Origin of the sequence: Campylobacter sp. RM9333 (genome assembly GCF_020137705.1) — a bacterium.
In the GTDB taxonomy this organism is placed as follows: Bacteria; Campylobacterota; Campylobacteria; order Campylobacterales; family Campylobacteraceae; genus Campylobacter_E.
In genome coordinates this window covers 1-57671 of sequence record NZ_JACGAY010000003.1, presented here as the reverse complement: position 1 = coordinate 57671, position 57671 = coordinate 1, and the positions used below count along the sequence as shown (strand labels likewise).

The 57671-nt window shown below is 28.7% G+C and carries 58 protein-coding genes and 1 pseudogene (1 of these 59 running past the window's edge); 47 read left to right on the top strand and 12 right to left on the bottom strand.

All coding sequences use genetic code 11. The features are described 5' to 3' along the window. From AVBRAN9333_RS02130 to AVBRAN9333_RS02110, 5 genes are all read left to right on the top strand, one after another. A protein-coding gene (locus AVBRAN9333_RS02130) for a hypothetical protein (RefSeq protein ID WP_336609351.1) crosses the window boundary here: on the top strand, positions 1-126 show its 3' end. 900 nt of this gene lie to the left of the window's left edge; the window shows 126 of its 1026 coding nt (coding positions 901-1026); its start codon lies off the left edge, out of view; its stop codon occupies positions 124-126. Next, positions 126-920: a hypothetical protein gene (locus AVBRAN9333_RS02125; RefSeq protein ID WP_214116895.1), complete on the top strand. Its 795-nt coding sequence runs from the start codon at positions 126-128 to the stop codon at positions 918-920. The genes AVBRAN9333_RS02130 and AVBRAN9333_RS02125 overlap by 1 nt, the downstream gene beginning before the upstream one ends. After that, positions 920-2164, top strand: a complete 1245-nt coding sequence (locus tag AVBRAN9333_RS02120) for a homoserine dehydrogenase (protein ID WP_214116893.1) — start codon at positions 920-922, stop codon at positions 2162-2164. Before AVBRAN9333_RS02125 ends, AVBRAN9333_RS02120 begins: the two co-directional genes overlap by 1 nt. A 94-nt stretch (positions 2165-2258) precedes the next feature. After that, positions 2259-3455, top strand: a complete 1197-nt coding sequence (locus tag AVBRAN9333_RS02115; protein ID WP_214116891.1) for a NifS family cysteine desulfurase — start codon at positions 2259-2261, stop codon at positions 3453-3455. After that, positions 3455-4423: an iron-sulfur cluster assembly scaffold protein gene (locus AVBRAN9333_RS02110; RefSeq protein WP_214116889.1), complete on the top strand. Its 969-nt coding sequence runs from the start codon at positions 3455-3457 to the stop codon at positions 4421-4423. The genes AVBRAN9333_RS02115 and AVBRAN9333_RS02110 overlap by 1 nt, the downstream gene beginning before the upstream one ends. Before the next feature lie 458 nt (positions 4424-4881). On the opposite strand, the gene AVBRAN9333_RS02105 is transcribed toward AVBRAN9333_RS02110, so the two are convergent. Then, the gene (locus AVBRAN9333_RS02105) at positions 4882-5385 is read right to left on the bottom strand and encodes a magnesium transporter MgtE N-terminal domain-containing protein (RefSeq protein WP_214116887.1); all 504 of its coding nucleotides are present in this window, start codon (positions 5383-5385) and stop codon (positions 4882-4884) included. Beyond that, entirely contained in the window at positions 5382-6272 is an 891-nt protein-coding gene (locus tag AVBRAN9333_RS02100) for a DMT family transporter (protein WP_336609350.1), read from the bottom strand. Before AVBRAN9333_RS02100 ends, AVBRAN9333_RS02105 begins: the two co-directional genes overlap by 4 nt. A 215-nt stretch (positions 6273-6487) precedes the next feature. Here AVBRAN9333_RS02100 and AVBRAN9333_RS02095 point away from each other — a divergent pair, with 215 nt between their 5' ends. The 3 genes from AVBRAN9333_RS02095 to AVBRAN9333_RS02085 are packed head-to-tail and all read left to right on the top strand — an operon-like array spanning position 6488 to position 9784. Continuing rightward, positions 6488-7150: a thiol:disulfide interchange protein DsbA/DsbL gene (locus AVBRAN9333_RS02095; RefSeq protein ID WP_214116882.1), complete on the top strand. Its 663-nt coding sequence runs from the start codon at positions 6488-6490 to the stop codon at positions 7148-7150. A gap of 11 nt (positions 7151-7161) precedes the next feature. Beyond that, on the top strand, positions 7162-7920 hold the full coding sequence (gene dsbI / locus AVBRAN9333_RS02090) for a protein-disulfide oxidoreductase DsbI (protein ID WP_214119799.1): 759 nt from the start codon (positions 7162-7164) through the stop codon (positions 7918-7920). Positions 7921-7948: 28 nt separating this feature from the next. Further along, on the top strand, positions 7949-9784 hold the full coding sequence (locus tag AVBRAN9333_RS02085) for an aryl-sulfate sulfotransferase (protein ID WP_336608370.1): 1836 nt from the start codon (positions 7949-7951) through the stop codon (positions 9782-9784). A 23-nt stretch (positions 9785-9807) separates the two neighbouring features. Here the strand turns inward: AVBRAN9333_RS02085 and AVBRAN9333_RS02080 are convergent, their stop codons facing one another. Beyond that, positions 9808-10533 (bottom strand): tetratricopeptide repeat protein, encoded by a 726-nt coding sequence (locus AVBRAN9333_RS02080; RefSeq protein ID WP_336609349.1) that lies wholly within the window; start codon positions 10531-10533, stop codon positions 9808-9810. Between the two features lie 165 nt (positions 10534-10698). Between AVBRAN9333_RS02080 and AVBRAN9333_RS02075 the strand changes: the two genes are divergently transcribed. The 4 genes from AVBRAN9333_RS02075 to AVBRAN9333_RS02060 all read left to right on the top strand — a co-directional run bounded on the left by AVBRAN9333_RS02075 (position 10699) and on the right by AVBRAN9333_RS02060 (position 15193). Further along, positions 10699-11700: a Fe(3+) ABC transporter substrate-binding protein gene (locus tag AVBRAN9333_RS02075; protein ID WP_336609348.1), complete on the top strand. Its 1002-nt coding sequence runs from the start codon at positions 10699-10701 to the stop codon at positions 11698-11700. Beyond that, positions 11697-13286 (top strand): ABC transporter permease, encoded by a 1590-nt coding sequence (locus AVBRAN9333_RS02070; protein ID WP_336609347.1) that lies wholly within the window; start codon positions 11697-11699, stop codon positions 13284-13286. The genes AVBRAN9333_RS02075 and AVBRAN9333_RS02070 overlap by 4 nt, the downstream gene beginning before the upstream one ends. Further along, positions 13283-13897 (top strand): ABC transporter ATP-binding protein, encoded by a 615-nt coding sequence (locus AVBRAN9333_RS02065; RefSeq protein WP_214119794.1) that lies wholly within the window; start codon positions 13283-13285, stop codon positions 13895-13897. The genes AVBRAN9333_RS02070 and AVBRAN9333_RS02065 overlap by 4 nt, the downstream gene beginning before the upstream one ends. Before the next feature lie 93 nt (positions 13898-13990). Next, positions 13991-15193: a sugar MFS transporter gene (locus AVBRAN9333_RS02060; RefSeq protein WP_336609346.1), complete on the top strand. Its 1203-nt coding sequence runs from the start codon at positions 13991-13993 to the stop codon at positions 15191-15193. A gap of 26 nt (positions 15194-15219) precedes the next feature. On the opposite strand, the gene nhaA is transcribed toward AVBRAN9333_RS02060, so the two are convergent. The 3 genes and pseudogenes from nhaA to AVBRAN9333_RS02045 form a co-directional block, all read right to left on the bottom strand. After that, entirely contained in the window at positions 15220-16347 is a 1128-nt protein-coding gene (gene nhaA / locus AVBRAN9333_RS02055) for a Na+/H+ antiporter NhaA (RefSeq protein WP_214116864.1), read from the bottom strand. A 214-nt stretch (positions 16348-16561) separates the two neighbouring features. Continuing rightward, a pseudogene (locus AVBRAN9333_RS09535) lies at positions 16562-17407 on the bottom strand (mechanosensitive ion channel family protein); the annotation flags it as partial. Between the two features lie 863 nt (positions 17408-18270). Next, entirely contained in the window at positions 18271-18909 is a 639-nt protein-coding gene (locus AVBRAN9333_RS02045; protein WP_214116860.1) for a carbonic anhydrase, read from the bottom strand. Positions 18910-19012: 103 nt separating this feature from the next. Here AVBRAN9333_RS02045 and AVBRAN9333_RS02040 point away from each other — a divergent pair, with 103 nt between their 5' ends. From AVBRAN9333_RS02040 to AVBRAN9333_RS01965, 16 genes are all read left to right on the top strand, one after another. Next, positions 19013-19690, top strand: a complete 678-nt coding sequence (locus tag AVBRAN9333_RS02040) for a Bax inhibitor-1/YccA family protein (RefSeq protein ID WP_239803051.1) — start codon at positions 19013-19015, stop codon at positions 19688-19690. 88 nt (positions 19691-19778) lie between these two features. Continuing rightward, positions 19779-20096 (top strand): preprotein translocase subunit SecG, encoded by a 318-nt coding sequence (gene secG, locus AVBRAN9333_RS02035; protein ID WP_214116856.1) that lies wholly within the window; start codon positions 19779-19781, stop codon positions 20094-20096. A gap of 11 nt (positions 20097-20107) precedes the next feature. Further along, positions 20108-20665 (top strand): ribosome recycling factor, encoded by a 558-nt coding sequence (gene frr / locus AVBRAN9333_RS02030; RefSeq protein ID WP_336609345.1) that lies wholly within the window; start codon positions 20108-20110, stop codon positions 20663-20665. Positions 20666-20667: 2 nt separating this feature from the next. Next, positions 20668-21084, top strand: coding sequence for an RDD family protein (locus tag AVBRAN9333_RS02025; protein ID WP_336607872.1), 417 nt, complete (start codon positions 20668-20670; stop codon positions 21082-21084). Further along, entirely contained in the window at positions 21084-22106 is a 1023-nt protein-coding gene (locus tag AVBRAN9333_RS02020; RefSeq protein ID WP_214117055.1) for a ribonucleotide-diphosphate reductase subunit beta, read from the top strand. Before AVBRAN9333_RS02025 ends, AVBRAN9333_RS02020 begins: the two co-directional genes overlap by 1 nt. After that, positions 22096-22731 (top strand): protein-L-isoaspartate(D-aspartate) O-methyltransferase, encoded by a 636-nt coding sequence (locus tag AVBRAN9333_RS02015; RefSeq protein WP_214116849.1) that lies wholly within the window; start codon positions 22096-22098, stop codon positions 22729-22731. The genes AVBRAN9333_RS02020 and AVBRAN9333_RS02015 overlap by 11 nt, the downstream gene beginning before the upstream one ends. A 166-nt stretch (positions 22732-22897) precedes the next feature. Then, a complete protein-coding gene (locus tag AVBRAN9333_RS02010) occupies positions 22898-24568 on the top strand; it encodes an OmpP1/FadL family transporter (RefSeq protein ID WP_336608375.1) in 1671 nt (556 codons plus the stop codon). Positions 24569-24581: 13 nt separating this feature from the next. Further along, a complete protein-coding gene (locus AVBRAN9333_RS02005; protein ID WP_214119789.1) occupies positions 24582-26099 on the top strand; it encodes a long-chain-fatty-acid--CoA ligase in 1518 nt (505 codons plus the stop codon). Then, the gene (locus AVBRAN9333_RS02000; protein ID WP_336609344.1) at positions 26086-27750 is read left to right on the top strand and encodes an AAA family ATPase; all 1665 of its coding nucleotides are present in this window, start codon (positions 26086-26088) and stop codon (positions 27748-27750) included. The genes AVBRAN9333_RS02005 and AVBRAN9333_RS02000 overlap by 14 nt, the downstream gene beginning before the upstream one ends. A gap of 43 nt (positions 27751-27793) precedes the next feature. Then, positions 27794-29245, top strand: a complete 1452-nt coding sequence (gene guaB / locus AVBRAN9333_RS01995) for an IMP dehydrogenase (protein ID WP_336606693.1) — start codon at positions 27794-27796, stop codon at positions 29243-29245. Further along, positions 29242-29469, top strand: coding sequence for an exodeoxyribonuclease VII small subunit (locus tag AVBRAN9333_RS01990; protein ID WP_214116840.1), 228 nt, complete (start codon positions 29242-29244; stop codon positions 29467-29469). The genes guaB and AVBRAN9333_RS01990 overlap by 4 nt, the downstream gene beginning before the upstream one ends. After that, positions 29463-30254: a carbon-nitrogen hydrolase family protein gene (locus tag AVBRAN9333_RS01985; RefSeq protein ID WP_336609369.1), complete on the top strand. Its 792-nt coding sequence runs from the start codon at positions 29463-29465 to the stop codon at positions 30252-30254. Before AVBRAN9333_RS01990 ends, AVBRAN9333_RS01985 begins: the two co-directional genes overlap by 7 nt. Next, complete coding sequence (locus AVBRAN9333_RS01980; RefSeq protein WP_336609343.1) at positions 30229-30882, top strand: HesA/MoeB/ThiF family protein; 654 nt, start codon at positions 30229-30231, stop codon at positions 30880-30882. The genes AVBRAN9333_RS01985 and AVBRAN9333_RS01980 overlap by 26 nt, the downstream gene beginning before the upstream one ends. Continuing rightward, the gene (locus tag AVBRAN9333_RS01975; protein ID WP_214119786.1) at positions 30879-31718 is read left to right on the top strand and encodes a DMT family transporter; all 840 of its coding nucleotides are present in this window, start codon (positions 30879-30881) and stop codon (positions 31716-31718) included. Before AVBRAN9333_RS01980 ends, AVBRAN9333_RS01975 begins: the two co-directional genes overlap by 4 nt. A 9-nt stretch (positions 31719-31727) precedes the next feature. Then, positions 31728-33032, top strand: coding sequence for a UDP-N-acetylmuramate--L-alanine ligase (gene murC / locus AVBRAN9333_RS01970; protein ID WP_336609342.1), 1305 nt, complete (start codon positions 31728-31730; stop codon positions 33030-33032). Next, positions 33029-33352, top strand: a complete 324-nt coding sequence (locus tag AVBRAN9333_RS01965; protein ID WP_214116831.1) for a hypothetical protein — start codon at positions 33029-33031, stop codon at positions 33350-33352. Before murC ends, AVBRAN9333_RS01965 begins: the two co-directional genes overlap by 4 nt. A 141-nt stretch (positions 33353-33493) precedes the next feature. On the opposite strand, the gene fliK is transcribed toward AVBRAN9333_RS01965, so the two are convergent. Beyond that, complete coding sequence (gene fliK / locus AVBRAN9333_RS01960) at positions 33494-35131, bottom strand: flagellar hook-length control protein FliK (protein WP_336606690.1); 1638 nt, start codon at positions 35129-35131, stop codon at positions 33494-33496. A 120-nt stretch (positions 35132-35251) separates the two neighbouring features. On the opposite strand from fliK, the gene typA reads away from it, so the two are divergent. The 8 genes from typA to flgG all read left to right on the top strand — a co-directional run bounded on the left by typA (position 35252) and on the right by flgG (position 43941). Next, entirely contained in the window at positions 35252-37057 is a 1806-nt protein-coding gene (gene typA / locus AVBRAN9333_RS01955) for a translational GTPase TypA (RefSeq protein WP_214116827.1), read from the top strand. A 114-nt stretch (positions 37058-37171) separates the two neighbouring features. Then, positions 37172-37438: a DUF448 domain-containing protein gene (locus AVBRAN9333_RS01950; protein ID WP_214116825.1), complete on the top strand. Its 267-nt coding sequence runs from the start codon at positions 37172-37174 to the stop codon at positions 37436-37438. After that, a complete protein-coding gene (infB, locus tag AVBRAN9333_RS01945; RefSeq protein WP_214119782.1) occupies positions 37419-40094 on the top strand; it encodes a translation initiation factor IF-2 in 2676 nt (891 codons plus the stop codon). The genes AVBRAN9333_RS01950 and infB overlap by 20 nt, the downstream gene beginning before the upstream one ends. Continuing rightward, complete coding sequence (gene rbfA, locus AVBRAN9333_RS01940; protein ID WP_214116821.1) at positions 40094-40453, top strand: 30S ribosome-binding factor RbfA; 360 nt, start codon at positions 40094-40096, stop codon at positions 40451-40453. The genes infB and rbfA overlap by 1 nt, the downstream gene beginning before the upstream one ends. Beyond that, positions 40454-40870, top strand: coding sequence for a ribosome maturation factor (locus tag AVBRAN9333_RS01935; RefSeq protein ID WP_214116819.1), 417 nt, complete (start codon positions 40454-40456; stop codon positions 40868-40870). Between the two features lie 95 nt (positions 40871-40965). After that, a complete protein-coding gene (locus tag AVBRAN9333_RS01930; RefSeq protein ID WP_336609341.1) occupies positions 40966-42234 on the top strand; it encodes an MFS transporter in 1269 nt (422 codons plus the stop codon). 100 nt (positions 42235-42334) lie between these two features. After that, a complete protein-coding gene (locus tag AVBRAN9333_RS01925; RefSeq protein WP_214116815.1) occupies positions 42335-43144 on the top strand; it encodes a flagellar hook-basal body protein in 810 nt (269 codons plus the stop codon). 8 nt (positions 43145-43152) lie between these two features. Further along, on the top strand, positions 43153-43941 hold the full coding sequence (flgG, locus tag AVBRAN9333_RS01920; RefSeq protein WP_214116814.1) for a flagellar basal-body rod protein FlgG: 789 nt from the start codon (positions 43153-43155) through the stop codon (positions 43939-43941). A 49-nt stretch (positions 43942-43990) separates the two neighbouring features. On the opposite strand, the gene AVBRAN9333_RS01915 is transcribed toward flgG, so the two are convergent. Continuing rightward, a complete protein-coding gene (locus AVBRAN9333_RS01915) occupies positions 43991-45271 on the bottom strand; it encodes an O-acetylhomoserine aminocarboxypropyltransferase/cysteine synthase family protein (RefSeq protein ID WP_214116812.1) in 1281 nt (426 codons plus the stop codon). Between the two features lie 89 nt (positions 45272-45360). Between AVBRAN9333_RS01915 and AVBRAN9333_RS01910 the strand changes: the two genes are divergently transcribed. Beyond that, positions 45361-46287, top strand: a complete 927-nt coding sequence (locus AVBRAN9333_RS01910) for a homoserine O-succinyltransferase (RefSeq protein ID WP_214149860.1) — start codon at positions 45361-45363, stop codon at positions 46285-46287. A 23-nt stretch (positions 46288-46310) separates the two neighbouring features. On the opposite strand, the gene AVBRAN9333_RS01905 is transcribed toward AVBRAN9333_RS01910, so the two are convergent. Beyond that, positions 46311-46472, bottom strand: coding sequence for a hypothetical protein (locus AVBRAN9333_RS01905; protein WP_214116808.1), 162 nt, complete (start codon positions 46470-46472; stop codon positions 46311-46313). Between the two features lie 157 nt (positions 46473-46629). Between AVBRAN9333_RS01905 and pyrF the strand changes: the two genes are divergently transcribed. The 10 genes from pyrF (at position 46630) to AVBRAN9333_RS01855 (ending at position 54540) form a co-directional block, all read left to right on the top strand. Beyond that, the gene (pyrF, locus tag AVBRAN9333_RS01900; protein WP_214116806.1) at positions 46630-47355 is read left to right on the top strand and encodes an orotidine-5'-phosphate decarboxylase; all 726 of its coding nucleotides are present in this window, start codon (positions 46630-46632) and stop codon (positions 47353-47355) included. Beyond that, the gene (gene pyrE / locus AVBRAN9333_RS01895; protein WP_214116805.1) at positions 47348-47953 is read left to right on the top strand and encodes an orotate phosphoribosyltransferase; all 606 of its coding nucleotides are present in this window, start codon (positions 47348-47350) and stop codon (positions 47951-47953) included. The genes pyrF and pyrE overlap by 8 nt, the downstream gene beginning before the upstream one ends. A 114-nt stretch (positions 47954-48067) precedes the next feature. Further along, complete coding sequence (locus tag AVBRAN9333_RS01890; RefSeq protein ID WP_336609340.1) at positions 48068-48535, top strand: hypothetical protein; 468 nt, start codon at positions 48068-48070, stop codon at positions 48533-48535. A gap of 83 nt (positions 48536-48618) precedes the next feature. After that, positions 48619-49089, top strand: coding sequence for a hypothetical protein (locus AVBRAN9333_RS01885; protein ID WP_336609339.1), 471 nt, complete (start codon positions 48619-48621; stop codon positions 49087-49089). A gap of 18 nt (positions 49090-49107) precedes the next feature. Beyond that, positions 49108-49878 (top strand): hypothetical protein, encoded by a 771-nt coding sequence (locus tag AVBRAN9333_RS01880; RefSeq protein ID WP_336609338.1) that lies wholly within the window; start codon positions 49108-49110, stop codon positions 49876-49878. Continuing rightward, positions 49879-50628, top strand: a complete 750-nt coding sequence (locus AVBRAN9333_RS01875) for a hypothetical protein (RefSeq protein WP_336609337.1) — start codon at positions 49879-49881, stop codon at positions 50626-50628. 172 nt (positions 50629-50800) lie between these two features. Beyond that, a complete protein-coding gene (locus AVBRAN9333_RS01870) occupies positions 50801-51781 on the top strand; it encodes an agmatinase family protein (RefSeq protein ID WP_239803038.1) in 981 nt (326 codons plus the stop codon). A 24-nt stretch (positions 51782-51805) separates the two neighbouring features. After that, a complete protein-coding gene (locus AVBRAN9333_RS01865; RefSeq protein ID WP_336608280.1) occupies positions 51806-53029 on the top strand; it encodes an Nramp family divalent metal transporter in 1224 nt (407 codons plus the stop codon). Between the two features lie 2 nt (positions 53030-53031). Further along, a complete protein-coding gene (gene glsA, locus AVBRAN9333_RS01860; RefSeq protein WP_214150556.1) occupies positions 53032-53943 on the top strand; it encodes a glutaminase A in 912 nt (303 codons plus the stop codon). Positions 53944-54057: 114 nt separating this feature from the next. After that, positions 54058-54540: a hypothetical protein gene (locus tag AVBRAN9333_RS01855; protein ID WP_336608279.1), complete on the top strand. Its 483-nt coding sequence runs from the start codon at positions 54058-54060 to the stop codon at positions 54538-54540. Positions 54541-54621: 81 nt separating this feature from the next. Here AVBRAN9333_RS01855 and AVBRAN9333_RS01850 read toward each other — a convergent pair whose 3' ends face one another. The 3 genes from AVBRAN9333_RS01850 to AVBRAN9333_RS01840 are packed head-to-tail and all read right to left on the bottom strand — an operon-like array spanning position 54622 to position 57318. After that, positions 54622-55671, bottom strand: a complete 1050-nt coding sequence (locus AVBRAN9333_RS01850; RefSeq protein WP_336608278.1) for a BspA family leucine-rich repeat surface protein — start codon at positions 55669-55671, stop codon at positions 54622-54624. Beyond that, a complete protein-coding gene (locus AVBRAN9333_RS01845) occupies positions 55668-55868 on the bottom strand; it encodes a hypothetical protein (RefSeq protein WP_336608277.1) in 201 nt (66 codons plus the stop codon). Before AVBRAN9333_RS01845 ends, AVBRAN9333_RS01850 begins: the two co-directional genes overlap by 4 nt. A gap of 52 nt (positions 55869-55920) precedes the next feature. Beyond that, positions 55921-57318, bottom strand: coding sequence for a GTPase family protein (locus AVBRAN9333_RS01840; protein ID WP_336608276.1), 1398 nt, complete (start codon positions 57316-57318; stop codon positions 55921-55923). Positions 57319-57671 lie beyond the last annotated feature (353 nt).

Here is a 57671-nt window from a genome sequence, read left to right as displayed (position 1 = left end):
CTTGAGTTAGATGGTTCTAAGATAGAATTACCTAGCACAAATGATGCTAGATATATTTTATTTAAAGATGGAAAAGTTACTTTTTTAAGTCAAAAAGAATATACAAAATTAGATAAGGCAAAATAATGAAAAAATTAATATGTTTATTTGTATTAGCTAGTTTTTCTTATGCTACTTCTTCTTATGAAATAGCTTCAAAATTAGTAAATGATGATAGCAAAGATGCAAAGCTTAGATTATTGTTTCCTAGTGGGTCTTATATGCAAGGAAATATGCCAAATATTAAAGCAATTACTCAAGTTTTAAAAATGAATTCTTTATTAACTTATGCTTATTCAAACGCTACAAATATGCAAATTAAATTTAGCGCAAAGGCAAAAGCAGGGATATTTTTAAAGGCTATTACAAAAGCTTATGAGCAAATAGGAATTAATTATTATTTAGTTAGTGAATATGTAAAAAATAATGATGAAATTAGTGTTGCTTTTACGATTAATTCAAAATTTAGTATAGACCCAGGTGCTTTATACGAAGCTTTAAAAAAGACAGGGGTATATATAATAGATGCTAGAAGAAATCAGAATGAATTTAGTTATGAACTTGATTTTAGCAGAGCAAATATACAAGCTGATTTTGAATTAAATAAAGGCGATTTATTAGAGCTTACTAAACCACTTGATGCGTATTTTATAAAAGTTAATAATATTTCTAAGCTCGTAATTGATAGAAATTTAAATAATATTTGGTATCCAAAGATTGAATTTTTGGATAAGAATTTAAATCTTATTTCAACTTATAAAAGTGAAAATAATTTTAAAGAATTAAATGTAGCAGTTCCTAAAATGTGTGCTTATATGATAGTAGGAGATGCTTTTACGCTAGAAAATATTAGATTAGGATTAAATATAAAGGGAATGTAATGAAAATAGCTTTATTAGGGTATGGAACGGTTGCTAGTGGTGTAGCAAAATTAATCAAAACAAATTCTGAATTAATTCAAAAAAGACTAGGCAAAAAATTAGAAATTTCTTTAGTTTATACAAGAGAGCATAAGGCAAATTGTCCTTATACTCAAACAAGTAATTTTGAAGATATTTTAAATAGCGATTGTGATGTAGTTTGTGAATTAATGGGTGGGACTACATTTGCTTATGAGTGCATTAAAAAAGCTCTTGAAAAAGGAAAACATGTAATAACAGCTAATAAAGCTTTACTTGCTTATTATCGTTATGATATTGAAAATATGCTAAAGCCTAATCAATATTTTGGCTATGAAGCAAGTGTTGCTGGCGGTGTGCCTATTATTAAAATTATCAAAGAAGGTTTAAGTGCTAATAAATTTAATTGTATTAAAGGTATATTAAATGGCACTTCAAATTACATTCTTACAAAAATGCAAAATGAAGGCTTAAGTTATGAAATAGCCTTAAAACAAGCTCAAGAATTAGGCTATGCAGAGGCTGATCCTACATTAGATATTAACGGAATGGACGCAGCACATAAACTAACCATTTTAGCAAGTCTTGCTTATGGAGTTAATATAAAACCTGAAGATATTTTGGTTCAAGGAATTGATAAGATTAGCAATGATGATTTTTATTTTGCTAAAGAATTTGAATTTGGAATTAAGCTTTTAGCAATTGCAAAACAAAATAATGATAAGGTAGAAATTAGAGTTCATCCAACATTAATAGATAAAAATCATATCTTAGCTAGTGTAAATAATTCTATGAATGCTATTTTACTTAATGATAATGCTTTAGGAGAGAGTTTGTATTATGGAGCAGGTGCAGGAAGTCTTGAGACTGCTAGTGCTGTTTTAAGCGATTTAATGCAAATAGCTGATAATAAAACTCGTAAAATGCTAGGATATAATGAATTACCAGTGGTATCTTTAGTATCAACTTGCGATATAACTTCTAAATATTATTTAAGATTAAGTGTAGATGATAAGATAGGTGTTTTAAACAAAATTACAAGTTTAATGAGCAATAATGAAATTAGCATAGATAGTCTAATGCAACGCCCATCAAAAAATCAATCAAGAACGATTTTTATTACAACTCATCTTGCAAATGAAGCAAAAATCAATAAATTATTGCAAGAATTACAAGTTCAAGAATTTGTAAAAGATGAAATTAATTTAATAAGAATAGAAGAATAGTAATTCATTTAATAATTTGGAATATTATTTATAAAAGATAATTTTTATCCCATTTTAAAAAACGGATAAAAAAGCTTTAGGAAAAGGAAAGGTTATGAAAGAAATTTATTTAGACAATAACGCTACTACTATGATAGACCCAAGCGTTTTTGAATTAATGAAGCCGTATTTAGAGAATATATATGGTAATCCAAATTCACTTCATCGCTATGGTCAAGCTACTCATAAAGCATTAAATGATGCTTTAAATAAATTATATAGCGGATTAGGAGCGAGTGATTTAGATGATGTGATTATTACATCTTGTGCTACTGAAAGCATAAACTGGGTTTTAAAAGGAATTTATTTTGATGAGATTTTAAATAAAGATAAAAATGAAATCATTATAAGTGGAGTTGAACACCCAGCAGTTGGTGCAGCCTGTGCTTTTTTAGAAGCTAGATTAGGTGTTAAGGTTAAAACTTTACCTGTAAATAGCGAAGGCACTTGCAATGTTGATGATTTAAAAGCAATGATAAGCGATAAAACAGCACTTGTGAATGTTATGTGGGCGAACAATGAAACAGGAATGATTTTCCCTATTAAAGAATTAGCTCAAGTTGCACATGAGCACGGAGCTTTATTTCACACTGACGCAACCCAAGCAGTTGGTAAAATAAAAGTTGATTTTAGAAGTGCAGGAGTTGATTTTGCGTCATTTTCAGCACACAAATTCCACGGGCCAAAAGGCGTTGGTGGTCTTTATATCAAACAAGGTTTAAAACTTACTTCATTACTTCACGGCGGAGAGCATATGGGTGGTCGTAGAAGTGGGACATTAAATGTAGCTGGAATAGTTGGAATGGCAGAAGCATTAAGACTTGCTAATTTAATGCTTGATTACGAAAATTCTCATATAAGAAGATTAAGAGATAAATTAGAAGATGAGATTTTAACAATTCCTGATGTTAGTGTAGTAGGAAGTAGGGCAAATAGAGTTCCTAATACTATTTTAGCAAGTATTAAGGGTGTTGAAGGTGAAGCGATGCTATGGGATTTAAATAAGGCTGGAATTGCAGCAAGTACAGGAAGTGCTTGTGCTTCTGAAACTCTTGAGAGTAATCCTATTATGGAAGCAATAGGAGCTGAAGCTGATTTAGCTCATACGGCTTTAAGATTAAGTCTTAGTCGTTTTAATACAGAAAGTGAAATTGATTACGCAGCAGAACAAATTAAAGCAGCAGCTAAGCGTTTAAGAGCAATTTCTAGCACTTACGCTTATTCTCCAAGCTGGCTTAAAAAGGATAAATAATGGCAAAAAATAATTTAATAAGTGGTTCAATTTGGGATGAATATTCACAAAAAGTTCAAGATTTAATGAATAATCCAATTCATATGGGTGAGCTTACAGAAGAAGACGCAAAAGCTACTAATACAAGATTAATAGTTGCTGATTTTGGAGCTGAAAGTTGTGGCGATGCTGTTAGGCTTTATTGGTTAGTAGATGAAGCTACTAATATTATTAAGGACGCAAAATTTAAAAGCTTTGGCTGTGGTACTGCAATTGCTAGTAGTGATACAATGGCAGGACTTTGTATAGGTAAAAGTGTTGATGAAGCTGTAAAAATTACAAATATAGATGTGGAATTTGCAATGCGTGATAATCCTGATACTCCTGCAGTTCCACCTCAAAAAATGCACTGCAGTGTAATGGCGTATGATGTTATAAAAGCTGCAGCAGCTCAATATAAAGGTATTAACCCTGAAGATTTTGAAGATGAGATTATAGTTTGTGAATGTGCTAGAGTAAGCCTAAAAACTATTAAAGAAGTAATAAAATTAAATGATTTAAAATCAGTTGAGCAAATTACTCAATATACTAAAGCAGGTGGCTTTTGCAAATCTTGTGTAAGACCTGGTGGTCATGAAAAAAGAGAATATTATTTGGTTGATATATTGGCTGAAACTAGAGCTGAAATGGATAAAGAACGCTTGAAAAAAGCTAATTTAAGTGATAATTTTGATGATTTAACCGTTGTAAAACAAATTAAAGCAGTTGAAGAATTATTAGATACTGAAATTCGCCCAATGCTACATATGGATGGTGGAGATTTAGAAGTAATTGATATTCAAAAAAGTAGCGATGGAATGTGCGATTTATACATTAGATATCTAGGCGCATGTAGTGGCTGTTCTAGTGGAAGCACTGGGACATTATATGCTATTGAAAATATTCTTCAAGAAAATCTTAGTCCAAACATTAGAGTAATTCCAGTGTGATTATAAAATAGGAAATATTTTTATTTCCTATTTTAATTTTTCTTATTACATATCACTCACAATATTGCTAAAGAATTTAAAATCAAATATAGTGTGTGTTGCACGCAAAATATAGTGAATTTTTTAAAATTGCTTGATGATAAAAGTTACTTAAAGCTTTAATTATAAGGTTTTAAATAACTTTTAAAAGTATAAAAACTAATATATAAATAACACATATAATTTTTATAAAACTTCATAAAACGTACGAAATTAAATTAGCGTTGAAAGTAATTTAAGGTTTTAACTAAATAAACTTAAAAAAATATTTTATAAAAACTTTTTATAACTTTAATACAACGAAGTTTTAAATTAACTTTTAAAAATAATCTTAATTAAAACCTACAGGCTAAATCTAATATCATATTTAATTATTAAACAAAAAAATATTAGATAAACCGAATTTATAAGAAAATAAATTAATTTTGTAATTTATTTTCACTTAATAATCTTGTTAATTCTCCTGCTTTTGCTGGAGTCATTTTTGCTAGTATTGATGATATTTTTTTAGCTTCAAGACTTAAAAATATTTTTATAACTTCTTTTTCATCCATTGTTTCTAAAATAGCTGCCGCCGCTGCATCTTTCATCTTAGCATAGGCATTTGATACTTTATTTATTTTATTTTCTGTAATTTCATTTTTTAATTGCCTAATTTCGGCTAAAATTTTTGCATTATTGTTTCTAATTTCATCTAATTTATCTTGTTCTTTTTTTATCTCTTCTAACATTGCTAAGTTTTTTTCTTCTTTTTCTTTTTGAATAGCTAAAAAAGCAGCCTTATAGCTTTCTAATGCTTGTTTTGCTTCGTCTAATTCTTCTATCTTTCTATCCATTTGTATTTGTTGGCTAGCAAAATAAGCGCTACAATCTTGTGCGTAAGTAAAAGAGATTAAACTCATAAGAATTAATAATTTTTTCAAGATTTTTCCTTTTTTAACATTGTTATTAAAATACCAATCATAATTAAAGCAAATCCAATTATTTGAACGATTAATAAGCTTGTCCCTAACCATAAATATCCAATAATTGCAGCAGCCAATGGTTCGTTTGATGATATTAGACTAGCTTTACTTGCTCCTATTTCTTGCAAACCAACCATAAAAAAACCAAAAGCCATAGTAGTTCCAACTACAATTACTCCTAACATAGCAAGTATTAATTCTAAATCAATTTGCACTTCAAATTCCCAAATCTTTTGATATAGACAAAAAGCAATTCCTGCAATAAGCATAGCAAAACCTAAATTAGGCAAAGGAGAATAAATCATATTAATTTTTCTAGGAATAATTGCATAACAAACTGCTCCAATTGATGATAAAAAGCATATAATTAAAGCCTTAGTAGATATTACAAATTTATTAAAATCACCATTAGTTGATAGCAAAAAAGCTCCACATAATACACAAATTAAAGCTAGAATTTCATATATGTTAGGAAATCTTTTTTGTTCAAAACATACGATTAGCACTATAAAAACAGGGGCTGTATATTGAATTACGGTAGCAATTGCAGCATTGCTTAATTCAATTCCGTAAAAGTATGTATATTGACACATAAAAATGCCGAAAAATGAAAATATTAATAATGTAAATAGGTGTTTTGTGTTTTTAAAAATTAAAAAATTAATTTTGATTTTTCTTACTAAACAAAATAAAAGCATTAATATTCCAGCAAATAATAATCTTAATGGCACTAGAAAATCAGCATTTAAGCCTTTTTTTAAGAATATAAATTCTCCACAAACACCACTAAATCCCCAGCAAATTCCACCTAAAAAAACTAAAATTACCCCATAATTTCTACTCATATTAATCCTTTAAGCAATTATAGTTTAAATGCTATTTTATTTGCTTAATTTTTTAGATTAATTAATTTATTTTATTAAATACTTAAAGTGATTATAAATTAAATAAATAGTATGGATTTTATAATAATAATTATTAGAATTTAAAATAATTTTTCAGTTTATTTTAAAATTAAATAATTAAAATAAAAATATAATTTTAATTTAAGGAGATTAAGATGAAAGTCTTAAAAAAAGTTTCAAGTTCATTGGTTTTAGCTACTATGCTAATGGGGGGGGGTAATTTATTTGCTTTAAGCGAAGGTAATGAATACATTACATTAAGCACTCCTATCCCAAATGCTCAAAATTCAGTTTATGAAGTATGGTCTTATAGATGCACACATTGCTATTCACATCATAAAGCAAAAACTATGGAAAAAATCCAAGCTGCATTCCCTGATGTAAAAGTTGGATATTTATTAGTAAAAACTATGGGAGATTATGGCAAGCAAGCTGCTGAAGTTTTAGCTTATGCACAAAATGAAGATGAAAAAGCAGGAAGAAAAGTTGCTGACGCACATAGCTTACACCATAAAGTAAGTGATGCTTATTTTTCAGCTTATTTTAAGAAAAATCAAAGATGGGGAAATGGTGCTGAGCCAGATAAATTTTATGAAACAGGTCTAAAAGCTTTAGGAATTGATAAAGCAAAATTAGATGAGTTTTTAGCTACCCCTAAGGCTCAAGAAATCATTGCTTCTTATGAAATCGCTGACCCTATTTCAAAGAATTTCGGAACTCCAGGTTTTGTAGTTAATGGAAAATATGAAGTAAATATTTCAAAAATTGGCTCACCTGAAGCTTTAGTTGAGGTTATTAAAGAATTACTTAGTATGTAAGGAGTTTTGCTATGAAGCTTCTTAATAAATTAACAAGCCTACAAGAAGGTAGGCTTTTATGGATATTAATGGTTGTTGTTACACTAGGTCTTACTTGTGTAGCACATTATTTCTTTCAAGATTATTTATATATGCAGCCTTGCGAACAATGCGTATATATTAGATATGCAATGATAGTAATGGCAATAGGTGGCATAATAGCAGCTATTTATCCACATCAACTAACTAGAATTATTGGATATACTTTAGGTTTTTATGGTTGTTTAATAGGTTTTGGATTTTGTATAACTTTAAATGAAATTCACGAAGCAGTGCATAATGCAAATGCTTTTGGTGGAGTGCAAGGTTGTAGAGAAATTCCAATATATCCTTTTGCATTGCCTTTACACGAATTAGCACCAGGTTGGTTTTTACCTACTGGAGAATGTGGTCTTGATAATCCTATCGTGCCTGAAGATGCTTATGCTACTTTAAGTTCTTTTCAACAATTTTTTGTAGGAACTGAAGCGGGCGATTTTGAAGATGGATTTTATTCGCAAGGTTGGTATTTAATACCTAGTTTGCATTTTATGAATATGGCAATTGCATGTTTATTATGCTTTGTATGTTGTTTTGTTGCACTTTTAGCAATGTTTATAGGCTTTATATCAAAACCTTGCAAATGTGCAAAAATTGGTGCTATTATTGTAATAGCTGTTACTTTGATTTTATTTTTTAGTGGAAATGCTATTAAAGCAGCAAAAATTGCTTCAATGGCAGCTGGAATTTGAATATATTAATTTTTTAAAGGAGATTAAAATGAAAAAGGTATTGAGTTTATTTGCAGCAGCTGCAATTCTTTCAACAAGTGCTTATGCTATAGGTGGTGCTAGTGGTGCTAAGACTGATTATCACAAACAAGGCAAAATCGGTGAATTAGTAATGAACCCTTATAAAATCGCTCCCCTTACTGCAGTTATTAAAAATGGTGGTTATAAATTAAGCGATGTTAGCGTTGAAATTGTTCCTAAGGAAAACGGAGTTCCTTTAAAATATAATGTTGCTAATAAATTTTTATTAACTCATGGTGGAATTCCAGTTTTTGGACTATATCCTAATTATTACAATACGGTTAAGGTTAGCTATACAAAAGAAGCAAATGGCAAAAAAGAAAGAGTAGAAAACGAAGTTTATGAAATGTATGCTAGTGCTATTTATGTAGAAGCTAGTGGAATTAAATTCCAAAAAGCTGCATTATTTAGTGAAGCTAAAGTAAATAAAATTGACCCAGAATTTAAAGATAGACTTTATTTTGTAAATAATATTGAAGAAAAAAGTGGAGCAGGAACTAAAGTAGTATGGAATAACCCAACAGGCGGGGCATTAGAATGGAATTACTATCCGCAAAACTTTATCATTGATACAACAGGAGAAGTTAGATGGTATATGTTAGCTACTCCAATTTATGACCTTGATAGCTCAACTATGGCTGGTGTTATGATGGGCTTTAAACAAGATACTGATGGTGCTTTAGTTTGGGGATATGGTCAAAGATATGCAAAATATGACATAATGGGAAGAGAGATTTTCAATCGTCGCTTACCTGCAAACTATATTGACTATTCACACCAACTTGATGTTGCAGCTAATGGAAATTATTTTTTAAGAGTTGCTAGTGCAAATACACTTCGCCCTGATGGTAAAAATGTAAGAACGGTAAGAGATGTTATCGTAGAAATTGATAGAGATGGTAATGTGGTTGATGATTGGAGATTATACGAAATACTTGACCCATATAGAGATATAGCATTAAAAGTTCTTGACCAAGGTGCGGTATGTTTAAATATTGATGCAAATAAAGCAGGTCAAACTTTAAGTGCTGAAGAATTAGCAAAACTTGATAGTAGCGATAAGTTTGGAGATATTGTTGGAACTGGAGCAGGTCGCAACTGGGCTCATGTAAATAGCGTTAGTTATGACCCAAGTGATGATAGTATTATCATTTCATCTCGCCATCAAAATGCGGTTGTAAAAATTGGTCGTGATAAAAAAATCAAGTGGATTTTAGGTGCTCACAAAGGTTGGAAAGATGAGTTTAAAAAATACTTATTACAACCTGTAGATAATAAAGGTAAAAAAATTGAGTGTGATGATGAATATAGTAAATGCCCAGGATATGAAAATCCTGAAGGCGGATTTGACTTCACTTGGACTCAACACACAGCTTATAGAATTCATGAAATGAGTAAAAAAGGTGTTACTTATATAACCGTATTTGATAACGGAGATAGTCGTGGTATGGAACAACCTGCGTTTCCAACTGATAAATACTCTCGTGCAGTTGTTTATAAAATAGATGAGAAAAAAATGAGCGTTGAACAAGTTTGGGAATACGGCAAACAAAGAGGTCATGAATGGTATAGCCCTGTAACTTCTCTAGCTCAATATAATGCAGATAAAAACTCAATTTTTGCATATTCAGCTACTGCGGGGGCTAATTTTGATTTAGCAAATGGAGCATTCACTTCAGCACCAAATCCATACATTATGGAATTTAAATATGGCTCAACTACTCCTAGCGTTGAAATCCAATTAAAAGATACAACAGGCTATCAAGCGTGGCCGTTTGATTTAGGCAAAGCACTTAGTAAATAAGTAAAAAAGAACTAGAATGATTTCTAGTTCTTTAAATTCTTAATAAAATATATAACAATACTTAAGGCTTTTTTGCAATCTTCTTGCTCTCCTAAGCCGCAAGATTTTTTAAAATATTTAAATGCTTTCAATAAATTATTATGTTTTACATACAAAATAGCTATATTTTTACAAGAAATCACATTATCCATATTACAAGCTTTTAAATGATTTTCAAAACCTAATTTTTCGTTTTTCATCTTATCATTATATAAATATAATTGCCCTAAATTAAAGCAAGAATTTTGGTCATTTAACTTGCAATAATGTTCAAATATTTTAGCGGTTCTATCTAAGTTAGTATCTGTATTTATATATACAAAGGCTAATTGCATACAAGCATCTTTTATGTTTGCTTTACAACCTTTAAATAAATATGGTTCTGCTTTAATATCATCTTTTAAAGTATTAGAATAAAATATACCTAAATTCCCACAAGAAATTCCATCATTGTTATTATACTCACAAGATAATTTATAATAATATTCAGCCTTTTGTAAGCTATCTGGATTGTTTTCTTCATTATAAATAGTTGCTAAATTATTACAAGCTTTATATGATTTTTCATTACAAGAGATTATGTATAGTTCTTTTGCTTTTTCTAAATCACATTCAACACCTAAGCATTTGTGATATTTTAAAGCTTCTTTATAATAATCTTGTGAAAAAGCAATCACACTAATTAATGCGATTAATAATATTTTTTTCATTTTTTCTCCTTTTTTTCAAGTGTCTTATTTTATTATAATTAAATATCATTTAGCAATTTAGTATTATTGATAGTAATTTTTAATTTATTTAAAAATAAAAATAATAATTGTTATAAATTTCTTGCTAATATTTCAATACTTTAAAATATTATTTAAGGAGAAAAATTGAAAAAGTTAGCTTTAACAATTCTAGCAAGCAGTGTGCTTTTAGCAAATGGTGTGGTGAATGTCTATACTTCAAGGCATTATGATTCGGACAAAATCGTATTTGACGCATTTACAGCAAAAACAGGTATCAAGGTTAATTTAGTTCAGGATAAAATTGACCCACTTATTACTAAACTAGAGCAAGAAGGCAAAGATACTCAAGCTGATTTGTTTATGACAGTTGGAGCTGGGGATTTATACAAAGCAAAATCAAAAGGCTTATTACAACCTTACTCATCAAAAATAGTTGATGAAAAAGTTCCTGCAAAATTTAGCGATAAAGACAAAACTTGGGCAGGAGTAACCTATAGAGCTAGAGTATTTGTGTATGACCCAAAACAAATTAACGAAAAAGACCTTAGCACTTATAAAGCATTAGCTGATGAGAAGTTTAAGGGCAAGGTTTTAACTCGCTCTTCAACAGCTTCATATAATCGCCATTTAATAGCATTTATGATAGCAAAAGATGGGCTTAACCAAACTCAAGATTGGGCTAAAAAATTAGTTGCTAATTTTGCAAGAGAGCCAAAAGGCAATGATAGAGACCAAGCAAAAGCAATTGTAAGTGGCACAGGGGCAATTGCTATTATGAATAGTTATTATCTAGGTAGAATGTCTGTATCAAAAGATCCAATTGAACAAGAAGTATTTAAAAATCTTAAAATATTCTTCCCAAATCAAAATGATGGTGGAACGCATATAAATATAAGTGGAGCAGGTATTACAAAATATGCTAAAAATGTAAAAGAAGCAACCGCTTTAATGGAGTTTTTAGTAAGTAAAGAAGCTCAAGAGATTTTAGCTCAAACAAATTATGAATTCCCAGTAAATAGCGAAGCAAGTCCTGCTGATGTGGTTAAATCATGGGGTGAGTTTAAAGCAAGTGAAATTGATTTTAACGAAATAGCAAAAAATCTTGAAACCGCTCAAGTAGTAGCTGATAAGGCTTTATGGAAGTGAGAAGATTAAGTGATTTTTTAGCTTATTTGATATTATTTATAATATTAATTCCTATTTTTTATATTATATTTTTTATAACACAGCCGATTAAAGAAAATACGGCTGTGTTATTTGATAGCTACTTAGTAGAATATCTAAAAAATACAGGAATTATTTTGTTATTTACCCTGATTTTTTCTACGATTATTGGGGTATTTTTAGCTTATTTTGAGAGTTTTTATGAGTTTAGATTTAGGAAATTTTTTAAGTTTTGCTTGGTTTTACCTTTTGCAATTCCTAGCTATTTGTTTGCCTATGTTTATGCTGATTTTTTCTCTTATTTTTCTTGGTTTAATATATTTTTAAGAGATACATTTAATATTAAAATCCATTTTGATATGATGAATATTTATGGAGTTATTTTTGTATTTTCAATATCGTTTTTTCCTTATACTTACATACTTACAAGGGGATTTTTAGCTAGATTTGCTTCTAGTTTAATTTATAGTGCAAGAAGTCTAGGTAAAAATGAATTTGAGATATTTTTTAAAGTCATTTTGCCTTTATCAAGACCTGTTATTGTAGCTGGTGCAAGTTTGTGTGCTATGGAGACACTTAATGCTTATGGAGCGCCGAATTATTATGGTCTGCATGTATTTAGCACAGGTATTTATAAAGCTTGGATTGGATATGGGGATTTAAATGCTGCTATTAAATTAGCTGTGATTTTATTATTAATAGTATTTTTTATCTTATTTATTGAAAAAATCACTCAAAGACCTTATGAATTAGGCTCAAAACAATATGCACTAACAAGGACACAACTTAGCAAAAAAGCCGAAATAATTGTGCTTAGCTTGTTTTTTATAATTTTATTTATTAGCTTTATTTTGCCTGTTATTCACATTTTAATATGGTTTAAGAGAAGTTATTTTGATGTTGATTATGCTAATTTATTTGCACTTAGTAAAAATAGCTTTTTTTTAAGTGTAGCTTCTAGTGTGATTATTTTGATAATTGCTTTATTTTTAGCGGCAAATCAACGCTTTAAAAACAATAAATCAAAATTAATAATAAGCTCTTTAGCAAATATGGGCTATAGTATTCCTGGTTCTGTTGTAGCTGTTTGTATGCTTGTTATGTTTATTTTTATAGATAGAAGCTTGGCTTCTTTTTATATTTATTTGGGGATTAATAAGAGTTTATTTTTAACCTTAAGTCCTGTGATTTTGATATTTGCTTATGTTGTTAGATTTTTATCATTAGGTTTTAATTCAATTAATTCAGGGCTTAATAGACTGCCTAGCTCACTAACTAATGCAAGGCATAGCTTGGGGATAAATCCTTTTAAAGGTTTTTTTAAGGTTGAGTTTGTTTTGATAATCCCTAGTTTGCTTAGTTCGTTTATATTGATTTTTATTGAAGTGATTAAAGAATTGCCTTTAGCAAGTTTGCTTGCTACGAGTGAATTTAAAACCCTTTCGTTTGAGATGGATAGATATGCAAGTGATGAGCAGCTTGCTATGGTTAGTGCTCCTGCACTTGTGGTTGTATTAACTTGCTTTATATTATTAGTTATATTTAATTTGATTAAGGAAAGAAAATGAATTATTTTGAGTTTAAAAATGTGAGTTTTGGATACGAAAAGCCACTTTTTACAAATCTTAGCTTTAGTTTAAAACAAGGAGAAAAATTAGCCATCCTAGGAGAAAGTGGCAGTGGTAAAAGCACAATTTTAAAGCTAATTGCAGGATTTAACGAGCTAAAACAAGGAGAAATCTTTTTAGATAATGAAAATATTAGCAAAATTCCAGCTTATAAAAGAAATATAGGATTTTTATTTCAAGATTATGCTTTATTTCCACATTTAAATGTATTAGAAAATGTTATGTTTGGTATAAAAGATAAAGATAAAAAACAAATTGCCTTAGATATTTTAAATTCTTTAGATATAAAAAATCTTTTTAATTCTTATCCTAAGACTTTAAGCGGTGGTCAGCAACAACGCGTCGCACTTGCAAGGTGTATTGCTCAAAAGCCTAAATTATTGCTTTTAGATGAGCCTTTTTGTGCATTAGATGCTAATTTACGCTCTAGTGTTAGGACATTTGTTTTGGATTTTTTGAACAATTTAAACTTAACTTGCATTATGGTAACTCACGATTTAGCTGATGTGAATGCTTTAAAATCTTCAGTTTTAACATTAAAATGTGTATAAACTACACACTTTTTGAATTTTTTTACAAAAAGTTATTAAAAATGTTAAAAATTATTTTAAAATGAGCTTTTTAAAATTAATCAAAGGATTATTATGAGAACGCAAAACAACTCATTTTCGCTTGTTATTTTAACAGCGTTATTTTTTATGATGGGCTTTTTAACCGTTTTAAACGATATTTTAATCCCACATCTTAAAGAACTTTTTGAATTAACTTATTTTCAATCATCTTTAGTTCAATTTTGCTTTTTTGGAGCGTATTTTATAACTTCTGCATTTTTTGGTAAGCTAATTCAAAAAATTGGCTATCAAAATGGTGTTGTAGGTGGATTTTTATTAGCCGCATTAGGTGCTATTTTATTCTATCCTGCAGCAGGAACTCATAGTTATGCTATATTTTTAGGTGCTTTATTTGTTTTAGCTAGTGGGGTAGTGTTACTTCAAGTTACAGGAAATCCTTTCGTTACTTTATTATCACCTAGTGGTAAAGAAGCAAGAAATTTAGCTTTAGTTCAAGCATTTAATTCACTTGGAACAACCGTTGGACCATTTTTTGGTAGCTTATTTATCTTAAGTTCAACTGCAAATCTAAGCTTAGAAGAAAAAATAAGCTCGGTTCAATTACCTTATTTAGGAATTGCAGTTGCACTAATTGTTTTAGGAATTTTTGTGAAGTTTTTCATAAAATTACCTGATGTAAGAATTACAGCAGAAGAAATCAGCGAAAACGCACACGATACAAGAACAAGTGCTTGGCAATATAAACACTTAGTTTTAGGTGCTATTGGGATTTTTTGCTATGTTGGTGCTGAAGTTGCTATCGGCTCATTTTTAATTCTTTATTTAATGCCTATTTTAAATATCACTCAAGTAGAAGGTGCTAGTATGATAGCTTATTATTGGGGTGGAGCTATGGTAGGTCGCTTTATTGGAAGTTATATAATGAATTATATTAAACCTGCTTATTGTTTAGCATTCAATGCAGTTATTGCTATGACGCTTTTATTGTGTGCTATTTTAATTGGTGGAGAATTGGGTGCTTACGCAGTTTTAGGTGTTGGATTTTTTAACTCTATTATGTTTCCAACTATTTTTTCACTTGCTACAAATGGACTTGGTCGTTGCACTTCTCAAGCTTCAGGAATTATTTGTATAGCAATCGTTGGTGGAGCTATTATCCCTCCTATTCAAGGAATACTTGCTGATATTGTTAATTTACATATATCTTTCATTATTCCTGCGATTTGCTATTTATATATTTTATTCTTTGCAGTTAAAGGCTATAAATGCAAATAAGAATTTGAATTCAGATTTTTCTGAATTCAAATTTTAAATCTTAACCATAAAAATCCAAGCACAGCAGAACAACAACTAGCACTTAAAACTGCTAATTTTGCACTATTAAAAATTGCTTCATTTCCTTCAAAAACTAATGTATTTATAAAAAAGCTCATTGTAAAGCCAATTCCTGTTAATATACTAGCTCCGTATAAAATCTTTTTGCTAGATGGTAAGGTCGCACCTAGTTTATTAGCAAGTAAGCAAAAACTAAATACTCCTAATTGTTTTCCAATAAATAAACCAAAAAATATTCCAAAAAATACACTATTTAAATTGTCTAAATTAAACTCAAGCAATACCCCAGCATTAAATAAAGCAAATATAGGCAATATTGCATAATTTACATAAGGGGTTAAATCGTGCATAATTTGCTCTAAAAATTCTTTATTGTCTTTAGTATGTAAAGGGATAAAAAATGCACAAAGCATTCCAGCTAAAGTAGTATGAACCCCACTTTCTAAAACACAAACCCAAATAAAAGCACCTACTATTAAATAAAACATTTTGTAAGTGCAATGGAAAATATTTAATATAAATAATAACCCAACACCAATAGAGCCTAAAACAAGAGAAATATATAAAAGGTCATTTGTATAAAATATCGCAATTATAATAATTGCAGCAATATCATCAAATATTGCAAGGCTTAATAAAAATACTCTTACACTATTTGGAACATAGTTTTTTAGCATTAATAAAATAGCAATAGCAAACGCTGTATCAGTTCCTGTTGGAATTGCAAATCCACTTAATCTATAAGTATCAAAAAAATTAAATATAGAATATATTAAAGCAGGAACCATAATTCCACCTAAAGCACCAGCAAGTGGTAATAATCTTTTGCTATTTGTATTTAGTTCTCCGCATAGAATTTCTTTTTTTACTTCAAGTCCAATCCAAAAGAAAAATATAGCAACCAATCCATCATTTACCCATAAAAACAATGGTTTGCTTAAAGAATAATCTAAAAAGCTAATAGATGCTCTAGCTTCTAAACAAGCATTGTAAAATTCACTAAATGAAGAATTTTTTAAAAATATTGCTAAAAATGTCATAAATAATAATAAAAATGCAGGTAAAAGTTCGTTGTTTTTGATTTTTGATAACATTTCTCTCCTTTTAAATAAATTAAATAAAACATTCTTAGTAAAAAATGCTTGATTTAAAGAATTGTAAAGGTTTTAAAAGCGATATTTACTCTGATAATAATTAAAAAAAATAAATAAAAGTTTATAAAAAATAATAATTTTTATTATTTAATAATTTAAAAATAAAATTAAAATTCCTATTTTAAATTCTTGAATTTAAAATAGGATATTTGAATTATTTTGTTGTATCTGGAAGTTTTTCAATATAAAGGCTAGTTGAAGGGAAAGCAAAACTTAGACCATTTTTCTCAACTATTTTCATAATTTCCATTAATATTTTGCTTTTTTCATCATAATATTGTTTAGCACTAACGCTTTTTATATAAAAGTATAGCTCTACATTGATACTACTTGCAGCAAAATCATCTAGCCAAACATAAATTGATGATTTAAAGCCTTCTAAATCATTGACAGAAATTAAATTTTGTTTGTAATAATTTTTGTTTTTGTGTTGAAATACATCATCGTTTTCGTTAGCTATTATATTATTACTTGTCAGCAATTCTTTTATATCGTTTATAAAATTTTGTATTTGCTCTGTGCTTGCGTCGTATGTCAAGCCAACGCTCATTCTTACTCTTCTACCATATTTTCTTTTTGAATAATTTTTTATATTTCCATTTAATATCGTAGAATTTGGGATAAATACTAAGCAGTTATCAAAAGTTCTTATGGTTGTTTTCCTAAGACCTGTTTCAACTATTGTTCCTTCTATTCCGTTAATTTCTACCCAATCACTTTGAGAAAATGAATTATCAAATAACATTAAAACAGAAGCAAAAAAGTTAGCGATAATATCTTTTGCAGCAAGTGCAACTGCTAAACCACCAATACCTAATGAAGCAATAATTGCTGAAATATCAAAACCTAATTTAGCAAGTATGATTAATATAGCTATGAAGACTATTATAAAATATAGTATTTTTAGCATAAGATTTATTATTTCTTTTTTACCGCTTCTTTTAGCAATTTTTGAAATAATTATTACTCCGTATCCATCTAAGATAGTTATTAATAACCAAGTAAATGCCATAGTATTAATAATGCCAAATAGCGTTAGTATAAGTGTCATAATTGGAGCAGGATAGAACGCTATTAGAAAACATAACCATAAACCATATATATAAAATAAAGCAATTAATGGTTTTGTTGATTTTTGTAATAATTGTAATGAATGATCATCATGGTTTTTCTTAAATACTCTTAAAATTATTGTAAAAATTATTTTAAGAACTAATTTTTTTAATAAAAATATAAATAGCATTATAAGAGTGCATATTATCACTTTACCAGGATTTATATAATTATTGACTTCTTCTGGAAAATATGAATTAAATTTGCTTAAAAATTTATTAGTATCTAGTTGCTTAAAAATATCATTAGTAGTAAATATATCTGTATTTAGTCTAAGATATGTTAAAAGTTCTACATAAGAATTGATTTTAATTTTTACTTCTTGATTATCACTTGTATAATTACTAATCGTTTTTATGCGTTCATCTATTAGATTTTTTAAATCTGTTTTATGCTCTTCTTTAGAATTTAGATAAGAAATAATTTCTAATAAACATTCATAAAAATTTTGTTCTACTGCTTGTAAAATTTTATCATTATTAGTTTTTTTAATATCTTTTAATATGTTTTTGTCTAAATTCTCTGGTGTAATTAGGGTTGGAAATACTGCTAGTATTTGATTTTTTTCATTTTTTAATTCTTTGATTTCAGAATTTATTTTGAGTTTATTTTGGCTGTTTTCATCTTTTTCATCAGCTAAAAATTTATTTAATTCTTCTATTTTTATGTTTTTAGTAGAAAAATTATCAATATTATTTAATAGCTCATTAGAATATAAAAAAACCCCAAATAATAGTATAAATAAAATTCTCATTTAATATCCTTTAATGGCTTAAAGTGTCCGTCATTAGGGCAGTATTCATAGATTTCTCCTGTTTCTATTAAAAAATACCAAGCTCTAATTTTTAATTTATTCTCATCAATTCTTTTTTGAACTTCAGGATAGCCTAATAAATTCTCATAGCTATTTAAAATATTTGCTTTTTCTATCATCCAAGACCTTAATGCGTATTGACCTTCGTAGTGGTTTAGTTCTAATGTAAAATCAACTTGTTGTTTAATATCATCAATTAAAGAAACCCATTTTTTTACGTTAGGTAAAAGTTCTGCTTTTTTACTAGGAATATCTTTACATCCACCGCAGTTGCTATGCCCACATATTATTACATTTTCAACATTTAACGCATATAAAGCATATTCAATAGCTGAAGTTGTTGCTAAATATTCATCTTTTACACGATATGGTGGGATAATATTTGCTATATTTCTTACAACAAATAATTCTCCTGGAACTGTTGAAGTTATTAGATTAGGAATTACTCTTGAATCAGCACAACCTATAAATAATGTATGTGGATTTTGCTCTTCTTTTAAGTCTTTAAATAAGTCTTTATGTTCTAAAAACCCTTCTTGCATAAATTGCAATGCGCCTTTTATTAATTTATCCATTTTTTATCCTTGTTAAAAAGCGAAATTATATAAAAAAATTTCAATGAGATATTAACTAACTTAGTTATAATCAAGTGCATTTAATAATAACAAGGAGACAATTATGAGTTTATACGAAAGAACTCGCACTAGTTCAGCAATTCGCTCAGATGCTGCTATTTTTGTAAGAGATACATATATGTATTTTGCACTTTCACTAGTTGCAGCTACTTTAGGAGCTTATTTAGGTGCTACTTATTTAGCTAGTTTTTTAGTTGGCAATATTTGGGCTAGTATAGGAACGCTTATAGTAGAAATTGCCTTAATTATGATATTAAATAGAAAAAGTGAGGTAACTAATGGTGCTATTGCTATGCTATTTGCATTTGCATTTATTAGTGGATTAAGCCTTACTGGAATTATTTATATTACTTTACAAAGTCAAGCAGGTGCTACAATTATTGCTCAAGCTTTATTCTTAACAACTTTAGCTTTTGCAGGTCTTAGTGTTTTTGCATTTACAACCAAAAGAGATTTTAGCGTTTTTGCTAAAGGATTTTTTATAGTTTTATTAATTATGATAGGTGCTTCTTTATTAAACCTATTTTTCCAAAGCCACCTTTTACATTTAATAGTTTCTTGTGTTGGAGCAATAGTATTTAGCTTCTTTATCATTTATGATACTCAAATGATAATTCGTGGAGCTTATCAAACACCAATTCAAGGTGCAATTGCTTTATACCTTGACTTTATTAATTTATTTATATCTTTATTAAATATCTTAAGAAGCATTAGAGACTAATTTTTAAGCCTTCAATTTTGAAGGCTTTAACTTATTTTAAATTTTATAACATATAATACAAACTTTATTTTTAAACGAAAGAAGTAATATGAACACAATTTTTATCGCAATTCAATTTATTTTAGTAGTTATTATTTGTGCTTGCGTTCTTATGCAAAAAAGCTCAAGTATAGGCTTAGGTGCTTATAGTGGTTCTAATGAGAGCTTATTTGGAGCTAAAGGTCCTGCTGGTTTTTTAGCAAAATTTACTTTTATCATAGGAGTTTTGCTAGTAGCTAATACTATTTATTTAAGCTATAGTTATAACACTAAAACTGGTGAAAGTCTAGTAAATAAACTAGAAAATGCTAGCAAACAACTTAATGACACTAATCAGCCTAAAGCATTACCAGAATCAATTAAATAAAAGGAATACTAATGTTAAATGATATTTATTCAAAACAAAAAGAACAAAACGAAAAAGCTCACAATTCTTTAAAAAAAGATTTTATGACTTTAAGAACAGGTAAAGTAAATATTTCTATATTAGATAATGTTTTTGTAGATTATTATGGAACTCCAACTCCATTAAATCAAGTTGCAACCGTGTTGGCAACTGATGCAACGACAATTACTATTAGTCCTTGGGAAAAATCTATGATTAAGGCTATAGATACTGCTATAAAAGCAGCAAATATCGGTGTAAATCCTAATGCTGATGCTGATGGAGTTAAATTATTTTTCCCACCAATGACTAAAGAACAAAGAGAAGAAAATGCTAAAGCTGCAAAAGCAATGGGAGAAAAATGCAAAGTAGCTATTAGAAATATCAGAAAAGACGCTAATGACGCTGTAAAAAAATTAGAAAAAGATAAAGCAGTAAGCGAAGATGAAGCTAAAAAAGCTTACGATGAAGTTCAAAAATTAACAGATGTGGCAATAGCTAAGACTGATGAATTAGTTAAAGAAAAAGAAACACAATTACTTAAAGTTTAAAAATGGCAAAGGCTAAGGTAAGTTTAGCTAGCCTTTATGATAAATTAAAAGCTGGCATTGTTGATATGTTTATGATAATGATGCCAATACAATACTTCACTACCTATATCTTAGTAGGTAGTGCTAGTGAGTATAGACAAAATCAATCTTTTATATTATTTGCAACCATTACTTATCTTTTAGTTTTATTTTTGCTTTTATTTTTTAAAGGTCAGAGTTTAGGGTATAAATATTTAGGTTTGCATTTAAGAAATAAAAATGGTAAAAAAGCAAGTTTATTTCAAGTTTTTATTAGATTGGTATTGTTTGTGCTTACATTTTCTTTATTATTTGGTATTTTATTTCCATTTTTTAGAAAAGATAGGCAATATATACACGATTTATTTTCAAACACTTTAGTCCTTAAGGAGAACAAATGATGGATAGAAAAAGAATTTATAATCCACAAAGTAATGAAGATTTAACATCAAGAAGAGTATTTGGTGGAAATCCACAAGGTATATTAAATTTTACAAAAGCAAAATATGAGTGGGCTTTAAAATTATGGGATTTAATGGAAGCTAATACTTGGTTTCCTAGAGAAGTTGATACTACAAAAGATGCACTTGATTATAAATGTAATTTAACTTCAAGTGAAAAAAGAATGTATGATTTAGTATGGAGCCAACTAATTTCTATGGATAGTTTTCAAACCAATAACCTTGCTGATAATATCAACCCTTATATAACAGCTCCAGAGATTAATGCAGTATTAGCAAGACAAGCTTACGAAGAAGCAAATCATTCAAAAAGTTATGCGGTAATGGTTGAAGCTATTTGTGATGACACTGATTTAATATATGAAATGGAAAAGCACGATGCTACTTTAAGAAAGAAAAATGATTTTATTTCAAGTTTATATGAAGAACTTGCGGGAGATGTAACTGATGAAAAGTTACTATATGCAATGGTTGCGAATCAAATTCTAGAAGGAATTTATTTTTATAGTGGCTTTACTGCAATTTATGCACTAGCTCGTGCAGGTAAAATGCTAGGTTCTGCTCAAATGGTAAGATTTATTCAAAGAGATGAAATCACTCACTTATTGTTGTTTCAAAATATGATTAATTCAGTTAGAAAAGAAAGACCTGATTTATTTAACGAAAAAACAATTGCTAAAATTTATGAAATGTTTGAAAGAGCTGCAGAGCTTGAAATTGAATGGGGTAAATACATTACTCAAAATCAAATTATGGGCTTTACTGATGATATAATTACTGAATATATTCATTATTTAGTAGATTTAAGACTTAGCTCAATCGGACTTGATAAAAAATATAATGCAAAACATCCTATTAAATGGGTTGATGACTTTTCTAAATTTAACGACCAAAAGAGTAACTTTTTTGAAAGTAAAGTTACAAATTATAGTAAAGGAAGCTTGAGTTTTGATGATTTTTAAGGATATTTACGAACAGCAAAAATGTGCTAGACTTGCTGAGAATATTGCAAATGAAGTTAATATTAGCAATGAGATTAAACAAGCATTTGCTAATACACCAAGAGAAATTTTTATGCCTATGAGTAATTTTGCTTATGAGCTTCACGCAATGCCGCTTAGCTCAAATCAATGGATTAGCTCACCAATAACAGTAGCAAAGATGACAGCAGCACTAGAGCCTGTTGGTGCTGATAGTGTGCTTGAGATTGGTTGTGGTAGCGGGTATCAAGCTGCACTTTTGAGTAATCTTATTAGAAGAGTTTTTTCTCTTGAGAGAATAAAGGAATTATCAAATAAAGCAATAAAAAATCTTGATACAATCAAGGCAAATGTATATGTTCGCCACGCTGATGGAAATAATGGGCTTAAAAATTATGCACCTTATGAGAGAATTTTACTATCTGCATATACAAATAAAGTTCCTGATGTATTATTTACTCAACTTGAAGTTGGTGGAATTTTAGTAGCTCCTGTTGGAAATGAAAATAAACAATATATTACTAAATATATTAAGCATAAAGATAGAATAGAAGAAATCATTCTTGATTCTTGCACTTTTGTTCCTATGTTAAGTGGTGTTGAATAGTAATTTAACATCACTTTTTAATCTTTATTTTTACTCAAAATATTTTTAATCTACATTTATTTGTATAATTAGCTTAATAAGGTAAAAATTATCCTTTGTAAAGAAAAATTAATTTTAAAAATATATAATCGAAACTTTATTTAAAAATTAAGGACAAATTGAGTCAATGAATAAGGTTTTCTTATCATTTGTTGTTAGTGGTAGCTTACTAGCATCAAATTATAAGCTAGTTCCATTGAGTGCTGATGGAGTAGCTTTATCTAGCTCAAATTTAGCAAAGAGTTTTAGTGCCGATGCGGCTTTTATAAATCCAGCAAATATGGGATTTTTAGGACAAAATCCACAATTGCATTTTAGTTCAAATTTTTACAATGCTGCTGGCTCAAGATTTACAAATGAATTGGTAAATGGTTTAGATGGCGAACCATATTATAACGCCACTGATGCACACGGAAAAGAGTTTTCGTTCTTTATACCAACACTTGCATTTGTTTATCCTATTAACGAGCAACATTTTGTTGGATTTGCAGGTTATACTGATTTTGCTGCTGTTTATGGATGGAATAGTGATTATGCAAAAGCACTTGCTAATAATATGGATATTCGTGGTGGAACTGCAGCTATTTCCTATGCTTATAAGCCTATTGATGAATTAAGTTTGGGTGCAAGTTTAACATTAAATCATACTAGAATCAAATTTAATATTTTAAAAGATAATGCAAAAAATCCTAGATATATTCCAGCAGATATTAGTAGTGTAAATAGAGTTTGGGTTGATGAAAAAGGTAATGCACATCCTTATTCTTGGGTATATGAAGGAGATGCTAGGGTAGATAATGGTTATAAATTTGGATACAAATTATCTTTAACTTATGTTCCTAAATATTTTGATGATAAATTAAGATTTTCATTACTTTACAATTCTTCTTATAAAAATAAGTTTGAAGGTAATATTGATTTTAAAATGTCAAAGTTTGGAATGTTTGATTTTGCAAATAATTTATCTCCAAAAAATCAAGAACAATTTAATTCTATGCAAATGTCTATTCAAGAGTTAGCAGCTATGAGTATTGGATTGGCTGGTCTTATGAGTGAAGTATATAAAATAGACCCTACCAATGGTTCTATAGTTGGAACTTTACCTACTCAAGATAGTAAAGTTGGTTATAATGGTTATGTGAGTGCTAATTTCTTATATCCTGCTAATGCTAATTTTGGTATTGCCTATGAATATGGTAAACACGAGTTTATGTTTAATATGGGAAGAACATTTTGGAGTAAAGCAAAAACATTGGATTTAAAAATAAATTCACCAGAAATTCCACAATCATTAAAGCTCGCAACAATGCAATTTATGCAAAAGTGTGCAGCATCTGGTAATGATTGTAATACTATTGAAGGTTTTCAAAAAGTTGCTATGAGTATAGGTGCTACTTTAGACCCTAAAGATAAGCAAGCTATTGAAGAGTATTTTTTATCATCATTTTTACAAAGTAGTTTAGAACAAGGTTGGAGAGATACAACATTACTTAGCTTTGGTTATAGATATAACTATGATAAAGAATTATCGCTTATGCTAGGTTTTTCTACAGAAGATAGTCCGGTAAGACGCGAGAAAATAAGCTTTTTAGCAAAAGATAGTAGAATGTATATGTATTCTTTAGGACTTGAATATAGATTAAACAAAAACTTAAAAGTAACAGGAGCGGGAGCATATCAACACTATGCTGATGTTAAAGTAAATAATGTTACTGATAATATTTTGATACAGACTAAAGGTAAGTTTTCAAATCAATCAAATCAGATTGTAAATGTTGGTATCAATTATGAGTTTTAATTAAAGGATGTAAATGCAAAATTATTATGAATACTTAGAACATTATTCTAATTTAAGTAGAGTTGCTATTTTTGATGCAAATGGAAAAATAAGCTTTAAAGAGTTAAAAACTCATGTAGATAAAATGATAGCTTTTTTGCAAAATCAAGGCGTTAAAAGTGGTGATAATGTAGCTTTTATTATGAGTAATTGCAAAGAATTTATGATTTTATATTTTGCAATAGCATCTTTAAAAGCAGTCGCAGTTCCTATTAATACTATGCTAAAATGTGAAGAATATGAGTATATTATTAAAGACTGCGATGCAAAATTATTAATAGTTTCAAAAGATATTAAAGAAGCTGCTGAATTAGCTAATGAATTTAAAGATATTTTAATATACCATTCTTTTGATGATAATTTAAAAGATGGATATTTAGCGAGTTATTTAGATTATGCACCTGTTTATAATTTTAAGTGTGAAGCTAGTATTGATGATAGCGTTCATATAATATACACTTCAGGAACAACAGGTCTTCCTAAAGGAGTTTTATTAAGCTATAAAAATATTTTATCAAATATCAAATCAGCTCAACACGATTTTAAAATAAAATCATCAGATAGAGCCATAGCGTATTTGCCTATGTTTCATAGTTTTACTTTAACAGCAGTTTGTTTATTACCTTTACTTTCGGGTTGCTCGCTTGTAATTGAGCGTTCTGTTTTACCTTTTTCAAATGTTATAAAACAAATTCTATTAAAAAGAGTTACGATATTATTTTCAGTTCCTGTGATACTAAATGCTTTATTAAAGGCAAAGTTACCTTGGTATTTTATGTGGTTTCATAAAATTAGAATTATAGTATCAGGCTCTAGTGCCTTAAGTGAAGGAACTCTTAAAGCCTATAAGGAAAAATTTAAAAGAACCGCAGTTTTAGAAGGCTATGGATTAAGCGAATGTTCTCCAGTAGTTGCGGTAAATCGCCTAGATAAGCAAAAGGTTAATTCAGTAGGTTTGCCATTACACGGGTATCAAGTAAAAGTAGTAGATGATGATTTAAAAGAATTACCTATCGGAGAAGTAGGAGAGTTAATTGTAAAGGGTGATTGTGTAATGCAAGGCTATTACAATAAACCTGAATTAACCAATGAAGTAATAGAAGGCGAGTGGCTTAAAACAGGTGATATTGCAAGACTTGATGAAGATGGATTTATTTATATAGTAGATAGGAAAAAAGACATAATAATTGCAAAGGGGATTAATATATATCCAAGAGAAATTGAAGATATTATTATGCAATTAGATGAAATTGATTCTTGTGCTGTTATAGGTGTTAAGGATAGTGAGTTAGATGAAAGCGTTGTTGCTTATGTTTGTTTAAAAGAAGGTGCTAAACTAAGTGCTCAAGAAATTCAAAAGTATCTTAAAAAGTATTTAGCAAATTATAAAGTTCCTAAAACAATTGTGTTTAAATGCGAATTACCAAAAAATGCTGCTGGAAAAGTATTGAAAAAAGAATTAAAAAAAGAGTTAGAAATTGGAAAAAATTAAAGAGTTTTTAAGTAATAATTACGAAGAGAGTTTTTTATATTTAAAGTTATTAAATCAAGGTCTATCTAAAGAAGCGTGCATTATATTAAGAACAATGCTAAACAAAACTATAAAATCTCGTTTTGGGATAAAGTTTCATAGCATTGTAGAAGATGCGTTTAATGCTAATACTACTGCTCAAATGGTTTCGTATTTACCAAATTTCGTTGAGCTATATGAGAAAAAATTTATTCAAGAAGCAAGCGGAAAGCAGTTTAATTATAAAGATAATGCAGGGCTTATTTTATTTCAGTCAATAGCACTTACAAGATATGCTCATGTATTTTTTAACCTTGCTAATGAATTTGATGGAGCAAGATTAATTAGTGATAATGAATTAGAAGAATATAAACATAAGCCTTATACTGATTTAAGCGTTTATTTAAATGATTGCTTTGATATGATTGATGCTAGGATTAAATTAGAGTTTTTAACATCGGATTTAAGACTTGATTTGATTAATACAAGGCTTAAAAATAGCCCAAAATTTCATAATCCTTTTAATGAAATTATGAAAGATTATGATTTGAGTGCCGAAGAAACTCTTATATTAATGGCTTTATTAAAAGAAGAATTAACAGGCTCTAAAAAACCACTTCATTATGAAGAATTATTAAGCATAATCAATCCTTATCAATTAGAAAAGATTAGAAATTATGAATTATTAAGTGATGATTCCAAGTTGCTTAGCAATGAATTAATTGAATATGTTGGTAATGATAATAGATTTATTATAAGTGATAATGCTTTAAAATACTTTTTCCCAAATAAAGGCGAAAATATTAAAGCTATTGTAGAAGAATTAAATTTCTTTGAATATTTAGAAATAAATGAAATAGATTTAATAGTTAGTAAAGATATTAGCGATTTAGCAATAAGTCTTAAAAAACGCTCAACCAAAAGTGTGGCAAAAAGATTGAAAGATTGGGGCATAGTAAAAGATGATGTTTTAAGAGCTAATATAATTTTTTATGGACCTCCAGGCACGGGTAAGACTATGAGTGCTAGTTATTTAGCAAAAACTTTAAAAAGAGAAATTATCACACTAGATTGTTCTAAAGTATTAGATAAATATGTAGGAGAGAGTGAGAAAAATGTTCGTGCTATTTTTGATAATTATAAAATAATTAGCAAAAGTGTTAAAACTCCGCCTATTTTATTATTAAACGAGGCTGATCAATTCTTAAGCACTAGAAGTGTAGCAAGTCACGGAAGTGAATTAATGCATAATCAAATGCAAAATATTTTCTTAGAACAACTAGAAAAATTTGATGGCATTGTAATAGCTACAACTAACTTTTTAGATAGTTTAGACCCAGCATTTTCAAGGAGATTTGAGTATAAAATCAAATTCTCAAATCCAACAGAAATAGAGCGTGAGAAGATTTGGAAATTACACTTACCAAAAAATGCGGAATTTGAATCAGGATTTAAAGTAGAAGATTTAAAAAGTTATGAATTAAGTGGAGCACAGATTAAAATGGTTGTTAAAAATACTGCTATAAAAGTTGCTCAAGGCGATGGAATTTTTAGATTAGATGATTTTAAAGAAAGTATTCAAAAAGAACTAAATAGCGATTTTTCTAAAGAAATTAAAATGGGCTTTAATTAATCAATAGCCCTTATAATAAAATAAACTACGAAAGGAAAATCCAGTGAATATTATTAAAAAAGCTCTAACATTTGAAGATGTATTATTGGTTCCGCAATATTCAGAAGTTTTACCAAAAGAAGTTGATATTAGCACAAAACTTACTAAAAATATTAATTTAAATATGCCTTTAATTTCGGCTGCTATGGATACGGTTACAGAGCATAGGGCTGCAATAATGATGGCAAGGCTTGGTGGAATTGGAATAATTCATAAAAATATGGATATTGAAAGCCAAGTAAGAGAAATAATCAGGGTTAAAAAAAGTGAAAGTGGTATTATATATGACCCTGTTTATGTTAATACTAAAGCAAAGGTAAGTGATGCTTTAGCTATTATGAATGAATATAGTATTTCAGGTGTTCCTGTTGTAGATAATGATAAAAAATTATTAGGAATTTTAACTAATCGTGATTTGAGATTTGAGACTGATTTTTCAAAAATAGTTGATGAAGTAATGACAAAAATGCCTTTAATTACTGCTAAAAAAGGTTGCACCTTAGATGAAGCTGAAGTAATTTTTAGTAAAAATAAAATAGAAAAATTACCTTTAGTAGATGAGAGTAATACTCTTTGTGGTCTTATTACTATAAAGGATTTAAAAAAGCGTAAAGAATATCCAAATGCAAATAAGGATAAATTAGGAAGATTAGTAGTAGGTGCTGCTATTGGAGTAGGGCAACTTGATAGGGCTAGAGCTTTAGTAAATGCAGGTGTTGATGTCTTGGTTATGGATAGTGCTCACGGACATAGTAAAGGCATAATTGATACTTTAAAAGAAATCAAAAAAGAATTAAATATAGATGTAATAGTAGGCAATATTGCTAATCCTAAGGCGGTTAGGGATTTAGCATTAGCAGGTGCTGATGCTATAAAGGTTGGTATTGGACCAGGTAGTATTTGCACTACTCGTATAGTAAGTGGAGTTGGAGTGCCACAAATTACTGCTATTAGCGATTGTGCTGAAGCTGCTAAAGAGTTTAATGTGCCTATAATTGCTGATGGTGGGATAAAGTATTCAGGAGATATTGCAAAGGCTCTTGCAGCAGGTGCAAGTAGTGTAATGATAGGCTCACTTTTAGCAGGGACTGATGAAAGTCCAGGAGAATTTATCACATATCAAGGAAGACAATATAAATCGTATCGCGGTATGGGTAGCTTAGGGGCTATGGCAAAGGGTAGTTCTGATAGATATTTTCAAGAAGGAACAGCAAAAGAAAAGCTCGTGCCAGAAGGAATTGAAGGAAGAGTTCCACATACTGGAAGTATTAAAAATGTAGTGTTTCAATTACTTGGTGGTCTTAGAAGCTCAATGGGTTACAACGGAGCTATAAATATAAAGGATTTTCAAGAAAAAGCTGAATTTGTAGAAATTACTAGTGCAGGGCTTAAAGAAAGCCATGTTCATGATGTAACAATCACTGCAGAAGCACCAAATTATAAGGTAAATCAATGAAAAAAACTTACGAACAAATCTGTGAAATTTTAGATGAAAAATTAAAAATAATTGAAGATGAACAAACGCCTTTATTTGATTTAGTAGATGCGTATAAAGATGGTATGAAACTAATAAATGAAGCTAGAGAATTGTTAGATAAGGCTAGTAAAGATATTGAAGAATTTGAACAAACTAAACAAAATAATTCTTTAAGTATTGATACAGAAAGATTGCCATTTTGAAAATAGCAGCACTTCAACTAAGCACTCAAGCTTTAAGTAATGCAAGGCTTGATTATTATTTAAGAATTTGCGAGCAAAAAGATGTTAGATTAGTAGCGTTAGGCGAGTATGTTTTAAATAATTTTTTTACTGAATTAAAGCAAATGCCAATTGATTTAGTAAAAGAGCAAAGCAAAGTAAAACTAGAAGCCTTAAAAGAATATAGTGCTAAATATAATTTATGTATAGTTGCTCCTATAATTCTTAGCACTAATAAAGGTTTTAATAAAACTTGCTTAGTAGCAAATAAAGGTAAAATCAAATATATAAATCAGCAAGTTTTTATGCCGTATTCACATTGGAATGAAAAGGATTTTTTTATAAATTCAACAAAAGCTATTAAATTGCATACTTTTAAATGTGATAATTTTAAAATAGGCGTTTTATTTGGCTATGAAATACATTTTGATGAGTTTTTTAAAAAGGCAAATGAATTAGATTTATTGATAATTCCTACGGCAAATACTTATAATTCAAATTCTAGATGGTGCGAACTTATTAAAATGAGAGCATTTTTAAATAATACTAATATTTTAAGAGTAAATCGTATCGGTGTTAGCGAAGTAGATGAATTAGAGTGGAATTTTTATGGTAATAGTTTTTTATGCAATGCTTATGGAGATATAGTTCAAGAATTAAGCGACGCTGAAGAAGTATTAATTTCTGAAATTAGCAAACCTAGTGAAGCTGCTAAATTTTGGCAATTTAAGGAAGTAAGAAATGAAATCAACAAGCGACTTTTATGAAAGACAAACTTTATTATTAAAAGATAAGCAAAAGAATTTAGAAAACAAAGAAATCATAATAATAGGTGCAGGCGGTCTTGGCTCAAGTATAGCATACGCACTTGCTAGTAGTAGTATAAAGAGTATTAGTGTAGTTGATTTTGATATAGTTAGCTTTAGCAATATTCAAAGGCAAATTATGTTTAATTTTAACGATGAAGGTAAAGCTAAGGTTGATTGTTTTAATAAATTAAAAGAGCGTTCATTTTGTGATATAAAAACCTATAAAATGAGTGCGGCAGAATTTTTTGCTACTAAACCTAGTGCTGATTTGATTATGGATGCGACTGATAATTTATCAGTTAGAGCTGAAATTGATAATTACGCTAAAGCTAATAATATTCCTTGGATTTTTGCTAGTGTTGAAGAGTTTTTCATAAGTGCTAGTATTGTAAAAAATAAAAAAATAGCATTCAAAAATGAAATAAAAAGGATAAAACCTCAAGCAACTCCATTTGTTATGTTTAGTGCTACTTTTGCAAGTATTTTGGCATTAAAATATCTAGCAGGTTATGAAGTAAAACTTGATTATTTATATTATTTTGATTTTTCAAAAGATATTTTAAATCTTAATAAGTTTAATTTATGAACCATCAAGAAAAATCATTTTTTTTATTAATATTTGCTGTAGTTATCTGGGGAGCATCGTTTTTGCCTACTAAGTGGGTATTAAACTACATAAATAGCTATGAATTATTATTTTATAGATTTTTATTAGCTTCTATTGTGTTTTTTTTCTTGGTTAAAAATGATATTTTAAAACATTACAAAAATACTTATTTATATGGATTAATCACTGGTTTTTGTATGGCGTTTGCCTTTATTTTTCAAACCCAAGCACTAAGCTTTACTCAAAGCTCTAATGTGGCTTTTCTAACTGGTTTAGAAGGAATTATTGCTCCATTTTTATGCTTTTTTATAAGCAAAGCAAAGCTTAGTTTTAAGATATTTTTCCTAGCTTTACTTGCTTGTTTTGGTATGTTTTTATTTAGTGATGCGAATTTTGATAATTTTGGAAAAGGCGAATATTTAGCGATAATTTGTGCTGTGTTTTTTGCACTTTTAGTGGCTTTAAATGATAAATTTTTAAAATCAAATGATTTAAATACTTTTATATTTTTTCAATTTGTAGGCAGCACGATAATGTATTTATTATCGGCTTTAATTTTTGCTGATTTAAGTTTAACTCCTATTTTAAATTCTAAGGTTTTTATACTTATTTTAGTATCAGCATTGATATTTACAATATTTTGTTTTTTTGCTCAAAATTACGCTCAAAAGCACCTTCATCCAAGTAAAGTCGCATTGATTTTACTACTTGAGCCAATTTCGGCTGGAATTTTAGGAAGTTTTTATGGAGAAGTATTTACAATTTTACAATTATTAGGAGCAGGGTTAATTTTGATTGCTCTAGCATTTTCTTAAAGGATTTTTATGAAAAAAATATTTTTTATTGGTATTGGTGGCATTGGTCTTAGTGCGTTGGCTAGATTTTTAAATGAGCGTGGAATTAGTGTTTTAGGAAGCGATGTTTATGAGAGTGAATTAGTAAAAGAATTAAGAGCAGAAGGAATTGCGGTTTTTATAGGTCATAGTGCATCAAATTTAAGCAACGATATTGATTTAGTAGTGCATTCAGCAGTAATTCGTGAAAACAATCCTGAAATAAAAAAAGCAAAAGAACTAGGCATAAAAGTTCTATCAAGAAAAGAAGCCTTGCCACTTATTTTAGAAAACAAAATGCTTTTTGCAGTTGCAGGTGCACACGGCAAAAGCACTACAAGTAGTATCCTAGCAAATATTTTGCAAAGCTCTTTTATAATCGGTGCAGTGGATAAAAGAGCTGGTAAAAATATGGTGTATAAAACTAGTGAAAAATTAGTTTTTGAAGCTGATGAGAGTGATAGTTCGTTTTTGAATTTAAATCCTGCTTTAAGTATAGTAACTAATGCTGAACCTGAACATTTAGAGCATTATAACCACGATTTAAACGCTTTTTATAAAGCTTATACAGACTTTTTAAAACAAAGCAAAATTAGAGTAATTAATGCTGAAGATGAGTTTTTAGCTACAATTGATTTAGATTGTGAAAGGTTAGTGCCTAGCGAAGATATTAAAAACTTAGAATTTGAAGTTAAGGATTATTTGCCTTTTATATCTTTTGATTTAAGAGATTTTGGTCGTTTTAGCGTGCAAGGTCATAGCGAATGTATAGCTATTGATACTGCTTTAGCAATACTTGCTGCTAGGTGTGTTGGGCTAAGCCTAAGTGAGATTAAGCAAAATTTAAAAGATTTTTGTGGTATTAAAAAGCGTTTTGATGTTTTATATGCTAGTAAGGATTTTGTAATAATTGATGATTACGCTCATCATCCAACCGAAGTAAGAGAGACTAAAAAAGGCATATTTTCTTATGCAAAAGCACTAAATTTAGATGATACTATAGCGATTTGGCAACCGCATAAATACACAAGATTGTTTGATAATTTAGAAGGTTTTAAAACTTGTTTCGAAGGTTTTTCAAAGCTATTTATTTTGCCTGTTTATAGTGCTAATGAAGATGAAATTAAAATTGATTTAGCTAAGCATTTTCCTAATGCTTGTTTCATAGACGATATAAAAAGAGTTGATAATTCTTTAAAATTATTTAGTAATTTAGGAGAAATTACTTTAGATAAAGGCGTAGTGGTTGGATTTAATGCAGGTGATTTGACCTATAAATTAAGGGGCTTAAAATGATTAGATTTGCAATATTTTTAATATTGTTTTTTGCATTAATTGGTGTTTGTATTTATTATAAAAATCATTTTAATTCTAAGCTTTATGTGGCTGTTATTTCATTAATAGTTGTTACTTTTATAGTTGGTTTTATATATACTAGCCTAGATAATTCAAGTGGAGCTTTAAAGCAAGAGATTTTAAATATTTATAATTCAGGTAAGGATTTAGATTGTCAAGGTATAAAAATCAATATCAAAACTCACGGATTTAACAACGGAACTTCAGTATTTATAGATAATACTAACAATCAAAAAATAGATATGTTTATTTGTAAATAATTTTAAGAATTTAATTAAAGCCTAAATAATAAAGGCTTTAATTATTTTAACTATCTTTAAAATATATTTTAGCAGCAAAGCTTACTGCTAAAATTATCATTGAACTTATTAATAAAATTGAAACCAACATTTTTTACCCCTTTAAAAATATCTATAAAGCACAGCATTAATTCCACTTGGCATATCGCTTGTGCTTTCTAATTCTTCAATTTCTTCATATTTTTTACGAGCTTTTTGCTGCTCTTGATGATTTGAACCTTCTTTTTTATCTCCAAAATTCATAGCAAGACCCGTAAAGCCCATATTTACAAGGCTATTTTTAAATTCTTGCTGATTTGCTATGAAAAGATTTAAAGTATTTGCATTGTTTGAATTAAGATTTATATGTAAGTTATTACCCCTTGCAATCATAGTAACATTAACTTCTCCTAATTCTTTAGGATTTAAATTAATGCTAACTTTATGGCTTGGAGCTTTGAATTTTTCTATTTCTTCTTTAAAATCTCTTGTAAAATTATCAATTACTAATTTAGTTTGTTCTTTACTAAGTTCTTTATTAGGATTTAAAAAATCAACTTTAAGATTTTGTGGTAGATTTAGTTTTTCTTTATTATCTTGAGTTTGGCTTGAGTTTTCATCTAAATTATCTTGCAAATTTTCTTCTACTATATTTAATTCAGGTAGAATTTTATTTTCATTTTCTTTTGTTTCTTGGGTTTGAATTTGAGTTTTATTTGCTTGAATTTGTATATCTTTTATATCATTTTTAATTGTGTTCGGAGTGATTTTTGGACTTTGTGTTTCTATATCTTTTGAAACGATTTTAAATGCTTCTTCTTTTATATCTTTAGTTTGTTTTTTATCATCATTTGCAATTTTGCTTAATAACTCATTTAAAGCCCCAGTTTTTAGAGTTTTTTCAGCGTTTATAATAGGTTCGTTTGTATTATTAGATACAATTTTTTCACTTTTTACTGATAATAAACTTTCTAAATTTGGTTTTTTAATTTCAGTATTTTTTAAATTCTCTTCAATTTTTGTATTTTTGTTTAATGCGTGTGAGAAGAAATTTTGCTCATATAATTTAGGATATGGTTTAGCAAAAATTTGCTCGTTATATTCATTATTTTTAATTTTTTCATAAGTTATATTACTAAGCCCTAATTTATGCTCTTTTGCAAGTTCTACTAATGAATGAACGCTATTTGTATTTGCAAAACTTTCTAAACTAGCTTTATTATTAACAATATTTTTTAAGTTAAAAAAATCATTTAATTTTACATTTTTTTTATCTTGCTTTAATATGTCTAAAAAATCTAAAATCTGAACGAAATTCAAATCATCTAAAAGTTCTTTTCCATACTCAACATCTTCCATAGAAGTCTTAATATCTTGCATAATTTCAGCATCACTTATTTGCAATCTTTTAGGTAAAAATTCATTCATTTCTTTTGCATTTTGCACTATTTTTGATACTTTATCTTGTAGAGTTTTTGGATTTTGTAAAAGACTTGCTAATAAATTTGGCTCTTGTTTGCTTGTTTTTTCATTTAATAAAGTTGAAGCTAGATTTATATTACTAAATTGTTTTACATCTTTATTTTTTATTTCATTTTTTGCTTTAAATACATTTTGCATTACCAATAAATTTTTAGTATCTTTTACATCGGTTTGATTAAATAATAAATCAGCAAAACCTTCTCCGCCAGACTTTTTAGAGCCTTTACCTTTTTTAGAATTTAGATTTTTTACATCTTGTAAAATTAATAAATCTTTCATAATAATCCTTGTTTAAAACTTAATGGGATTTAGCAAAATTCGTTCCAAGTTTTTGTGATTTCATATTTAAAAATTAACCTAAATTAATTAAACTTTTACTTTAAAATCAAGGAGAAAACATTGAGTATTAGAAATATAGCAGTAATCGCACACGTTGATCATGGTAAGACTACAATGGTTGATCAGTTATTAAAACAATCAGGAACATTTAGCGAAAGAGACCAAGTTGATGAACGCGTTATGGATAGTAATGATATTGAAAAAGAGCGTGGAATTACAATTCTTTCAAAAAACACAGCAATTAATTATAAAGGCACAAAAATTAACATAATTGATACTCCAGGCCACGCAGATTTTGGTGGAGAAGTTGAGCGTGTTTTAAAGATGATTGATGGGGTTTTATTAATTGTTGATGCTCAAGAAGGTGTTATGCCACAAACTAAATTCGTTGTTAAAAAAGCATTAGCATTAGGTCTTAGACCAATAGTTGTGGTAAATAAAATAGATAAAGCTGCAGCTGAACCTGATAGAGTAATTAATGAAGTATTTGACCTTTTTGCTGCACTTGATGCAACTGATGAGCAATTAGATTTCCCTGTAATTTATGCAATTGGAAAAGAAGGTATTGCAAAAAATGAATTAGATGATGATAGTAAGGATATGCAACCTTTATTTGACAAGATAATTGAGCATGTTCCAGCACCGAGTGGTAGTAATGAAAATCCTTTACAATTACAAGTATTTACATTAGGTTATGATAACTTCGTTGGTAAAATTGGAATTGCTAGAATTTTCAATGGAACAATTTCAAAAAATCAAAATGTAATGTTAGCTAAGGCTGATGGGACAAAACACACAGGAAGAATTTCAAAACTAATTGGATTTTTAGGTTTAGAAAAAATGGATATTGATAGTGCTAGCACAGGAGATATCGTAGCAATTGCAGGTTTTGATGCTTTAGATGTTGGAGATAGCGTAGTTGATCCTAGCAATCCTATGCCACTTGACCCACTACATATAGAAGAACCTACTTTAAGCGTTGTATTTAGCGTAAATGATGGACCTTTAGCAGGAACTGAAGGAAAGCATGTTACAAGTAATAAAATTGCTGAAAGATTAGAAAGCGAAATGAAGACAAATATCGCTATGAAATATGAAAATATTGGCGAAGGTAAGTTTAAAGTAAGTGGTCGTGGTGAATTACAAATTACGATTTTAGCTGAAAATATGAGAAGAGAAGGTTTTGAGTTTTGTCTTGGACGCCCTGAAGTTATCGTAAAAATTGAAAATGGAGTTAAAACAGAGCCTTTTGAAAATCTAGTTATTGATGTTCCTGATGAGTTTAGTGGAACGGTTATTGAAAAGCTTGGAAGAAGAAGAGCTGAGATGAAAAGTATGGTTCCAACAGGAGATGGACAAACTAGACTTGAGTTTGAAATTCCTGCTCGTGGGCTAATTGGATTTAGAAGTCAGTTTTTAACAGATACAAAAGGTGAAGGTATAATGAATCATAGTTTTATGGAATTTAGACCTTTTGTTGGTAGTGTTGAAAAACGCCAAAATGGAGCATTAGTGAGTATGGAAAATGGTGTTGCATTAGCTTATTCATTATGGAATCTTCAAGATAGAGGTGTTTTATTTATAGACCCTCAAGCAAAAACTTATGTTGGTATGATTATAGGCGAGCATAGTCGTCCGAATGACCTTGATGTAAATCCTATAAAAGGTAAAAACCTAACCAATGTTCGTGCTAGTGGTAGTGATGATGCTATTAAATTAGTTCCACCTAGAAAACCTACTTTAGAGCGTGCTATGGAGTGGATTGAAGAAGATGAATTAGTAGAAGTAACTCCAATTAATATTCGTATTAGAAAGCGTTATTTAGATCCAACTCTAAGACGCCGTATGGAAAAATCTAAATCTTAATTTTTATTCTTTCTATTCTAAATCTTTTAAAGAATTTAGAATAGAAAATTAAAATGTTTGAAAATAAAGCTTTTAAGACTTCTGTTAAGCAAAAACAATTAAAATTAAAAGATTATGAAAAAAGCAAAACCTATTAGAATGTGTATTATTTGCAAGATTAGAAAAAATCAAACTGATTTAAAGCGTTTTCAAGTGTCTTTAAATGAAGTTTTATTTCAATTTAATAGCGGTAGAAGTATGTATTTATGTGATGAATGCCTTAAAAAAGATGATAGTGATTTTTTAAAGTCTTTGCAAAAAGTTATAAAAATTAATATAGATAAAAAAGAACTTGCTAGTAAATTAAAAGAAAGGTTTTTAAATGGCGAATATAAAAATTAGTGAAATAGCAGCGGAATTAGGTTATCAAAATAAAGAAACTTTAGAAAAAATTAATGAATTAGGATTTGATTATAAATCACCTCAAAAAGCTGTAAGTGAAGATGTAGCAGCAGCAATATATGAGTATTTAAAAAATGGAACAATTCAACAAATTTTAAAAGATGAAGTTGCAAAATCAAGTAAAAGTGCCAAAAAATCTAGTACAAAATCAACTACTTCTAAAACAACAAAAAGTAAAACTGAAAAAGCTGAAAAAAGTACAAAGACTGAAAAGATTGAAAAAACAAAAAAAACTGAAAGCAAACAAAAAGAAATTCTTAAAGAAGAAACCAAAGAAGATAAACAAGAAACTAAAGAAGAAAAAATAGTAGAAGAAAAAATCACTAAGGTAGAAGTTAAAGAAGAAATGAAAAGCAAAGAAATAGCAAAAGAAGAATTAGTGCAAGAAGAACCTGTAAGTCTTGCAAGAAGTGGGCTTGAAAAACGCCGTGGCTTAGTAATTATTAAGAAGAAAAATGCAGCAAAAGAAGAAGTTAAAGAAGAGGTTAAGCCTAAAGCTCAATCAAAAGAGCCCGTATCGTTTGCTTCAATATTTAGCACAGATGAGAGTTTAAAAAAGAAAAAAGCTAAAAAAATAGTTCCAGCAGCAAGAAAAGAAAGTTCATCTAAGATGGATTTTGATACTAATTTTGCAGAGATTAATGATGATGAAGATGATGTTGTGGTTATGCCTGATTTTTCATTTAATGAAAGAAAAGAAGATATTGAAAAGCCTGCAAAGGCACAAACTTCATTAAGAAGTGCATTTAATAACCAAATCAATCAATTTACAAATACTTCAATAGCAAGGTCTCGCCGTAAAAAATCAAAAGCATATAAAAAAGAACAAAGTAGCGAAGAAATTACAAGTATTAAAATTCCTAAAGAAATAAGACTTTATGAATTAGCAGAGAAGTTAGGTAAAAAAGATAGTGAATTAATTTCAAAATTATTTATGCAAGGAATGATGACTACTAAAAATGATTTCTTAGATGAAGAAACTATTGAGATTTTAGGACTTGAGTTTGGAATTGAAATAAGCTTTTTTGATGAGACTGCACAATTTGATTATGTTGCTGATTATGAAGAAAATCAAGAAGAATTAAAAGATATTAAAGTTCCTGTTGTAACAATTATGGGTCATGTTGATCATGGTAAGACAAGTTTGCTTGATTATATTAGAAATAGTCGTGTAGCAAGTGGCGAAGCAGGTGGAATTACTCAGCACGTTGGTGCTTATATGGTTAATAAAAATGGTAAAAATATAACCTTTATTGATACTCCAGGTCACGAAGCATTTTCAGCTATGAGAGCTAGGGGTGCTAGTGTTACTGATATAGTAATTATTGTTGTTGCAGCTGATGATGGTGTAAAACCACAAACAAAAGAAGCAATTTCGCATGCAAAAGCAGCTGGTGTTCCAATCATTATCGCTGTTAATAAAATAGATAAAGAAGCAGCAAACCCTGATAGAGTTAAAACTCAATTAGCAGAGCTTGATATTATGCCAACTGAGTGGGGTGGAAGTCATGAATTCGTTCATATTAGTGCTTTAAAGGGAACTGGAATTGAAGATTTACTTGAAATTATCTTATTACAAGCTGAAATTCTAGAGCTTAAAGCAAATAAGAATACAGCTGCAAAAGCAAATATAGTTGAAAGTTCTTTACAAAAAGGTCGTGGTGTAGTAACTACTGTGATTATGGAAAATGGAACGCTAAGAGTAGGAGATACCGTTGTAGCAGGCATTGCTTATGGTAGGGTAAAAAGCATTACAGATAGCAAAGGTAACGCATTAAAAGAGATTTTACCAGGCGAGTGCGGTGTAATTATGGGTCTTAATGAAATTCCTGATGCAGGTGAGACATTAATTAGTGTTGCGACTGATAAAGAAGCAAGAGATTACGCACAAAAACGCCACGAATATTTAAGACAAAAAGAATTAAGCAAATCAACAAAAGTAAGCCTTGATGAATTAAGTGCAAAAATTAAAGAAGGGAATTTAAAATCATTACCTGTTATTTTAAAAGCCGATGTAGGTGGAACATTAGAAGCTATTAGAGGAAGTCTTGAAAAGCTTTCAAATGATGAGGTAAAAGTTGATATTGTTTTAGGTGGTGTTGGTGGAATATCTCAAGGAGATATTGCTTTAGCACAAGCTAGCGGTGGTGTTATAGTTGGCTTTAATGTTCGTCCAACAGGGGATATTAAGGAAAAAGCAAAAGAAGCTAAGGTTGAGATTAAAACATATAATGTAATTTACAATTTAATTGATGAGATTAAGGCTATTTTAGGTGGTTTAATGAGTCCTATTATTAGCGAAGAGCAACTCGGACAAGCTGAAATTAGACAAGTAATCAATGTGCCAAAAGTAGGACAAATAGCAGGATGTATGGTAACTGATGGAAGTATAGTAAGAGGGGCTAAAATCCGTGTTATTCGTGAAGGTGTTGTAGTGTTTGAAGGAGAGATTAGTTCACTTAAACGCTTTAAAGACGACGCTAGAGAAGTTAGCAAAGGTTATGAATGTGGTGTTGGTATCGTTGGATTTAACGATATGAGAGAAGGCGATTTTATAGAAAGTTATAAAGAAGTTCAAAGTAAGGCTAGTTTATAATGAATGATAAAGCACAAATAAAACGCCTAAGAACACAAAGTTTGCTAAAGGAATTAGTAGGAGAAGCTTTAGCAAACTTAGATGATCCTTTATTAAGCGGTCTATTAGTAAATGATGTAGATTGTAAAAAGGGTCGTTATGATGCTTTTATATATTTAGATAAAATGTCGCTTACAAAAGATGAACAAAATTTAGTTCTTTCTAAGCTAAAAAGAGTTAGTAAAGTATTGCAAGCTCATTGTTTAGGAGCACTTGGTATGTATAGATGTCCAAATTTTCATTTTAGGTTTGACGATAGTTTAGACAAAATTAATAGAATAGAAGAATTATTTAAGCAAATTAATAAGGAAAAGAAATAAATGGAGCTAGAGAATTTAGCTAAACAGCTTAATTTAGTGATTTATGATACTGAATTAGCAAAAGAAGGCAATAACTTTATTTATAGAATTTTCATCTTAAAAGATGGAGAAAATAAATCAGTTAGCCTTGATGATTGCGAGCAATTTAGTAGATTGATTTCTCCTATACTTGATTTAAATCCACCTACAGATGAAAAATACTTTTTAGAAGTAAGCTCTCCTGGACTTGAAAGAAAGCTTACTAAAATAGAGCATTTTAAACTTAGTATAGGTGAGATACTAAAAATTAAAACTAAAGAAAAAGAAGAAATTATCTCAAAATTACTTAGTGCTGATGATGAAAAAATCACTTTAGAAGATGGCACAATTTTAAACTACGCAGATATTAAATCTACAAAAACTTATATCTATTGGTAAGGCAAAGCCTTACCTATATACTCTTACTCAAATTAATAATCATTAACAAAATCAAAATTAGAAATAAAAAAAACAAAGAAATTTAAAGGAATTTGATGAAAACTATTACAAAAAAAGATACAAAAACCTTAGCATTAAGTGCATTAGGTGGGACATTAGAATTTTATGATTTTATTATATTTGCATTATTTACTCCGTATTTTACACATCATTTTTTTCCAAAAGAGCTTGATGAGAGTATAAAATTATTAAATACTTATGGAGCTTTTGCTGCAGGGTATTTAGCTCGTCCATTAGGTGGAGTTATAATGGCACATTTTGGAGATAAGTTTGGTAGGAAAAATATGTTTTTATTAAGCATTATTTTAATGGTAATTCCTACATTTATTTTTGCGATTATGCCTACTTATGAGCAAATTGGCTATTTTGCAATAGCTATATTATTAATTATTAGATTAGTTCAAGGCGTTGCGATTGGTGGAGAGTTACCTGGTGCTTGGGCTTTTATATATGAACATAGTCCTGATAATAAAAAGGCATTATTTTTAGGAGTTTTAACAAGCGGGGTTTGTGGTGGTATTACTTTAGGAGCTTTAAGTGCGTTATTGCTTCAACTAAATTTCACAGAAGATGAAATAAAAGATTATGCGTATAGAATTCCTTTCTTAATCGGCGGTATTTTTGGTCTAATTAGCATTTATCTTAGAAGATTTTTGCAAGAAACTCCTATTTTTAAGCAACTTCAAGCCGAAAAACAATTAAGCGATTTTCCTATAAAATCAGTCATTAAAGATTATAAAATGGAAATAATTTTATCAATGTTTTTAACTATTGTTCTTACTGCTTGTGTTTTAGTATTTTTGATAATGATGCCTAATTTTATGAAAGGTATTTTAAATATCAATCCTGCTTTAAATACTAGTTTACAAATTATTGCTAGTGTTAGTATGATGATTGGACTTGTTGTTTGCGGGGCATTGGCTGATAGATTTAAAGCTAGTTTAGTTTGCAAAATTTTTGCTATTTTATTAGTTTTTACTAGCACTATGTATTTTTATTCTTTATATGTTTTAAAGGATTTTGCTTCAACTTGTATATTTTATTTTGCTTCGGCGTTTTTTGGTGGTATTGTTAATTTTACATCATTATTTATGTGCAGGCTTTATAAGGCTAGTATTAGATATACAGGCATAGGATTTTCTTATAATTTAGCTTATGCAATAGCAGGATTTTTAACTCCAATTATCGTAGTTCAATCACACGGAAAATTTGATATTGGTAGTGGATATTACATTATTTTCATATGTTTAATTGCTTTTTTAAATTCTGTATTTTTTGACAAAATTATGAAAAATAAAAAATAAAGAATTTGATTTTAAGATAAACTCTAAAAATTTTTAGAAGTTTATCTTATTTTGGAATAAGTTTTGCTTTTATCAAAATATAAAATATTTAAGGAAAGTTATGCAAAACGGATTTTATCAAGCTACAGGAGCAATGGTTACTCAACTAAATCGCTTAAATGTTATCTCTAATAATTTAGCTAATGTAAATACTGCAGGTTATAAAAGAGATAATGTAGTAATTGCTGATTTTAAAAGGCTTTATGATGAAGAAATGCAAAATATGCCAATTGATAATCATACAAAACAAGCTGCAAAATACATAAATCAAACCATAAATAGAGTTCCTAATATTGATATAGAATACACAGATTTTAGCGTAGGTGCAATCCGTCCGACCAACAATCCTTTAGATATTGCAATCAAAAGAAGTGATTGTTTTTTTATGGTTCGCTCATCAGATGGTAGTGTGAAATTTAGCAAAAATGGAGCATTTAGCCTAGATGAAGATGGCTTTATAGTTACAAAAAATGGAGATAGATTATTAAGCTCAAATTATTTTGAAGACCCTGCAAATGATGGCATTCAAGTAGGAGATAATCAAAGATTAACTATTGATTCAGATGGAAATGTCTATTTAGATGGTGAAGTAGCAAATAGGATTTTTGTAGCTAGGATGGATGACACAAGGGATTTAGAAAAGATAGGAGATAATCTTTATAAACTAGATGATTTAACTAAAATGCAAGATTTTGAGGGTTCAAATGCACTTGCGAGCGGGTTTTTAGAAATGAGTAATGTAAATGCCGTTAATGAAATGGTAGGTCTTATAGAAACTCATCGTTTAGTTGAAATGTATCAAAAAGTAATGACTAGCCATATGGATGAGCTAAATAGCGACGCAATAAATAAATTAGCAAATGTTAAATAGGAGTAAAAATGCTTAGGTCTTTATATACAGCAGCAACAGGAATGATAGCACAGCAAACACAAATTGATACAACATCTCATAATATTGCCAATGTAAATACTATGGGATACAAAAAAAATAGAGCAGAATTTGCTGATTTAATGTATCAAGTAATGGAATACGCAGGCACTAGCACAAGCACAACAACGCAAAGTCCAACAGGTATTGAAGTAGGTCTTGGAGTTCGCCCAACAGCAATTACAAAACAATTTACACAAGGTTATTTTAAAGAAACAGGCAATCAATTAGATATGGTAATAGCAGGTAATGGTTTTTTCCAAGTTCAGCTACCTGATGGCACTACGGCATATACAAGAAATGGTGCTTTTAAGCTAGATAGCGAAGGAACTATCGTAAATAGTGATGGATATAGATTAATCCCTGAAATTACAATTCCTGAAGATGCAGTTGCTATTGGGATAGGAACTGATGGGGTTGTAAGTGTAATTCAAGCGGGTAATCCTGAAGCAGTGCAACTAGGTCAAATTGAATTAGCAAACTTCATAAATCCTAGTGGCTTACACGCATTAGGGGATAATAATTTCCTTGAAACTAGTGCTAGTGGAGCAGTTGTAGTTGGCACTGGCGGGACTAATGGTTTTGGTCAAATTAAGCAAAACTTCGTAGAGATGAGTAACGTGCAATTAGTAGAAGAAATGACTGATTTAATCACAGGTCAAAGAGCTTATGAAGCAAACTCTAAAGCAATCACTACAAGTGATGAAATGCTATCAATCGTAAATGGACTTAAAAGATAAATAATATAGATTGAAATTCTTATAATTTTATAAGAATTTCAAATACGAATTACTTAAAAGTAACCTCTAATGCTTGTTTAATATCAGCTATTAAATCATCAGCATTTTCAATACCAACAGAAAGCCTTACAAGACCTTCGCTAACTCCAGCTTTTATTAATTCAGCTTCATTTAATTGTCTATGAGTATGACTTGCAGGGTGTAAAATACAGCTTCTTGCATCAGCTACATGAGTTGCTATCATTATTAATTTTAAGCTATCTAAAAACTTAACTGCCTTAGCTTTATTTGCTTTTAATGTAAAGCTAATAACCCCACAAACCCCATTAGGCATATATTCTAAAGCTAGATTATAATAAGGACTACTTTTTAGCATAGGGCAATTTACGCTTTCAATATATTCATTATTTTCTAAAAATTCTGCAATTTTTTTCGCATTTTCGCAGTGTTTTGCCATTCTTAAAGGTAGGCTTTCAATATGAGTTGATAGCATATATGCACTAGTTGCAGGTAAGCAAGCACCTATATCTCTCATTAATTGAACAATCATTTTTACAATATACGCTAATTTGCCAAATTTTTGCGTATAGATTAATCCGTGATATGACTCATCAGGGGTGTTAAAATCTGCAAATTTTTTAGGATACTTACTCCAATCAAAATTACCACTATCAAGCACAACCCCAGCAATCACACTTGAATGCCCATCAAGATATTTAGTAGCTGAATGAATAACAATATCAGCTCCGTGTTTTATAGGCTGGCAATTAATAGGAGTTGCAAAAGTATTATCAATTACTAATGGAATTTCATTTTCGTGAGCAATATTTGCAAATCTTTTAATATCAAGCACTACTAAAGCAGGATTTGATACGCTTTCAGCGTAAATTAATTTTGTGTTTTCTTTAATAGCTGCTCTTATTTCATCATCTGTGCTATTTGCACTAATAAAGGTGCAATCAATTCCAAATTTTTTAAGTGTTACGCCTATTAGATTTATACTTCCACCATAAATCTCATTTACGCAAACCAAATGATCTCCTGCTTTACAAATATTTGTAATTGCAAAAAATATAGCCGCTTGTCCGCTAGAAGTTAGCACCCCAGCAATTGCTCCTTCTAATTTAGCAATTTTACTAGCTACATAATCATTTGTAGGATTTGCTACTCTTGAGTAAAAATATCCACTTTCTTCTAAGTCAAATAATTTTCCCATAAATTCACAAGAATCGTATTTGTAAGTAGTTGATTGAATGATTGGCACTTGCCTACTTTCACCATTTTTTGGCTCATAACCTGCGTGAATACATAAAGTATCTTGTTTTAACATTTTCTCTCCTTTAAAAAAATATTAGTTTAACTTTATTTTAAGTATTTAGCAAGTAAAAAATGGCAAAATTAGTTAAAAAAGGAGAAAAAATGCCCGTTAATATAAAAACTAATCTTCCAGCAAAAGTTTTACTAGAAAATGAAAATATTTTCGTAATGGACGAAGCAAGAGCAAATTCTCAAGATATTCGTCCATTAGAGCTTGTGATTTTAAACCTTATGCCAATCAAAGAAGAAACTGAATTAGAATTACTTAGAATGCTTTCTAATACACCTTTACAAGTAAAAATCACGCTTTTAAGAATAGCAAGTCACGAGAGCAAAAACACTTGTCAAAGCCACTTAAACGAGCATTATTTGGTATTTGATGAGATAAAGCATAAAAAATTTGATGGAATGATAATAACAGGAGCTCCGCTAGAACAATATGAATTTAGCGAAATAACTTATTATGATGAATTAGTTAGTATTTTAGAATGGAGCAAAAGCAATGTTTTTAGCACTCTTCATATATGCTATGGTGCGATGTTTGGGCTAAATTATCATTACAATATTGCAAAAATTCCTTTAAAAAAGAAATTAAGCGGAGTGTTTTATCACGATGTAATTGATAGTAAAGATGAGATTTTAAGGGGAATTGATGATGTGTTTTTAGCTCCACATTCAAGGCATTCAGGAATTGATGAATTAGCCTTAGCAAATCATAAATCTTTAGTGATTTTAGCTAAAAGCGATTTAGCAGGAAGCTATTTGATAAGAAGTTCTGATAGAAGACAAGTTTTTGTCCTAGGTCATCCTGAATACTCTCGCACTACTTTAGATAATGAGTATAAAAGAGATATTAAAAACGGCTTAGATGTTGATATTCCTTATAATTATTATAAAGATGATAATCCAAACAATCCCCCAAAACTTACTTGGAGAGCTCACGCAAATTGCGTTTATATAAACTGGCTAAATTATTATGTATATCAAACTACACCTTTTGAATTAGACAAACTTAATTCAATTAATTAAGATTTAGATTTTCTAAATCTTAATTAGATTTTTTTAACTCCGCTTTCATTCATATAATTTATGAAATCTTGTCTTAATTCTTCTTCTTTTTGTTTTATTTTTGCTAGTTCTAATTCTTGCTCTTTTTTCTTTTCATTTTCTTTTATATCTGTTTTGATTTGTTTTAATGAGTCCAAAAAGTCCATTTTTTCTCCTTTTGATTTTTGTATTATATTATTTAAATAATGTAATAAATAACTTTTAAAAATATAAATTCAATATGTTTTATTTAATAAATTTTTGCATAATGCTAAGTCGTAAAGAGTTAAAAAGAGATAATTTTATTAAATCAAAGGAGAGAATTTGAAAACCATAATCGCATTAGATTTTGACACCTTAGAGCAAAGCCGTGAATTTGTATCAAAACTATCAGCAAAAAATCTTGAAAACTATGCAAAAGAGCATAATTTAAAATTAATTATGCCTTATTTAAAAGTCGGTATGTGGCAATACTACACAGCTGGAAATGACTTTTTAAAAGAGCTAAAAGACTTAGGTTTTAATATATTTTTAGATTTAAAATTAATTGATATTCCAAATACTATTTATAATGCTACTAAGACACTTTTAAAAAATGATATTGATATTTTAAGCCTTCATTCTTTTGCAGGCGAGCAAGCTTTAAAGGCTGCTGTTAATGCTAAAAATGAATTAGGTAGCAAGTGTGAATTATTTGGAATTTCTGTATTAACTTCGTTTGAAGAAGAAGAATTTAAAAATGATTTAGGCTTTAATGGAAGCATTAATGATTGCGTAAAACAACGCTGTTTAATCAGCAAAAAAGCAGGTCTTGATGGTATAGTAAGTAGTGCTTATGAAGCAAAATTTGCTAAAGATTTAGGACTTAAGGCTCTTACGCCTGGCATTAGATTTTTAGGCAATGATGCAAATGACCAAGCAAGGGTTGCTACGCCAAAATTTGCTATAGAAAACAATATTGATTATATTGTAGCTGGTAGAATGATTACAAAGAGTTCTAATCCTATTAGAGCTTATTTTCAATGTATAAAAGGAGAAGAAAATGAATAAAGAAGTTGCAAGTGAAGTTGTAAAAATATTAAAAGATTGTGAAGCAATATTTATTAATACTAAAGAATTTTTCACATATTCAAGTGGTATTAAAAGCCCTATATATTGTGATAATCGTGTGTTAATTAGCTATCCAAAAGAGCGTAAAATCATAGCAAATCATTTAGCGAATTTGATTAAAGAAAAAGCAGGAGATGTTGATTACATAGCAGCAACTGCTACTGGAGCTATTGCTCACGGAGCTTGGGTGGCTGATATATTAAACAAACCATTAGTATATATATTATCAAAAAACAAAACCCACGGAAGAGCAAAGATGATTGAAGGAAGCTTTAAGCACGGAAGCACTTGCGTTGTGCTAGAAGATTTAATCTCAAGTGGCGGTTCAAGTATTGCTGCTGTTGGTGCTGCTAGGTCTCACGGATTAGATGTAAAAGGTGTGTTTTCAATATTTAGCTATGAATTAAATCAAGCTAAGAAAAATTATGAGAGTATTGATTGCCCTGCTTATTCGCTTAGTGGATTTTCTGCATTTAGTGGATTTTTAAGCGATGAAGAAGTAAAAGTTCTAAACGAATGGCGTGACGCTCAAGAATAAAATAATTTTAATTTCAAATTCCGATTTTGGAATTTGAATATCTTCAGACCTTCTTTACTTTACAAAAAATAATTTTTATAATATTTACTTAATAGTTAAAATTAAGGAGAAATAATGGCTTTTAAGAACGCAGTAGTTACAAAAGAACTTGATGAAAAATACAAAATGACAGATATTTTTTGCAATTATACAGATAGCTTATATTATAAACAAAATCATATGATGCCAAATAGATATCGTTTAGTAATAGATGAAGAATTAGATTGTTTTATAATGCTAGGTTATAATTTTTTAGACCCTGAATTAGAGCGTGCAAGACTTAGTAAAGGCTTGTGGGTTTTATATTATAAAGGTAATTTGATTGAAGTTATACTTGATTATGATTTTGATATAACAATAGATGGTGTTTTATACGATAAAGTTTGGAGTATTTTTGATATTAAAAACAATGAATTATTAAGTGAAAAAGAAGTTATAAATCTTCTTAAAGAAATATTAGATGTTTATAATGTAGCTGGTGCTTGGGGCGAAATTGAAAAAGATTATAAAGTATATGTAAGAGATGAAATAATAAAAGAATAAATATTTTAAATCCTAATTCAAATTCTTTAAAAATTGTGGAATTTTAAGTAGGAATTTGGTTTAAAAAGGGGTGGGGTAAGCAAATGGCTTTTAAAAATGCAATTATTGATGATAGATTAGATAAAAAATACTCACTTTCTTATATTTACGCAGAACATACTGATGATTGGTATGGCAGACAATATCATAAATTTCCTTATGATTGGGATATTGTAATAGATGAAGAATTAGACTGCTGGTTTATGAATTGTATGTATTTTGATGACCCTAAGCTAGACTATGCTAAACTTGATAAGTCATTATGGGTATTGTATTACAAAGGTGAAGTAATAAAAATTATTTTAGACCGAGATTTTCGTATAAAAACAAATGGAACTTTATATGATATAGTTTGGAAAATACTATCTATAAAAAACAATAAAATATTAAATGAAAAAGAAATCATAGAATTGCTAAAAGATATTTTAAAAGTCTATGGAGTTAATGGATTTTGGACTGAAAAAGAAGAATGCACAATTTATGTAAGAGAAGAAGTGCTAGGAGAATACATATAAACAAAAGGAGATTTTATAATGGAAAAAATTGTGATAAAAATTGTAATTTTAATTGCAATATCGCCTATTTATTGTTTTTTGTTTATGATGGTTATTTTTGGATATTCTGCTAATGATATGTATAATTTATCAATTTTACAAGCACCTTATGGAAGTTTGATTGGCTCAATATTTATTATACCTTTATGTTTTTTAACTCATATAATATATAGCGTTGTATCAAAAGAATTATGTAAAGCGTTTTTATCTATTGTATTTTGTCTTTCTTTTATTCCTGTTTTGACCTTATCAATAGGCGGAATAATAGCTTTGATTTTGCCATTTATGTATTATTATTTATTAGTAATGTTATATAAGAAATTCTTTAAAAGTAAATCAAGTTTTATAGGCAATACACAGCTTAGAGTAGATTTTAAAACTATACAAATTGATAACGAAATTTATGAAAAATATAAAATAAATGAAGCACTTACTAAATATAATATACAAGATACCATATTCAACACAAAAACAATACTACTTAATAAAGAGCTTGATTGCTTTTTTATTGATTGTGATTTAAATTCAAATAGAATATTTTGGATTTTAAAATATAAAACAGATATTATTAAAATACTTCTTGTGCATAAAAAGCGTTTATCAACTGATACTGCTATATTTGTAATCATAGATATTGCGGGTAATAATTTACTTAGCGAAGAAGAAGTGGTTTATTTATTAAAAGAAATCTTAGATATTTATAATCAAGATAAACAAATAAAATACACATTATTAGATAAAAAATATTAAATGATTAAAGAAATTTTAAAATTCATAATTATATTTGCTTTAACTCCTATAAATGCTGTTTTTATATATCTTGCAATTAAATCTTGTTTTATTGAAAATTATTTGTTTTTAATGTTTGTTTATATGTTTGTTCATTATTTTGTTTTATCAATGAAGTATTTTTATGATAAATCAAAATTTTTTGCTATTGTTTTATTTAGTTTAATTTCGCTTATTTTTGTAGTAGAAAATTGGCTATATTTTATGATTTTTATCGCTATTTATATCCTTGTAATTTATATATTAAGAGAAGTTGATACAAGCAATGCGATTTATGTGATTAATCCAAAAAGATTTGATTTAGTTCATATAACTTTTGGATTTTTAATGCTGCTTTCATTTATTAGTATTGTAAGCTTTTTAAAAGATGAATTAATTATTTATAAAATAATCGGCGTAGTAATTATATTATGCACTTTAATTATATTTTGTGGTGTTAAAAGAGTGATTTGCTATGAAGATTGCTTGGTGTTTGTAAAAGGCTTAGGAGTTAGCAAAATAAAATATGATGATATTAAAGAGTATTATTTTTTTAAAATAAATTTTAAAAATACTATAAGAATTTTTTTAAAGCGAAAAAGATTTAAGATTTTTTATAAATCTTATGAGCTTTCCTTTAATAAATTTAATAAAAGCGATTTAGAAAAATTAGAAAAATTAATCAATAAAAATGAAAATAAAAATAAAGGAAGTATATTTCAATGGATTTAAAATCATTAGAGTTGATTTTAAATACTTTTTATTCTATAAAATATCTTAGCTTATGCAATAAAATTACAAAAAGTAACACAAAATATTGATTTTTATCAAATTTAATCAAAAAAATCATAAAAAACATAATTTCATTCCATAATAAAAGTCTATATTAAAAAAAGGAGTGATTATGAACGATAAACCAATTTGTTATGTTCCTAGTAGAAGAATTGGCGAAGTTTTTAGTGGTGTTCCATCATTTTTAGGGTTACCTAAGATTCATAATGATGAAGAACTAAACAATTATGATATTGTAGTAATGGGTGTGCCTTGGGAAGGGGTTTGCACTTATGGTAATTATTCAGGTTGTGAGCTATCTACAAAAAATATTAGAGCTGCTTCTGTTAGATATGGTGGATATTTACCAGAATTTGATTTAGATGTATTTGATTATTTTACTGGTGGAGATTTTGGTGATTGTGCTATAGAAAATGGTAATTATGATTTTTCTTTTAATAGCATAAAAGATAAGTATTCTAAAATAATGAAAGCCAAAAAAATCTCTGTAGTATTTGGAGGTGATCACTCAATATCATTTCCGTTAATTAGTGAGTTTGCCAAGGCACATAATGGAAATATAGGCATTATTCATTTTGACGCACATATGGATAATATGGATAAATTTGGCGAAGAAAAATTAGCTAGATGTTCTCCTTTTCATAGATTATACGAAGACCCTTATATAGACCCTACAAAAATGGTGCATTTTGGAATAAGAGGACCTAGAAACAATCCAAATGGTTTAAAAGAAGCAAAAAAATTTGGAGCTCATGTAATTACTGGAATGCAAGTAAAAGAAATGGGTTGGAAAGCTGCTATAAGCGAAGCAATTAAAATTGCAAGTAATGGCACAGAAGCTATTTATGTAACTATATGCTCTGATGTTTTAGATATAGCATTTAATCCAGCAGGCCCACCTGATCCTTGTGGTCTTAGCACATATGAGCTTGCTATGATGTTGCACGAATGTGGAAAAGCAGGTGCTAGTGCGTTTGATTTTGTTGAATTATATCCAGGAAAAGACCCACAAAATACTTCAGGGCATGTAGCAGTGTGGATGAGTATATATTTTTTAACAGGCCTTACTAAGTATAGATTTAATATTAAATAACATATAAAAACATAAAGGGGAATTATGCAAAATAAATATACTTGGAAGGATAAAATTAAAGCAATAGGGCCAGGAGCTGTAGTTACTGGCTCTTTTGTTGGCCCTGGAACAATTACAACTTGCACTAAGGCTGGAGCTGGATTTGGCTTTGCTTTACTTTGGGCTGTTTTATTTTCAATAATAGCTACTATTATATTGCAAGAAATGTCAGCAAGGCTTGGAATAATTACTCAAAAGGGATTAGGCGAAGCCATATTAAACACTTTTAAAAGTAAGATTGGAAAAATATTAAGTGGAATTTTAGTGGGCGGTTCTGTGGTTTTAGGTTGTGCTGCTTATAATGCAGGGGATTTAACTGGTGCTGCACTAGGTCTATCAACGATAACTGGGATAAATATAACTTCTCTTACTCCTTATATGGGGTTGTTTGTATTTGTATTATTATGGATGGGTAGTTTTGATATTATCAAAAAAATCTTTATGCTATTGGTTATTATAATGGCTTTGATTTTTATCTTAACAATGTTTGTTGTTAAGCCAGATTTTTCTTTAGTTTTTCAAGGATTATTATTACCTACTTTTCCTGATGGCAGTTTATTTACTATCATTGCAATTATAGGGACAACTATTGTGCCTTATAATTTTTTTATACATTCAGCAACCGCTAAACGAACTTGGAAAGATGCTAGTGAATTAGAACTATCAAAATGGGATATATATTTTTCTATAACCACAGGTGGAATTATTACAGCAGCTGTTGTAATTACAGCTGGTGTTGCAATGATAGGAATGGAAGTAAAAAATGCTTCTGATATGGCTATACAACTTAGACCATTATTAGGTAATTATGCTGAAATAGTTTTGGGTGTTGGTATATTTGCTGCTGGACTTGCTTGTTCTATCAGTTCTCCTATGGGAGCTGCTTATGTTATGAGTGCTTTTTTAGGTTGGGATTATAAGCATAACGATATTCGTTTTAAATTAACCTGTTCTGCAATATTATTAATTGGAGTAATTGTTTCTTCAACTGGATTTAATCCTATAACTTTAATATTTACAGCTCAAATTCTAAATGGCATAATACTACCTGTAATTGTTGTTTATTTGGTGTATATTACATCAAGCAGTAAGGTTTTAAAAAATCATAAAAATAACAATATTAAAATATTTTTAGGTATTATCATCGCTTTAATTTCTGTGATTTTAGGCGGAAGTAGTTTAATTAGTGCGATAGGAAATATAATTTAAATATGCAAGAGTTGTTAGATAGATTAGTAAAAGATAATATTAAATATACAAAATTAGGAAGATTGGCAAATTATATCCCAGAGCTTAGCAAGGCTAAATTAGACGCTTTGGGAGTTTGCGTGATTGATAAGGATTATAATGTTTTTTGCTCGGGTGATAGTGAGCTAAGGTTTAGTATTCAAAGTGTTTCTAAAATAGTTACTTTAATGTTAGCTTTATTAGATAATGACTATGAGTATGTATTCTCAAAAGTAGGTGTTGAGCCTACAGGAGATGCCTTTAATTCAATTATGAAACTTGAAACATCAAACAATAAAAAGCCATTTAATCCAATGATAAACGCAGGTGCTATTGCAGTTGCTTCTATGATTAAAGGCAAAAATGCTGAAGAGAGATTTAATAGAGTGCTTGAGTTTTTTCGTTTGATTACTGATGATAATGAAGCGTCATTAAGCACTAAAATATACGAAAGCGAAAATAAAACAGGCAATAAAAATAGAGCCTTAGCGTATTTTATGAAAAATGATGGGATTATTAGTGATGATGTTGAGGTGGCTTTAGAAGTTTATTTTAAACAATGCTCAATACTAGCTAACACAAAAAGCCTAGCTAAATTAGGATTATTTTTAGCTAATGATGGGCTTAAAGATGGTAAGCAAATAGTTAGTAAAAAAATAGCTAGAACGATTAAGAGTTTAATGCTAACTTGTGGAACTTATGATTTATCAGGAGAAATAGCTGTAAGGGTAGGACTTCCATGTAAAAGTGGTGTGGGCGGTGGTATGGTATCGCTTGTCCCTAGAGAATTTGGGATAGGGGTTTATGGACCAGCACTTGATAGCAAGGGTAATTCAATAGGTGGTGTTAGGATATTAGAGGGCTTATCTAAAGCTTTAGATTTATCAATTTTTTAAATTAATCTAAAATAATTAAAAGTATCTAGTATTTTTGTGCTTTATATTTTGAGTTTTAAGATTTAAATTCTTATAATTTCACTATATTAATTTGCATATTTTATAAGGGCTAATGTGATAGAATGGATATATAATAAATTAATAAAAGTTTTTGTTGCAACTTGTTTTAAAGTTTTGATATTTCTTGTTTTATTGTATGTAATTTCTTGGTCTTTTTTAATGTTATATATGGATACTTTTATACTTACTTTAATACCATTAAGATACTTATTGCCATGGTTTTTTATAGATGACGATGATGCTTATGCTCGAGGTTTTTTGTTAGGTTTTTTGTTGCTTATGATATGGAGTTATTTTAGTATATCTGCGACTAAAATCTATTGTAAAAATATTATTAATTTTTATAAAGGCGATAAAGATTTAGGCTTTTTATTTTATTTTACCTTATTTAGTATTCTAAATGCGTTTTTTAAATTTTGCTTTTTAAAATTAGGAGATATTCACAATAGCACTTTAACTCTTGCTATTGCTTTAATATCTACGATTTTAATTTATTTTTATATAAATTATACGATTAAGAAAAGAAAATCATATTAAAAAACATTTACAAGCTTTAACGATATTACAAGGATAATTGAAAAATAAGAATTTGAAATTCTTATTTCAAATTCTTAAATCTTATTTGTGTTTTTCTATGAAATCTGTATAAAATTTAGGCAATTGCTCTAAACTATCGCAATCTTGAAACATATTATCTATGTAATTAACTTTTGAAGTATCAAAGTTTAATGGTTGATTGAAGTTTTTACAATTAGCAAACATATAGCTCATATCAATTACTTTTGAAGTGTCAAAGTTTAGTAATTGATTAAAGTTATAACATCCCATAAACATACTGTTCATATTTGTAACTCTTGAAGTATTAAAGTTTAATGGTTGATTAAACAGACTACACCAAAGAAACATACCAAACATATTTGTAACTCTTGAAGTATTAAAGTTTAATGGTTGTTTAAAATTTCTACAACCATTAAACATATAGCTCATATTTGTAACTCTTGAAGTATTAAAGTTTAATGGTTGATTGAAGTAATAACAACCTGAAAACATATAACTCATATTTATAACCTTTGAAGTGTCAAAGTTTAAAGATTGATTCAATCGCTCACAATTTTCAAACATATGGCTCATATATTTAACCTTTGAAGTATCAAAGTTTAATGGTTGTTTAAAATTTCTACAACCATTAAACATATGACTCATAGTATTAACCTTTGAAGTATCAAAGTTTAATGGTTGATTGAAGTGATAACAACCTGAAAACATCTTGCTCATATTAGCTACATTGGAAGTATTAAAATTTAAAGGTTGATTAAACCGACCACACTCAAAAAACATACCACTCATATTTGTAACATTTGAAGTATCAAAGTTTAATGGTTGATTGAAGAAAAGACAATGTGAAAACATATAACTCATATCAGTTACATTTGAAGTATCAAAGTTTAATGGTTGATCGAGACCAATACGACCTGCAAACATACCACTCATATTAGTTACATTACTTGTATCCCATTCGTTTATCCCACTAAAATCCCCTCTATAACTTTTATAAAACAATTTACTCATATCAGTAATTAAACTTGTATCAATATCACCTAGATAAATTCTCGTATCTCTTACTAACTCTTGTAATTCTTCTTTTGTGGTAGGCTTATATTTTTTCATAAAATCTCCTTTAATTTTGCTAAAGCTATATCAAATGTATTAGCTCTTTTTCTATCATAACAAACACTATTTTTACATTTAGGGCATTTAGATGGTGGTAAATCATTTGCACTTAGGCAATCGCTTTTATGAATTATCACCACTGAATACCCACAATCTTGACAAATAAACTTGCTTGGCTTTGGTGCTATTGGCATTTATACTCCTTTAAAGAATTTGAAAGTCATATTTCAAATTCTTTTTGTTTTTTTATTTTTTAAAAATTTTATTTACAGCACTTAATAAAAATCCACCTACTGCCATAATCTTCTCTTTATTTTCAACAACAAAATCAACTGCTTTTTCAACATTATCGCATAAGTTATCCCATAAGCTTTTTTCTATCTTTTCATCAGCTAAAGCTTTGTAATCTTTTGTGGTGCTTGTTGATTGATTGTTTGATGAATTAAAATTATTTGTATTAGGCTTTACTTTTTCGTTGCTTTTCCAATTGTTTTTATTTTCGTTTACCTTACCTTTAAATACTGCTCTTTTTTTGATGGGAGTATAATCAATGATGAAGTTAAGTAATTTTCCTAAATTATATGGGTTTTCTTGAATGCCATTTCTGCTCTTACCTGATGAATAATATATAGGCTCAATCCTTACGCTAGTTGTCTCATATATCCTATCACTAATTATCTTTACACTTTCATCAAGATATTTTATAAGCTCTTCTTCTGGATAAGGACTATCACCCTTCACCCAAAAATCTCCTTCTAAAGCTTGATCACACTTATTAAGCGCTATTAATATTCTATCTTTTGCGTTTTCTCCTAAGGCAGGGATTATTACATTAGTAATTAGATGATAGGTAGTGCCTAAATCACGAGTCTTTGCATCTACAATAACTAAAACTAAATCTATTAAAGCATTTCCTTTGCTATCTTTTTCGTGAAGTTTTTTATTGATTTTTGCAATATGCTCACTATCTTTTATCCCATCTCCTAAACCTGGACTATCCCATAAAACAAGGTTTTTTCCTATTTCGTATTTTTTAATCTCCATTGTTTGTGGTTTGCTAGTAGTTCCGATTTCGCTAAATTCTTGCTTGTATTCATCACCCATATTAAAAAGCGAATTAATAGTAGAGCTTTTGCCAACTCCTGTTCCGCCTGTAATTAATATATTTAGCTTTGTGTTTGCTAGTTTTTTGATATTTAGCTTTAGCTTATTTTTATCTTCTTCATCTAAATCTGATTTGTTTAACAACTCATCTAATTCTGCATACTCTTCTTTAGATTCTTCTTGTTCTTTATAGTATTTCATAACTTCTGTTATATTAGATATATCAGGTATTAATGCTGTTGAAGTTGGTTTTTGATAGTTTAAAATATCTTTTGATTTAAAGCTGATATGATATGCTTCTTCAATCAAAGCAGCTAATTTCATTCTGTTTTCTAAATCAAAATCTAAATCTTTTAATAAAATATCTAAATATCTTTTTTCAACGCATTTTGTTTCATCTTTTACAAATTGAAAAGCAAAATTATGAATACCAAGACATTTATCTTTTTCTTTAACAAAGTTTGAAATATTTTCTTTTAATATTTCTTTTTTACTTTCTTCTAGGTCTGTAAATTCTGTTAAAATTCTTTTGATTTCCATTTTTTATCCTTTTTATTTTTAATTTTTAAATATTTGTGATTAGATAAAAAATGCTTTCTAAGTTCCTTTAAAAATAGATGAAGGTTTTTGAGTATATTCTAAAGAGTTATACCCCCCCCCATATAAAAGAAAAAATAACTTTCATTTATTCTCCTTTCTTGATTTTTCTTGATTATAACACATTGAATGTCAAAATTCTGTCCATATAAAATTTTTTAAAAATATTTTTTAAATTTCATTAATTTTTACAAGAATTTGAATTAATAATTTAAAAAAAACTATGATTTAAATTTAAGTATTTTATATAAATAAAAGGAATTTCAATTAAGAAATTCCTTTTGTAGTGTTTATTA

Excerpts from the sequence above, each read along its gene's own strand:
- AVBRAN9333_RS02125 (WP_214116895.1), top strand. The coding sequence starts at position 126 with ATGAAAAAATTAATATGTTTATTTGTATTAGCTAGTTTTTCTTATGCT.
- AVBRAN9333_RS02120 (WP_214116893.1), top strand. The coding sequence starts at position 920 with ATGAAAATAGCTTTATTAGGGTATGGAACGGTTGCTAGTGGTGTAGCA.
- AVBRAN9333_RS02115 (WP_214116891.1), top strand. The coding sequence starts at position 2,259 with ATGAAAGAAATTTATTTAGACAATAACGCTACTACTATGATAGACCCA.
- AVBRAN9333_RS02110 (WP_214116889.1), top strand. The coding sequence starts at position 3,455 with ATGGCAAAAAATAATTTAATAAGTGGTTCAATTTGGGATGAATATTCA.
- AVBRAN9333_RS02100 (WP_336609350.1), bottom strand. The coding sequence starts at position 6,272 with ATGAGTAGAAATTATGGGGTAATTTTAGTTTTTTTAGGTGGAATTTGC.
- AVBRAN9333_RS02095 (WP_214116882.1), top strand. The coding sequence starts at position 6,488 with ATGAAAGTCTTAAAAAAAGTTTCAAGTTCATTGGTTTTAGCTACTATG.
- dsbI (WP_214119799.1), top strand. The coding sequence starts at position 7,162 with ATGAAGCTTCTTAATAAATTAACAAGCCTACAAGAAGGTAGGCTTTTA.
- AVBRAN9333_RS02085 (WP_336608370.1), top strand. The coding sequence starts at position 7,949 with ATGAAAAAGGTATTGAGTTTATTTGCAGCAGCTGCAATTCTTTCAACA.
- AVBRAN9333_RS02080 (WP_336609349.1), bottom strand. The coding sequence starts at position 10,533 with ATGAAAAAAATATTATTAATCGCATTAATTAGTGTGATTGCTTTTTCA.
- AVBRAN9333_RS02065 (WP_214119794.1), top strand. The coding sequence starts at position 13,283 with ATGAATTATTTTGAGTTTAAAAATGTGAGTTTTGGATACGAAAAGCCA.
- AVBRAN9333_RS02060 (WP_336609346.1), top strand. The coding sequence starts at position 13,991 with ATGAGAACGCAAAACAACTCATTTTCGCTTGTTATTTTAACAGCGTTA.
- nhaA (WP_214116864.1), bottom strand. The coding sequence starts at position 16,347 with ATGTTATCAAAAATCAAAAACAACGAACTTTTACCTGCATTTTTATTA.
- AVBRAN9333_RS02045 (WP_214116860.1), bottom strand. The coding sequence starts at position 18,909 with ATGGATAAATTAATAAAAGGCGCATTGCAATTTATGCAAGAAGGGTTT.
- AVBRAN9333_RS02040 (WP_239803051.1), top strand. The coding sequence starts at position 19,013 with ATGAGTTTATACGAAAGAACTCGCACTAGTTCAGCAATTCGCTCAGAT.
- secG (WP_214116856.1), top strand. The coding sequence starts at position 19,779 with ATGAACACAATTTTTATCGCAATTCAATTTATTTTAGTAGTTATTATT.
- frr (WP_336609345.1), top strand. The coding sequence starts at position 20,108 with ATGTTAAATGATATTTATTCAAAACAAAAAGAACAAAACGAAAAAGCT.
- AVBRAN9333_RS02025 (WP_336607872.1), top strand. The coding sequence starts at position 20,668 with ATGGCAAAGGCTAAGGTAAGTTTAGCTAGCCTTTATGATAAATTAAAA.
- AVBRAN9333_RS02020 (WP_214117055.1), top strand. The coding sequence starts at position 21,084 with ATGGATAGAAAAAGAATTTATAATCCACAAAGTAATGAAGATTTAACA.
- AVBRAN9333_RS02015 (WP_214116849.1), top strand. The coding sequence starts at position 22,096 with ATGATTTTTAAGGATATTTACGAACAGCAAAAATGTGCTAGACTTGCT.
- AVBRAN9333_RS02010 (WP_336608375.1), top strand. The coding sequence starts at position 22,898 with ATGAATAAGGTTTTCTTATCATTTGTTGTTAGTGGTAGCTTACTAGCA.
- AVBRAN9333_RS02005 (WP_214119789.1), top strand. The coding sequence starts at position 24,582 with ATGCAAAATTATTATGAATACTTAGAACATTATTCTAATTTAAGTAGA.
- AVBRAN9333_RS01990 (WP_214116840.1), top strand. The coding sequence starts at position 29,242 with ATGAAAAAAACTTACGAACAAATCTGTGAAATTTTAGATGAAAAATTA.
- AVBRAN9333_RS01980 (WP_336609343.1), top strand. The coding sequence starts at position 30,229 with ATGAAATCAACAAGCGACTTTTATGAAAGACAAACTTTATTATTAAAA.
- AVBRAN9333_RS01975 (WP_214119786.1), top strand. The coding sequence starts at position 30,879 with ATGAACCATCAAGAAAAATCATTTTTTTTATTAATATTTGCTGTAGTT.
- murC (WP_336609342.1), top strand. The coding sequence starts at position 31,728 with ATGAAAAAAATATTTTTTATTGGTATTGGTGGCATTGGTCTTAGTGCG.
- AVBRAN9333_RS01965 (WP_214116831.1), top strand. The coding sequence starts at position 33,029 with ATGATTAGATTTGCAATATTTTTAATATTGTTTTTTGCATTAATTGGT.
- fliK (WP_336606690.1), bottom strand. The coding sequence starts at position 35,131 with ATGAAAGATTTATTAATTTTACAAGATGTAAAAAATCTAAATTCTAAA.
- AVBRAN9333_RS01950 (WP_214116825.1), top strand. The coding sequence starts at position 37,172 with ATGAAAAAAGCAAAACCTATTAGAATGTGTATTATTTGCAAGATTAGA.
- infB (WP_214119782.1), top strand. The coding sequence starts at position 37,419 with ATGGCGAATATAAAAATTAGTGAAATAGCAGCGGAATTAGGTTATCAA.
- rbfA (WP_214116821.1), top strand. The coding sequence starts at position 40,094 with ATGAATGATAAAGCACAAATAAAACGCCTAAGAACACAAAGTTTGCTA.
- AVBRAN9333_RS01935 (WP_214116819.1), top strand. The coding sequence starts at position 40,454 with ATGGAGCTAGAGAATTTAGCTAAACAGCTTAATTTAGTGATTTATGAT.
- AVBRAN9333_RS01930 (WP_336609341.1), top strand. The coding sequence starts at position 40,966 with ATGAAAACTATTACAAAAAAAGATACAAAAACCTTAGCATTAAGTGCA.
- AVBRAN9333_RS01925 (WP_214116815.1), top strand. The coding sequence starts at position 42,335 with ATGCAAAACGGATTTTATCAAGCTACAGGAGCAATGGTTACTCAACTA.
- flgG (WP_214116814.1), top strand. The coding sequence starts at position 43,153 with ATGCTTAGGTCTTTATATACAGCAGCAACAGGAATGATAGCACAGCAA.
- AVBRAN9333_RS01915 (WP_214116812.1), bottom strand. The coding sequence starts at position 45,271 with ATGTTAAAACAAGATACTTTATGTATTCACGCAGGTTATGAGCCAAAA.
- AVBRAN9333_RS01910 (WP_214149860.1), top strand. The coding sequence starts at position 45,361 with ATGCCCGTTAATATAAAAACTAATCTTCCAGCAAAAGTTTTACTAGAA.
- AVBRAN9333_RS01905 (WP_214116808.1), bottom strand. The coding sequence starts at position 46,472 with ATGGACTTTTTGGACTCATTAAAACAAATCAAAACAGATATAAAAGAA.
- pyrE (WP_214116805.1), top strand. The coding sequence starts at position 47,348 with ATGAATAAAGAAGTTGCAAGTGAAGTTGTAAAAATATTAAAAGATTGT.
- AVBRAN9333_RS01890 (WP_336609340.1), top strand. The coding sequence starts at position 48,068 with ATGGCTTTTAAGAACGCAGTAGTTACAAAAGAACTTGATGAAAAATAC.
- AVBRAN9333_RS01885 (WP_336609339.1), top strand. The coding sequence starts at position 48,619 with ATGGCTTTTAAAAATGCAATTATTGATGATAGATTAGATAAAAAATAC.
- AVBRAN9333_RS01880 (WP_336609338.1), top strand. The coding sequence starts at position 49,108 with ATGGAAAAAATTGTGATAAAAATTGTAATTTTAATTGCAATATCGCCT.
- AVBRAN9333_RS01875 (WP_336609337.1), top strand. The coding sequence starts at position 49,879 with ATGATTAAAGAAATTTTAAAATTCATAATTATATTTGCTTTAACTCCT.
- AVBRAN9333_RS01870 (WP_239803038.1), top strand. The coding sequence starts at position 50,801 with ATGAACGATAAACCAATTTGTTATGTTCCTAGTAGAAGAATTGGCGAA.
- AVBRAN9333_RS01865 (WP_336608280.1), top strand. The coding sequence starts at position 51,806 with ATGCAAAATAAATATACTTGGAAGGATAAAATTAAAGCAATAGGGCCA.
- glsA (WP_214150556.1), top strand. The coding sequence starts at position 53,032 with ATGCAAGAGTTGTTAGATAGATTAGTAAAAGATAATATTAAATATACA.
- AVBRAN9333_RS01850 (WP_336608278.1), bottom strand. The coding sequence starts at position 55,671 with ATGAAAAAATATAAGCCTACCACAAAAGAAGAATTACAAGAGTTAGTA.
- AVBRAN9333_RS01845 (WP_336608277.1), bottom strand. The coding sequence starts at position 55,868 with ATGCCAATAGCACCAAAGCCAAGCAAGTTTATTTGTCAAGATTGTGGG.
- AVBRAN9333_RS01840 (WP_336608276.1), bottom strand. The coding sequence starts at position 57,318 with ATGGAAATCAAAAGAATTTTAACAGAATTTACAGACCTAGAAGAAAGT.